General features: G+C 60.3%; 45 protein-coding genes, 2 tRNA genes, 1 other RNA gene and 1 pseudogene. 21 read left to right on the top strand and 28 right to left on the bottom strand.

Features of this window, described 5'->3' with window-relative positions; genetic code table 11:
• The first annotated feature begins 67 nt into the window (after nt 1-67).
• From CKW37_RS30145 to CKW37_RS30100, 10 genes are all read left to right on the top strand, one after another.
• Nucleotides 68-1456 (top strand): polynucleotide adenylyltransferase PcnB, encoded by a 1389-nt coding sequence (locus tag CKW37_RS30145; protein ID WP_177454500.1) that lies wholly within the window; start codon nt 68-70, stop codon nt 1454-1456.
• A 5-nt stretch (nt 1457-1461) separates the two neighbouring features.
• Entirely contained in the window at nt 1462-1938 is a 477-nt protein-coding gene (gene folK / locus CKW37_RS30140; protein ID WP_095159753.1) for a 2-amino-4-hydroxy-6-hydroxymethyldihydropteridine diphosphokinase, read from the top strand.
• A gap of 251 nt (nt 1939-2189) precedes the next feature.
• Complete coding sequence (gene panB / locus CKW37_RS30135; protein ID WP_095159752.1) at nt 2190-2990, top strand: 3-methyl-2-oxobutanoate hydroxymethyltransferase; 801 nt, start codon at nt 2190-2192, stop codon at nt 2988-2990.
• Complete coding sequence (panC, locus tag CKW37_RS30130; protein WP_095159751.1) at nt 2987-3844, top strand: pantoate--beta-alanine ligase; 858 nt, start codon at nt 2987-2989, stop codon at nt 3842-3844. Before panB ends, panC begins: the two co-directional genes overlap by 4 nt.
• A gap of 165 nt (nt 3845-4009) precedes the next feature.
• The gene (pgi, locus tag CKW37_RS30125; RefSeq protein WP_095159750.1) at nt 4010-5674 is read left to right on the top strand and encodes a glucose-6-phosphate isomerase; all 1665 of its coding nucleotides are present in this window, start codon (nt 4010-4012) and stop codon (nt 5672-5674) included.
• A 161-nt stretch (nt 5675-5835) separates the two neighbouring features.
• Nucleotides 5836-7770, top strand: coding sequence for an acetate--CoA ligase (gene acs / locus CKW37_RS30120; RefSeq protein WP_095159749.1), 1935 nt, complete (start codon nt 5836-5838; stop codon nt 7768-7770).
• Between the two features lie 129 nt (nt 7771-7899).
• Complete coding sequence (locus tag CKW37_RS30115) at nt 7900-8769, top strand: oxygenase MpaB family protein (RefSeq protein ID WP_095159748.1); 870 nt, start codon at nt 7900-7902, stop codon at nt 8767-8769.
• 135 nt (nt 8770-8904) lie between these two features.
• Nucleotides 8905-10083, top strand: coding sequence for an acetyl-CoA C-acetyltransferase (locus CKW37_RS30110; RefSeq protein WP_095159747.1), 1179 nt, complete (start codon nt 8905-8907; stop codon nt 10081-10083).
• Between the two features lie 76 nt (nt 10084-10159).
• The gene (locus CKW37_RS30105; protein WP_095159746.1) at nt 10160-11176 is read left to right on the top strand and encodes a class I SAM-dependent rRNA methyltransferase; all 1017 of its coding nucleotides are present in this window, start codon (nt 10160-10162) and stop codon (nt 11174-11176) included.
• Nucleotides 11177-11275: 99 nt separating this feature from the next.
• Entirely contained in the window at nt 11276-14212 is a 2937-nt protein-coding gene (locus CKW37_RS30100; protein ID WP_095159777.1) for a DUF748 domain-containing protein, read from the top strand.
• 105 nt (nt 14213-14317) lie between these two features.
• On the opposite strand, the gene CKW37_RS30095 is transcribed toward CKW37_RS30100, so the two are convergent.
• From CKW37_RS30095 to rlmE, 16 genes are all read right to left on the bottom strand, one after another.
• Nucleotides 14318-14671 carry a BON domain-containing protein gene (locus tag CKW37_RS30095; RefSeq protein WP_095159745.1) on the bottom strand — a complete coding sequence of 118 codons (354 nt, stop codon included), beginning with the start codon at nt 14669-14671 and terminating at the stop codon, nt 14318-14320.
• Nucleotides 14672-14928: 257 nt separating this feature from the next.
• On the bottom strand, nt 14929-17034 hold the full coding sequence (gene pnp / locus CKW37_RS30090; protein ID WP_095159744.1) for a polyribonucleotide nucleotidyltransferase: 2106 nt from the start codon (nt 17032-17034) through the stop codon (nt 14929-14931).
• A 252-nt stretch (nt 17035-17286) separates the two neighbouring features.
• Nucleotides 17287-17556: a 30S ribosomal protein S15 gene (gene rpsO, locus CKW37_RS30080; protein ID WP_095159743.1), complete on the bottom strand. Its 270-nt coding sequence runs from the start codon at nt 17554-17556 to the stop codon at nt 17287-17289.
• A 153-nt stretch (nt 17557-17709) separates the two neighbouring features.
• Nucleotides 17710-18627: a tRNA pseudouridine(55) synthase TruB gene (truB, locus tag CKW37_RS30075; RefSeq protein WP_095159742.1), complete on the bottom strand. Its 918-nt coding sequence runs from the start codon at nt 18625-18627 to the stop codon at nt 17710-17712.
• Nucleotides 18628-18630: 3 nt separating this feature from the next.
• On the bottom strand, nt 18631-19029 hold the full coding sequence (gene rbfA / locus CKW37_RS30070) for a 30S ribosome-binding factor RbfA (RefSeq protein WP_095159741.1): 399 nt from the start codon (nt 19027-19029) through the stop codon (nt 18631-18633).
• 119 nt (nt 19030-19148) lie between these two features.
• Nucleotides 19149-21656 carry a translation initiation factor IF-2 gene (infB, locus tag CKW37_RS30065; RefSeq protein WP_095159740.1) on the bottom strand — a complete coding sequence of 836 codons (2508 nt, stop codon included), beginning with the start codon at nt 21654-21656 and terminating at the stop codon, nt 19149-19151.
• Between the two features lie 26 nt (nt 21657-21682).
• Nucleotides 21683-23164 carry a transcription termination factor NusA gene (nusA, locus tag CKW37_RS30060; protein ID WP_095159739.1) on the bottom strand — a complete coding sequence of 494 codons (1482 nt, stop codon included), beginning with the start codon at nt 23162-23164 and terminating at the stop codon, nt 21683-21685.
• Between the two features lie 60 nt (nt 23165-23224).
• On the bottom strand, nt 23225-23683 hold the full coding sequence (gene rimP / locus CKW37_RS30055; protein WP_157969672.1) for a ribosome maturation factor RimP: 459 nt from the start codon (nt 23681-23683) through the stop codon (nt 23225-23227).
• Nucleotides 23684-23814: 131 nt separating this feature from the next.
• Nucleotides 23815-23891 (bottom strand) — tRNA-Met (locus tag CKW37_RS30050).
• A 99-nt stretch (nt 23892-23990) separates the two neighbouring features.
• Nucleotides 23991-24076 (bottom strand) — tRNA-Leu (locus CKW37_RS30045).
• 19 nt (nt 24077-24095) lie between these two features.
• Nucleotides 24096-24485: a preprotein translocase subunit SecG gene (gene secG, locus CKW37_RS30040; protein WP_095159738.1), complete on the bottom strand. Its 390-nt coding sequence runs from the start codon at nt 24483-24485 to the stop codon at nt 24096-24098.
• A 3-nt stretch (nt 24486-24488) separates the two neighbouring features.
• Nucleotides 24489-25244 carry a triose-phosphate isomerase gene (gene tpiA, locus CKW37_RS30035; protein WP_095159737.1) on the bottom strand — a complete coding sequence of 252 codons (756 nt, stop codon included), beginning with the start codon at nt 25242-25244 and terminating at the stop codon, nt 24489-24491.
• A gap of 66 nt (nt 25245-25310) precedes the next feature.
• Complete coding sequence (gene glmM / locus CKW37_RS30030) at nt 25311-26651, bottom strand: phosphoglucosamine mutase (protein ID WP_095159736.1); 1341 nt, start codon at nt 26649-26651, stop codon at nt 25311-25313.
• Between the two features lie 16 nt (nt 26652-26667).
• Complete coding sequence (folP, locus tag CKW37_RS30025; RefSeq protein ID WP_095159735.1) at nt 26668-27519, bottom strand: dihydropteroate synthase; 852 nt, start codon at nt 27517-27519, stop codon at nt 26668-26670.
• A gap of 8 nt (nt 27520-27527) precedes the next feature.
• Nucleotides 27528-29435 carry an ATP-dependent zinc metalloprotease FtsH gene (gene ftsH / locus CKW37_RS30020; RefSeq protein ID WP_095159734.1) on the bottom strand — a complete coding sequence of 636 codons (1908 nt, stop codon included), beginning with the start codon at nt 29433-29435 and terminating at the stop codon, nt 27528-27530.
• 210 nt (nt 29436-29645) lie between these two features.
• The gene (rlmE, locus tag CKW37_RS30015) at nt 29646-30269 is read right to left on the bottom strand and encodes a 23S rRNA (uridine(2552)-2'-O)-methyltransferase RlmE (protein WP_095159733.1); all 624 of its coding nucleotides are present in this window, start codon (nt 30267-30269) and stop codon (nt 29646-29648) included.
• A 100-nt stretch (nt 30270-30369) separates the two neighbouring features.
• Between rlmE and yhbY the strand changes: the two genes are divergently transcribed.
• Entirely contained in the window at nt 30370-30678 is a 309-nt protein-coding gene (gene yhbY, locus CKW37_RS30010) for a ribosome assembly RNA-binding protein YhbY (protein ID WP_095159732.1), read from the top strand.
• A 12-nt stretch (nt 30679-30690) separates the two neighbouring features.
• Here yhbY and CKW37_RS30005 read toward each other — a convergent pair whose 3' ends face one another.
• From CKW37_RS30005 to grpE, 8 genes are all read right to left on the bottom strand, one after another.
• Entirely contained in the window at nt 30691-31086 is a 396-nt protein-coding gene (locus CKW37_RS30005) for an MFS transporter (RefSeq protein ID WP_095159731.1), read from the bottom strand.
• A gap of 28 nt (nt 31087-31114) precedes the next feature.
• Complete coding sequence (gene greA, locus CKW37_RS30000; RefSeq protein ID WP_175651982.1) at nt 31115-31597, bottom strand: transcription elongation factor GreA; 483 nt, start codon at nt 31595-31597, stop codon at nt 31115-31117.
• Nucleotides 31594-34815 (bottom strand): carbamoyl-phosphate synthase large subunit, encoded by a 3222-nt coding sequence (gene carB / locus CKW37_RS29995; RefSeq protein WP_095159730.1) that lies wholly within the window; start codon nt 34813-34815, stop codon nt 31594-31596. The genes greA and carB overlap by 4 nt, the downstream gene beginning before the upstream one ends.
• Before the next feature lie 107 nt (nt 34816-34922).
• Complete coding sequence (gene carA / locus CKW37_RS29990) at nt 34923-36059, bottom strand: glutamine-hydrolyzing carbamoyl-phosphate synthase small subunit (protein ID WP_095159729.1); 1137 nt, start codon at nt 36057-36059, stop codon at nt 34923-34925.
• 267 nt (nt 36060-36326) lie between these two features.
• Complete coding sequence (dapB, locus tag CKW37_RS29985) at nt 36327-37130, bottom strand: 4-hydroxy-tetrahydrodipicolinate reductase (protein WP_095159728.1); 804 nt, start codon at nt 37128-37130, stop codon at nt 36327-36329.
• A 12-nt stretch (nt 37131-37142) separates the two neighbouring features.
• Nucleotides 37143-38267, bottom strand: a complete 1125-nt coding sequence (gene dnaJ, locus CKW37_RS29980; protein WP_095159727.1) for a molecular chaperone DnaJ — start codon at nt 38265-38267, stop codon at nt 37143-37145.
• Between the two features lie 192 nt (nt 38268-38459).
• A complete protein-coding gene (gene dnaK, locus CKW37_RS29975; RefSeq protein ID WP_095159726.1) occupies nt 38460-40379 on the bottom strand; it encodes a molecular chaperone DnaK in 1920 nt (639 codons plus the stop codon).
• A 102-nt stretch (nt 40380-40481) separates the two neighbouring features.
• On the bottom strand, nt 40482-41048 hold the full coding sequence (grpE, locus tag CKW37_RS29970; protein ID WP_095159725.1) for a nucleotide exchange factor GrpE: 567 nt from the start codon (nt 41046-41048) through the stop codon (nt 40482-40484).
• Between the two features lie 227 nt (nt 41049-41275).
• Here grpE and recN point away from each other — a divergent pair, with 227 nt between their 5' ends.
• A complete protein-coding gene (gene recN / locus CKW37_RS29965; protein ID WP_095159724.1) occupies nt 41276-42949 on the top strand; it encodes a DNA repair protein RecN in 1674 nt (557 codons plus the stop codon).
• Nucleotides 42950-43012: 63 nt separating this feature from the next.
• Here the strand turns inward: recN and fur are convergent, their stop codons facing one another.
• Entirely contained in the window at nt 43013-43417 is a 405-nt protein-coding gene (gene fur, locus CKW37_RS29960; protein WP_095159723.1) for a ferric iron uptake transcriptional regulator, read from the bottom strand.
• 97 nt (nt 43418-43514) lie between these two features.
• Between fur and CKW37_RS29955 the strand changes: the two genes are divergently transcribed.
• Nucleotides 43515-44036: an outer membrane protein assembly factor BamE gene (locus CKW37_RS29955; RefSeq protein ID WP_095159722.1), complete on the top strand. Its 522-nt coding sequence runs from the start codon at nt 43515-43517 to the stop codon at nt 44034-44036.
• Between the two features lie 88 nt (nt 44037-44124).
• Here the strand turns inward: CKW37_RS29955 and CKW37_RS29950 are convergent, their stop codons facing one another.
• Entirely contained in the window at nt 44125-44559 is a 435-nt protein-coding gene (locus CKW37_RS29950) for a type II toxin-antitoxin system RatA family toxin (protein WP_095159721.1), read from the bottom strand.
• A gap of 209 nt (nt 44560-44768) precedes the next feature.
• Between CKW37_RS29950 and smpB the strand changes: the two genes are divergently transcribed.
• Nucleotides 44769-45251, top strand: a complete 483-nt coding sequence (gene smpB / locus CKW37_RS29945) for an SsrA-binding protein SmpB (RefSeq protein ID WP_095159720.1) — start codon at nt 44769-44771, stop codon at nt 45249-45251.
• Between the two features lie 79 nt (nt 45252-45330).
• On the opposite strand, the gene CKW37_RS29940 is transcribed toward smpB, so the two are convergent.
• Nucleotides 45331-46098, bottom strand: a complete 768-nt coding sequence (locus tag CKW37_RS29940; protein ID WP_095159719.1) for a GntR family transcriptional regulator — start codon at nt 46096-46098, stop codon at nt 45331-45333.
• 254 nt (nt 46099-46352) lie between these two features.
• Here CKW37_RS29940 and CKW37_RS29935 point away from each other — a divergent pair, with 254 nt between their 5' ends.
• The 7 genes and pseudogenes from CKW37_RS29935 to CKW37_RS29905 all read left to right on the top strand — a co-directional run.
• Nucleotides 46353-48020, top strand: coding sequence for a lactate permease LctP family transporter (locus tag CKW37_RS29935; protein ID WP_095159718.1), 1668 nt, complete (start codon nt 46353-46355; stop codon nt 48018-48020).
• A gap of 69 nt (nt 48021-48089) precedes the next feature.
• Nucleotides 48090-49235, top strand: a complete 1146-nt coding sequence (gene lldD, locus CKW37_RS29930; protein WP_095159717.1) for an FMN-dependent L-lactate dehydrogenase LldD — start codon at nt 48090-48092, stop codon at nt 49233-49235.
• 79 nt (nt 49236-49314) lie between these two features.
• Nucleotides 49315-52125, top strand: a complete 2811-nt coding sequence (locus CKW37_RS29925; RefSeq protein WP_095159716.1) for an FAD-binding and (Fe-S)-binding domain-containing protein — start codon at nt 49315-49317, stop codon at nt 52123-52125.
• 126 nt (nt 52126-52251) lie between these two features.
• Nucleotides 52252-52530 carry a hypothetical protein gene (locus tag CKW37_RS29920; RefSeq protein WP_095159715.1) on the top strand — a complete coding sequence of 93 codons (279 nt, stop codon included), beginning with the start codon at nt 52252-52254 and terminating at the stop codon, nt 52528-52530.
• 96 nt (nt 52531-52626) lie between these two features.
• Nucleotides 52627-53018: a transfer-messenger RNA gene (gene ssrA / locus CKW37_RS29915) on the top strand.
• A 173-nt stretch (nt 53019-53191) separates the two neighbouring features.
• On the top strand, nt 53192-54397 hold the full coding sequence (locus tag CKW37_RS29910) for an integrase arm-type DNA-binding domain-containing protein (RefSeq protein WP_034061331.1): 1206 nt from the start codon (nt 53192-53194) through the stop codon (nt 54395-54397).
• A 139-nt stretch (nt 54398-54536) separates the two neighbouring features.
• Nucleotides 54537-57548 (top strand): annotated as a pseudogene (locus CKW37_RS29905) (DEAD/DEAH box helicase family protein); the annotation flags it as partial.
• 14 nt (nt 57549-57562) lie between these two features.
• Here the strand turns inward: CKW37_RS29905 and CKW37_RS29900 are convergent.
• The coding region (locus tag CKW37_RS29900) for an IS3 family transposase (protein ID WP_135192744.1) at nt 57563-57671 on the bottom strand (109 nt) is incomplete at its 5' end.

Below are 57671 nucleotides of genomic sequence, written 5' to 3'. Positions count from 1 at the left end.
AGAATCCACGCCCATCATGCGGCCATTCTACGTTTATGGCCGAAAATTCCTTCAAACAGTGCATCCCATGCTGAAGAAGCTGTTCCAGTCTTTCCGTCCCCCCGTGCATGTCCAGCACCATCGGCGCACCACGCCCGAGGTGATCAACAGCGCACAACATTCGCTGCAGCGCAGCCAGTTCAGCCGCCACGCGGTGAGCATCGTCGAGCGCCTGCAAAGCGCCGGCTACCAGGCCTATCTGGTCGGTGGTTGCGTACGCGACATGCTCTTGGGCATCAACCCCAAGGACTTCGACGTCGCTACCAGCGCCACCCCCGAGCAGGTCCGTGCGGAATTCCGCAACGCCCGAGTCATCGGTCGACGCTTCAAGCTGGTCCACGTCCATTTCGGGCGCGAGATCATCGAAGTCGCCACCTTCCGCGCCAACCATCCGGTGGATGAAGAAGAAAACAGTCACCAGTCTTCCCGCAACGAGAGCGGACGGATCCTGCGTGACAACGTCTACGGCACCTTGGAAGAAGATGCCCAGCGCCGTGACTTCACCATCAACGCCCTTTACTACGATCCGGTCAGCGAGCGCATTCTCGATTACGCCAATGGCGTACACGACATCCGCAATCGCCTGCTGCGCCTGATCGGCGATCCGACCCAGCGCTACCAGGAAGACCCGGTCCGCATGCTGCGTGCCGTGCGTTTCGCCGCCAAGCTGAACTTCGGTATCGAAAAGCACACCGTGCAGCCGATCCGCGAACTGGCACCGATGCTGCGGGAAATCCCGGCGGCGCGGCTGTTCGAGGAATCGCTGAAGCTGTTCCTGTCCGGACACGCCGCCGACACCTTCGAGATGCTGGTGGACCTGCAACTGTTCGATCCGCTGTTCCCGGCCAGTGCCCAGGCCCTGGAAGAGCACCCGAACTACACGCACACGCTGATCAGTCAGGCGCTGATCAACACCGACCTGCGGATCAAGCAGGGCAAGCCGGTCACCCCGGCGTTCCTGTTTGCCGCCCTGCTCTGGCCAGCCCTGCCGGGTCGCGCCCTGTACCTGCAAAGCCGCGGCATGCCGCCGATCCCGGCCATGCAGGAAGCCGCCCACGAGCTGATCGCCGAACAGTGCCAGCGCATCGCCATTCCGAAGCGCTTCACCCTGCCGATCCGCGAAATCTGGGACATGCAGGAACGCCTGCCACGCCGCAGCGGCAAGCGTGCCGACCTGTTGCTCGACAACCCGCGTTTCCGTGCCGGTTACGACTTCCTGCTGTTGCGTGAAAGCGCAGGCGAGGAAACCGAGGACCTCGGCCAGTGGTGGACCGACTATCAGGAATGCAACGAAAGCGAGCGCCGCGAGATGATCCGCGAGCTGGGCGGCCGTGAAGAAGGCAGCAGCGCCGGCCCACGCAAACGCAAGCGCAGCCCGAGCAAGCGCAAGCGCGTCGACAGTGGCACAGGCGAGTAAGCAGCATGGTCCGCGTCTACATCGGCCTGGGCAGCAACCTGGCCAATCCGCAGAAGCAGTTGCGCAGCGCCATTGAAGCGCTGGCACTGCTACCGGATACACAGGTCGCCGGCGTTTCGTCCTTTTATGCCAGCGATTCGCTGTCCCCCGGCCAGCCGCGCTACACCAACGCCGTGGCCGCGCTGGACACCACGCTCGAGCCCATTGCGCTACTCGACGCCCTGCAAGCCATCGAGGCGGATCAGGGCCGCGAACGCAAGGAGCGCTGGGGCCCGCGCACCCTTGACCTGGATATCCTGCTGTACGCCGACCGGGTCATCGACGAACCGCGACTGAAAGTGCCCCACTACCACATGCACGCCCGCCCGTTCGTGCTCTATCCCCTGGCCGAACTGGTGCCCGAAGGCTTCCGGTTGGCAGATCAGCGGCCCCTCTCGCAATTACTGGCAGATTGCCCGTTCGTCGGCCTCGAGCGCCTGTAACCGGGCGTTCCCCCAGCGGTAACGCCCGTAACAGCCACGACGTAACAATGCGGTAACACGGTAATTGACTTCCCCCCTCGCGCTCACGACTATAGGCGTCCCGTGGCACCCCGGTGCCATAAACAAGGCGTAAATAGGCCTGGAACAGATCCAAACCCAAACACCACGATCGATGATGTGCTGTTCCAGAAGATGAATACATGCGTTGTACGCAGTGGTTTTTCACAGCGCCTGAACGAGGATTGCTTTTCATGCCAGACGTAACCTTGACCACCCTCCAGGCCCTCAAGGCCAAGGGTGAGAAAATCGCCATGCTGACCTGCTATGACGCGACCTTCGCCCAGACCGCGAACCGCGCCGGCGTGGAGATCCTGTTGGTGGGCGATTCCCTGGGCATGGTCCTGCAGGGCCATGACAGCACTTTGCCGGTGACCAATTCAGAAATGGCCTACCACGTCGCCAGCGTCAAACGCGGCAACGAAGGTGCGCTGATCCTGGCCGACCTGCCCTTCATGGCGTATGCCACCCCCGAGCAAGCCTTCGCCAACTGTGCCCAGCTGATGCAGGCCGGTGCGCACATGGTCAAGCTCGAAGGCGCCGCCTGGCTGGGCGACACCATCCGCCTGCTGGCTGAGCGTGGCGTGCCGGTTTGCGCCCATCTGGGCCTGACCCCGCAAGCGGTGAACATCCTCGGCGGCTACAAGGTCCAGGGCCGTCAGGAAAACCAGGCCCGGCAGATGCGCGCCGACGCCATCGCCCTGGAACAGGCGGGTGTCGCAATGCTGCTGCTCGAGTGCGTGCCGAGCGAGCTGGCCGCGGAAATCACCCAGGCCGTGGGCATTCCGGTCATCGGTATCGGCGCTGGCAGCGCCACCGATGGTCAGGTGCTGGTCATGCACGACATGCTGGGCCTGTCGCTGACCGGTCGTACACCGAAGTTCGTGAAGAACTTCATGGCCGGCCAGCCGGACATCCAGAGTGCTTTCCAGGCCTATGTACAAGCGGTCAAGGACGTCAGCTTCCCCGGCACCGAACATGGGTTCAGCGCATGAACACCGTCAAGACCGTTCGCGAGCTGCGCGCCGCCGTCGCCCGCGCCCGCAGCGAAGGCAAGCGGGTCGGTTTCGTACCGACCATGGGTAACCTGCACAGCGGCCACGCGGCCCTGGTGACCAAGGCCGCCCAACGCGCCGATTTCGTCGTCGCCAGCATCTTCGTCAACCCGCTGCAGTTCGGACCCAGCGAAGACCTCGACAAGTACCCGCGCACCCTGGCCGCCGACCAGGAACGCCTGCTCCAGGCCGGTTGCCACCTGCTGTTCGCCCCCACCGTCGAAGAGATGTACCCCGACGGCATGGGCGTGCAGACCCGGGTCAGCGTTCCGCACCTCTCGGAAGGTCTCTGCGGCGCCAGCCGTCCCGGCCACTTCGAAGGCGTGGCCACGGTAGTCAGCAAACTGTTCAACATGGTCCAGCCGGACCTGGCCATATTCGGTCAGAAGGACTTCCAGCAACTGGCGGTGATCCGCGCGCTGGTGCGTGACCTGAACATGCCGATCCAGATCATCGGCGAGCCGACCGTGCGCGCCGACGACGGCCTGGCGCTGTCCTCGCGCAACGGCTACCTGAACGACGAACAGCGCGCCATCGCGCCAAGCGTCTACCGCACCCTCAGCCAGATGGCCGAGGCGATCCGCCAGGGTCGTCGCGACTACCCGGCGCTGATTGCCGAAGGCCAGCAAACGCTACAGACCGCCGGCCTCAAACCGGACTACCTGGAAGTACGCCAGGCGCTGAACCTGCGTCCGGCCGGCGAAACCGACCGCGATCTGGTGATCCTGGTGGCAGCGTTCCTCGGTGCCACCCGCCTGATCGACAACCTGCACCTGAATCTCGACGAGAAGTAAGCTCGAAGAGCAAGTCCGTGCCATCATCCGAAGGCCAGACCGTGTCTGAATGACATATCTCAATGGCATTTGCCGGCCCGCCGCGAAATAATCCGCGAGGGCCGGCAAACGGTCCCGGGTACACAGTGTCCAAGGCAGTTCAAGCAACCAAGGAAACCTGCAGCGATGGCGTATTACCGCACTCCTCATGATGTCACCGCTCTGCCAGCCTGGCAGGCACTCCAGCAACACCGCGAAGCCATGCAGGATTTCAGCATGCGCGAGGCATTCAATGCCGAACCGCAACGTTTCAACCAATTCTCCCTGAGCAGTTGCGGGCTTTTCCTCGACTACTCGAAAAACCTGATCAACGCCGAGACCCGCACCAAGCTGGTCGGTCTGGCCAATGAAGTCGGCTTGAAAGAGGCGATCGACGCCCTGTTCGCCGGCGAGATCCTCAACGCCTCCGAAGGTCGCCCGGCCCTGCACACCGCGCTGCGCCGCCCGGTCGGCGACAAGCTGAGCGTCAACGGCGTCAACGTGATGCCGGACGTACACAAAGTGCTGAACCAGGTCACCGAGCTGGTTGGCAAGATCCACGACGGGCTGTGGCGCGGCTACAGCGAGAAGCCCATCACCGACGTGGTGAACATCGGTATCGGCGGCTCGTTCCTCGGCCCGGAGCTGGTCTCCGAAGCCCTGCTGCCCTACGCCCAACGCGGCGTGCGCTGCCATTACCTGGCGAACATCGATGGCAGCGAATTCCACGAGCTGTCGGCCAAGCTGCGCGCCGAAACCACCCTGTTCATTGTTTCCTCGAAGTCCTTCAACACCCTGGAAACCCTGAAGAACGCCCAGGCCGCCCGCGCCTGGTACCTGGCCCAGGGCGGCTCGGAAGCCGAGCTGTATCGCCACTTCATCGCCGTTTCCAGCAACAAGGCCGCTGCGGTGGCCTTCGGTATCCGCGAAGAGAACATCTTCCCGATGTGGGACTGGGTGGGCGGGCGCTACTCGCTGTGGTCGGCCATCGGTCTGCCGATCGCCCTGGCCATCGGCACCGCCAACTTCAAGGAACTGCTGTCCGGTGCCTACACCATGGATCAGCATTTCCAGAACGCGCCGTTCGAGCAGAACATGCCGGTGCTGCTGGCCTTGCTCGGGGTCTGGTACGGTAATTTCTGGGGCGCGCAGGCTCATGCGATCCTGCCGTACGACCATTACCTGCGTAACATCACCAAACACCTGCAACAACTGGACATGGAATCAAACGGTAAATCCGTCCGTCAGGACGGCACGCCGGTCAACCACGACACCGGCCCGGTCATCTGGGGCGGCGTAGGCTGCAACGGCCAGCACGCGTATCACCAGTTGCTGCACCAGGGCACCCAGTTGATTCCGGCCGACTTCATCGTTCCGGTGGTCAGCTTCAACCCGGTTGCCGACCACCATCAGTGGCTGTACGCCAACTGCCTGTCGCAAAGCCAGGCGCTGATGCTCGGCAAGACCCGCGCCGAAGCCGAAACCGAGCTGCGCGAGAAGGGCATGGCCGAGGCCGAGGTGCAGAGGCTGGCGCCGCACAAGGTGATCCCTGGCAACCGCCCGAGCAACACCTTGGTGGTGGAGCGGATCAGCCCGCGTCGTCTCGGCGCGCTGGTGGCCATGTACGAGCACAAGGTCTTCGTGCAGAGCGTGATCTGGGGCATCAACGCCTTCGACCAATGGGGCGTGGAACTGGGCAAGGAGCTCGGCAAAGGCGTCTACCAGCGCCTGACCGGCGGCATCGAAGAGCCTGCCGAAGACGCCTCGACCCAAGGCCTGATCAACTACTTCCGCGGCCGTCACCGCGGCTGACCGCCTAACGCTGCCCCCGAACATGGCCGGGGGCAGCGACTACACTGTCCTGACCCGGCAGCCTTGGAACATCACGGCGAAGACCCGCTCCCCCGCGTGCAGCAGGAGCGTCGCCGCTGATGAAGGCAACGCCGTCCCATAACAACAGGACAGGTTGTGCCATGTTCGAGATCAGTACCTTCCCCAAAGCCGACGCCGTCAGTCGCGCCGCCGAAATCAGCCAGGCCGACTACGAACGCCTCTACCGCCAATCGATAGAACAGCCCGATCAATTCTGGACCGAGCAGGCCAAACGCCTGGACTGGGTCAGCCCGTGGAGCGCGATCCAGGAGTGCGACATCCGCACCGGCAAAGCCGTCTGGTTCAAGGACGCGAAACTCAACGTCAGCTACAACTGCCTCGACCGCCACCTGGCCAAACACGGCGACCAGCCGGCGATCATCTGGGAGGGCGACGACCCGAGCCGTTCCGCCACCCTCAGCTATCGCCAGGTGCACCAGCAAGTCTGTCGGCTGGCCAACGTACTCAAGCAGCGCGGAGTGAAAAAAGGCGACCGGGTGTGCATCTACATGCCGATGATCCCGGAGGCGGCTTTCGCCATGCTCGCCTGCACCCGCATCGGCGCGATTCACTCGGTGGTGTTCGGCGGTTTTTCCCCCGACGCCCTGCGCGACCGCATCCTCGATGCCGACTGCCGGACGGTGATCACCGCCGATGAAGGCGTACGCGGCGGCAAGACCGTCGCCCTCAAGCAGAACGTCGACAAGGCCCTGGCCAGTTGTCCGAATGTAAACAGCATGGTGGTGGTCAAGCGTACCGGTGGCAAGGTCGAATGGAACGACCAGCGCGACCTCTGGTATCACGATGCCATCGCCCAGGTCAGCGACGACTGCCCGCCCGAACCGATGGACGCCGAAGACCCGCTGTTCATCCTCTACACCTCCGGCAGTACCGGCAAACCCAAGGGCGTGCTGCACAGCACCGCCGGTTATCTGCTGCAGGCAGCCATGACCTTCAAAGTGGTGTTCGACTACCGCGAAGGTGAAGTCTTCTGGTGCAGCGCCGACGTCGGCTGGGTGACCGGCCACAGCTATATCGTCTACGGACCGCTGGCCAACGGGGCCACCAGTGTGATGTTCGAAGGCGTGCCGAACTACCCGGACGCCTCGCGTTTCTGGCAAGTCGTCGACAAACATCAGGTGAACATCTTCTACACCGCGCCCACTGCCCTGCGCGCCCTGATGCGCGAAGGCGAAGGCCCGCTGAAAAATACGTCGCGCAAAAGCCTGCGCCTGCTCGGCAGCGTTGGCGAACCGATCAACCCGGAAGCCTGGGAGTGGTACTTCAACGTCGTCGGCGAGCAACGCTGTCCCATCGTCGACACCTGGTGGCAGACCGAAACCGGCGCCACGATGCTGACCCCACTGGTCAGTGCCCGACACATCAAGCCCGGCTGCGCGACCAAGCCGATGTTCGGCGTCCAGCCGGTGCTGCTGGACGAGAAAGGCCAGATCATCGAAGGCCCCGGCGCCGGCATGTTGGTGATCAAGGCCAGTTGGCCGGCGCAGATCCGCAGCGTCTACGGCGATCACCAGCGGATGATCGACACCTACTTCAAGCCCTTCCCCGGCTATTACTTCACCGGCGACGGCGCCCGCCGCGACGAACAGGGCGACCTGTGGATAACCGGGCGCATCGACGACGTGATCAATGTGTCCGGCCACCGCATCGGCACCGCCGAGGTGGAAAGCGCGCTGGTGCTGCACGACAGCATCGCCGAGGCGGCGGTGGTCGGTTATCCCCACGACCTCAAAGGCCAGGGCATCTACGCCTTTGTCACCCCGATGAACGGCATCGAGCCAGACGAGGCGCTGAAAAAAGAGCTGCTGGCGCTGGTCAGCAAGGAAATCGGCAGCTTCGCCAAACCGGAGCTGATCCAGTGGGCACCGGCATTGCCCAAGACCCGCTCGGGCAAGATCATGCGGCGGATCCTGCGCAAGATCGCCTGCAACGAGCTGGACAACCTGGGCGACACTTCGACCCTGGCCGACCCGGGCGTGGTGCAGGGGTTGATCGATAAGCGGCTCAATACCTGATAGAACGTTTCCCTGGATTGGGGGACCTATCGCGAGCAAGCTCGCTCCTACAATGCCCGTAGGAGCGAGCTTGCTCGCGATAAGGCTGCACAGCGCCCCCACGCTTCGGAAACCGACATCAAGGCCCCCATGGAACCCCTTCGCCGCCGTATCGAAACCCAAGTCATGAGCCTCACCGGCCTCGCCCTCGGCCAGCTCGACCTGGAAAACCCCAAGGGCGACCCCGGCCTGTTCGGCCCGCAAAGCGTGTGCTGGCAAGTGCACGGCGACTTTCCCAGCATGCTGGTCGGTGGCATCAGCGCCCTGATGCTGCAGGTCCTGCACCCGCTGGCGCTGGCAGGCGTCTGGGATCACTCCAACTTCCGCGAGGACATGCTCGGCCGCCTGCGCCGCACCAGCCAGTTCATCTCCGGTACCACTTTCGGCTCGACCCGCGACGCCAACTGGCTGATCGAGCGGGTACGCACCATCCACCTGCAGGTCGTCGGCACCGCCGCAGATGGTCGCCCGTATGCCGCCAGTGACCCGGACCTGCTGACCTGGGTGCATGTCGCCGAAGTGAGCAGCTTCCTCGCCGCTCACCTGCGCTACCGCAACCCGCACTTGAGCGACGCGGCGCAGGACGCCTATTACAACGAAATCGCCCTGATCGCCGAACGCCTCGGTGCTCGCGATGTGCCGCGCTCCCGCCAGGAAGTCGCGGACTACCTGCGACGCATGCGCCCGCAACTCCAGTGTGATGAACGCAGCCGCGAAGTGCTCCGCGTCCTGCTCGACGCCCCGGCGCCGAGCCGTCTGGCCAAGCCGGTCGGCAGCCTGATGATGCAGGCCGGGATTGGGCTGCTGCCGGACTGGGCCGCGGACATGCTCGCGCTCAGGCAAGGAGCGCTGAAACAGCGAGCGGTCGGACTGGGCATCAATACGGTGGCCCCGGTGCTGCGCTGGGCGATGCGCGATGGATCGGCGCACCGGGCACGGCGGCGGATGGGGATCAGTTAAGCCCGGCGCTACGCTTGAGGGCCTCGGCACCGGACATCTCCAATCCACCGCCATCTATGCCACTATGTCGCCCGATCGAAGCCACAGAAGCTTCAGCGTTCCCACGCTAAATCCAACAATAATGAGGACCCGCGCATGCAAGATGTCGTAATCGTCGCCGCCACCCGTACTGCAGTCGGCAGTTTCCAGGGCGCGCTGGCCACAATTCCAGCCGTTGACCTGGGCGCCGCCGTGATCCGCCAGTTGCTGGCCCAGACCGGCCTGGACGGCGAGCTCGTCGACGAAGTCATCCTCGGCCAGGTACTGACCGCCGGCGCCGGACAAAACCCGGCACGCCAGGCCGCGATCAAGGCCGGCCTGCCCCACGCTGTTCCGGCCCTGACCCTGAACAAGGTCTGCGGCTCCGGCCTCAAGGCCCTGCACCTCGCCGCCCAGGCGATCCGCTGCGGTGACGCCGACATCATCATCGCCGGCGGCCAGGAAAACATGAGCCTGTCCAACTACGTCATGCCCGGCGCCCGCACTGGTCTGCGCATGGGCCATGCCAGCCTGGTCGACACCATGATCAGCGACGGCCTGTGGGATGCGTTCAACGACTACCACATGGGTATCACCGCCGAGAACCTGGTGGAGAAGTACGGTATCAGCCGTGAAGAACAGGATGCCTTCGCCGCCGCTTCCCAGCAGAAAGCTGCGGCCGCCATCGAAGCCAAGCGCTTCGTCGACGAAATCACCCCGATCCTGATCCCCCAGCGCAAAGGCGACCCGATTGCCTTCGTCACCGACGAACAGCCCCGGGCCGGCACCACCGCCGAATCCCTCGGCAAGCTCAAGCCCGCCTTCAAGAAGGACGGCAGTGTTACCGCCGGCAACGCCTCGTCGCTCAATGACGGCGCCGCCGCCGTGATGCTGATGAGCGCGGCCAAGGCGCAAGAACTGGAGCTGCCAGTACTGGCGCGGATCAAGGCCTACGCCAATGCCGGGGTCGACCCGGCGATCATGGGCATCGGCCCGGTCAGCGCCACCCGCCGCTGCTTGGACAAGGCCGGCTGGACCCTTGACCAGCTCGACCTGATCGAAGCCAACGAAGCCTTCGCCGCCCAGGCCCTGTCGGTGGGCAAGGAGCTGGGCTGGGATGCGAGCAAGGTCAACGTCAACGGCGGCGCCATCGCCATCGGCCACCCGATCGGCGCGTCGGGCTGCCGCGTGCTGGTCACCCTGCTCCACGAAATGATCAAGCGCGATGCGAAAAAAGGTCTGGCGACCCTGTGCATCGGCGGCGGCCAGGGCGTTGCCCTGGCAATCGAACGCTGATCGACACGGGAGGGGCCGCGCTGGCCCCTCCTCCGCCCCGACGGTAAACTGCACGCCCGCAACCAAGGCCCCGTGCATGTCCTCCTTGAATCAGGCGCTGCGCGCCGCCCTCGATAGTCGCCAACCCCTTCTCGCTGAACTGCATGCCCAAGGCACCGACTGTTACCGCCTGTTCCATGGCAGCCAGGAAGGCGTGCCCGGCCTGACCGCCGACCGCTACGGCCCGCAACTCATGGTGCAGAGCTTTCACCAGACACTGGAACGCGACGCCCTGCTGGACCTGCACGCCAGCATCGAGCAAAGCCTCGGACAACCGCTGCAACTGGTCTACAACGACCGCTCGCGGGGCAACAGCCGAATCGACCGTCAGGACACGGTGTACCAAGCGACCGAGGAAGCGTTGGAGGACACCGTCGGCCATGAGTGGGGGCTGAATTACCGAGTGCGCGGCCGTCATGCCGGGCAGGATCCCCTGCTGTTCCTCGACCTGCGCAATGCCCGTGGCTGGGTCAAGCAGCACAGCGCCGGCAAAAGTGTGCTCAACCTCTTTTCCTACACCTGTGGGGTCGGCCTGAGCGCGGCAGCCGGCGGTGCAAGCGAGGTGTGCAACCTCGATTTCGCCGAAGGCAACCTGGCTGTCGGTCGCGAGAACGGTGCGCTCAATCCGCAACTGGCACCGATGGACTTCATCCAGTCCGACTACTTCCCGGCAATCCGCCAACTGGCCGGGCTGCCCATCAGCCAGCGGCGCGGGCAGAAGCTGCCGTCCTATGTGCGCCTGGAAGCCCGGCAGTTCGACCTGGTATTTCTCGATCCGCCGGCCTGGGCCAAAAGCGCGTTCGGCACGGTTGACCTGCTGCGCGATTACCAAAGCCTGCTCAAACCGGCCTTGCTGACCACCGCCGAAGACGGCGTGCTGATCTGCAACAACAACCTGGCCCGGGTCGACATGGACGACTGGCGCGAACAGGTGCTGCGCTGCGCGGAGAAAGCCGGTCGCCCGGTGCGCGAGTGGCAGGTGATCAGCCCGGCCGCGGACTTCCCTTCGCACGATGGCCGCCCGCCGCTGAAGACATTGGTGCTGCATCTGTAGGGCACGCAGACCGGGGGCTGTCGGGTTTTCCCGGCAACCGCCGGAACTCGATTAACGTGCCATACTCTAAGCGTCCCGCTTCCTATGCAGATGCCGCACATGTCCAAAGGATTGACCCGCGCCCTCGGCGCCCTGCTGGCCGCCCTCGCCCTGTACAGCCTTCTTGGCTTCTTCATCCTTCCCGGCGTCGCCCTTCGCATTGCCAACCAGCAACTGGCCCAATACGCCACCGTACCGGCACAGTTGCAGCGCATCGAACTCAACCCGTTCAGCCTGGAACTGACGGTCTGGGGCCTGCAGATCGGTGACCCGGGCAAGGAGCAGATCGGCTTCGAACGCCTGTACGCCAATCTGCAACTGGACAGCCTGTGGAGCGGCGCCCTGCACCTGGACAGCGTCGAACTGGTCAAACCGCGCACCGAGCTGTTGTTCGCCAAGGACGGCAGCCTGAACCTGACCCAGCTGTTCAAGCTGCCGCCGAGCGAGGCGAAGCCCGAAGCGCCGGCCAGCGATCCGTTCCCGCTGCGCATCGGCAGCATCCGCCTGAGCGACGGCTACCTGCACTTCCAGGATGACCGCCCAAGCGAGCCAATCGAATTCCTCTACGACTCGATGAACCTGGAGCTGAAAAACCTCAGCACCCTGCCCGACGACAACACCGACATGACCCTGGTGGCGGCCGGTCCGAACGGTGGACACATCGACTGGAGCGGCACGTTCAGCCTGTCGCCGATCGCCTCCAAGGGCACGCTGAAAATCACCGACGGGAAAATGAAGGCGTTCTGGCCTTATGTGCGTGACGCCGTTCCGCTGGTGCTGGAAAACGGCGTGTACAACCTGCAGACCGACTACAGCATCAGCCTGGCCAAGGAGACCGAGCTTCTGCTGGACAACACCGCGCTGAGCATCGCGTCCTTTGCGATCAAGGCCCCCGATGGTCGCCCGCTGGTGCGCCTGGCCAGGCTGGACGTGTCGGAAAGCTCGGTAGACCTGGCGAAGCAGTTGGTGACCGTCGGCAAGATTCGCAGCGAACAGTTGGAAACCTGGGCAGCTCTTGAAGCCGACGGGCAACTGGATTGGCAGAAACTGTTCGCTAGCCAACCAGCCAAGGCCACTCCCAAGGAGAAAGCCGAGCCAGCCACCGCTGAGCCTTCCGCCAAGGAAAAAGCCGCGCAGGATGCTCCCGGCAAGCCATGGCAAGTGCTGTTGCGCGACACCCAGTTGCGCAACTATCAGGTGCATCTGGCCGATCGCACGCAAAAGGAAGCCGTCGCCCTTGATGTCGGCCCGATCAACGTTGATCTGCAGAATTTCGACAGCCTGAACAAATCGCCCTTTACCCTCAAGCTCGACAGCGGCGTCGGCAAACAGGGCAAGCTGCAGGCGTCCGGCGAGGTCAACCTGGCGCCGGTCACGGCGAAGCTCAAGGTCAGCACCCAAGACATCGACTTGCGTATTGCCCAGGCCTACATCAGCCCGTTCATTCGCCTGGAACTGCGTAGCGGCATGCTCGGCAGCGACCTTAATGTCGACCTCAAGAGCACCGAGCCACTGGCCTTTGCCATTACGGGCAAGGCCCGGGTCAACCAGTTGCACACCCTGGACACCATCAAGAACCGCGACTTCGTCAAATGGCAGCAACTCGATCTGGACGGCATCGAATACCGTCACGGTGATGCCCTGAGCATCGCCAAGGTCAATCTGCTCCAGCCTTACGCGCGCTTCATGATCAACGAGGACCGCACCACCAACGTCGACGACCTGTTGATCCCGCAACCTGCCGACAGCGGCGCGAAAAGCCAGGCCAAAGCCGCGCCGGGCAACGACAAGCCTCTGGGCGTGCATATCGGTCAGATCGACATCAACGACGGCTCGGCCAACTTCGCCGACTTCAGCCTCACGCCCAACTTCGCCACGGCGGTCCAGCAGCTCAACGGCCAGATCGGCACCATCGACAATCGCCAGCCGAAGCCGGCCAAGGTCGACGTGAAAGGCAAGGTCGACCGTTACGCGCCAGTCATCATCAAGGGCGCGCTCAACCCGTTCAATCCGATGGCCAGCCTTGATATCGCCACCAGCTTCCGCCGGGTCGAGCTCACCACGTTGACACCCTATTCCGGCAAGTTCGCCGGTTTCCGCATCCGCAAGGGCCGGCTGAATCTCGACCTGCACTATGTGATTACCAACGGCCAGCTCAAGGCCGAGAACAAGGTGGTGGTGGAGCAGTTGCAACTGGGCGAGAAGGTCGACAGCCCGGATGCCGTGGACCTGCCGATCCGCCTTGCGGTGGCACTACTCAAGGACACCGAGGGCAAGATTTCCATCGAGTTGCCGGTCACCGGGGACCTGAACAACCCGCAGTTCAGCGTCATGCCGATCGTTTGGCAAACCTTGCGCAATCTGGTGCTGCGCGCGGCGCAGGCGCCGTTCAAGTTCATCGGTGGGCTGATTGCCGGTGGCGGCTCCGAGGATCTCGGCAACGTCGCCTTCGCCCCCGGCTCCAGCGATCTGAGCACTGATGCCCAGGGTGCCCTGGACAAGCTGTCCGCTGCCCTGAAAGAACGCCCCGCCCTGCGCCTGGAAATCGAAGGCACCAGCGCCCAGAGCAGCGACGGCCCATTGATTGCCCAGCAACGACTGGAGCGTGAATACCAGAGCACCTACTACAAGATCCTCCAGCGCCGCGGCGACAAAGTCCCGGCCCAGGCGTCGATGCTGCAGGTGCCGGAAGGCGATAAGCCGGCGATGCTTGAAGGCATCTACCGCACCCGTCTCAAGCAGCAACCGCCCGTGGAGTGGGAGCAACTGGACACAGAGCAGCGTGTCGGCCAGATGCGTGATGCCGTGCTCAAGACCTGGGCGGAGAGCGCTGTACTGCTGCGTCAGCTCGGCCAGGCAAGGGCCAGCAGCATCAAGGATTACCTGGTGGACAAGGGCAAGCTGGAAGACGAGCGGGTCTACTTCGTCGATGCCAGCCTGGGCCAGGCCGAGTCCGATGGCCGGGTGATCTCACCTCTGCACCTCGACGCCGAGTAGTTTTCGACCGACAAAAAAGAGCCCCGGCATTGCCGGGGCTCCGTGCGCCCAAATCCTTTTGGGCTGTCGCATGAACCGTCAGGGTCAGCGAGCGGGACGAACCAATCAGTTGGTTTTCAGGCCATCAGCCGATACGGCCTGTACGCCTTTGATTTTCTTGGCGATGGCAACTGCCATGTCTTTCTGCGACGAGGACACTGCCACGTCGGACGACAGCGACACTACGCCTTTGTTGGTTTCGACTTTGATGTCGGTACCAGGAATACCTTTCTCGGTAACCAGATCAGCTTTTACCTTGGTGGTGATCCAGGTGTCGGAAGTGGCTTCCTTGGCCTTGGTCACTTCACCGGCCGCAAGAGTCAGTGGCGCCTGGGTGGTTGGCTGTTGGGCGAACGCTACGTTGGCCATGGTCAGAGTCAGGGCAGTAGCGGTGGCAGCAGCAATAGCGAACTTCTTCATACGAGACACTCCTGTTTTTCGAGAAATCTGCCACCGAAAGGTCCTGGTGGCAGGTGTAATCCTTACATTGCAGACGCTGTGCCAGTTTTTGATATCTTAAAAATCGTTTAGAAACAGTAACTTACGTAAATACGAAAATGCCGGGATCGTGCAAATTGCAAGTTGCCGCGTTATTGCGCATGCAAGATGCAAGTTGTCCCATCAATTCGCGCGCATAAAAAAAGGACCCCGGAGGGTCCTTTTTCGAAAGCCGGGAGTTAAACGCCCGACGCCTTCGCTGCAGCAACGTCTTTGATCGACAGCTTGATGCGACCGCGGTTGTCCACGTCCAGCACCAGAACTTCAACTTCCTGACCTTCTTTCAGGATGTCGGTCACTTTCTCTACGCGAGCGTCGCTCAGCATGGAGATGTGAACCAGACCGTCCTTGCCCGGCAGGATGTTGACGAAGGCGCCGAAGTCGACGATGCGCTCTACCTTGCCGACGTAGATCTTGCCGATCTCGGCTTCGGCAGTGATGCTCAGAACGCGCTGACGCGCTGCTTCTGCTGCATCTTTGGTTTCGCCGAAGATCTTGATCGAGCCGTCGTCTTCGATATCGATCGAAGCCTTGGTTTCTTCACAGATACCACGGATGGTCGCGCCGCCTTTACCGATGACGTCACGGATCTTGTCGGTGTCGATCTTCATCGCGATCATGGTCGGAGCATTTTCCGACAGCTCGCTACGGGACTGACCGATGATCTGGTTCATCTGACCGAGGATGTTCAGGCGCGCTTCCAGGGCTTGGCCCAGGGCGATCTCCATGATCTCTTCGGTGATGCCGTTGATCTTGATGTCCATCTGCAGCGCGGTAACACCCTTGGAGGTACCGGCAACCTTGAAGTCCATGTCGCCCAGGTGGTCTTCGTCACCGAGGATGTCGGTCAGAATGGCGAACTTCTCGCCTTCTTTAACCAGACCCATGGCGATACCGGCAACCGGAGCCTTCATCGGTACACCGGCGTCCATCAGTGCCAGGGAAGCACCGCAAACCGATGCCATCGAGCTGGAACCGTTGGATTCGGTGATTTCCGACACAACGCGGATGGTGTACGGGAATGCGTCAGCGGCTGGAAGCATGGCCTGAACCGAACGACGGGCCAGACGGCCGTGACCGATTTCACGACGACCAGCACCGCCCATGCGACCACACTCGCCCACCGAGAACGGAGGGAAGTTGTAGTGCAGCATGAAGGGGTCTTTACGCTCGCCTTCGAGGGTGTCCAGCAGCTGTGCGTCACGGGCAGTACCGAGGGTCGCAACAACCAGCGCCTGAGTCTCGCCACGGGTGAACAGTGCGGAACCGTGAGTCTTCGGCAGAACACCGACTTCGATGTTCAGCGGACGTACGGTCTTGGTGTCGCGACCGTCGATACGTGGCTTGCCGTTGACGATGTTTTCGCGAACGGTGCGGTATTCGATTTCGCCGAAGATTTCTTTGACTTCGCCAGCCGAAGCCTGACCTTCTTCACCGGAGAACTTGGCGATCGCCTGATCGCGCAGTTCGCCCAGACGAGCGTAACGGTCGGCCTTGACGGTGATGGTGTAGCCCTGGGAAACGGCTTCGCCGAATTCGGCGCGGATGGCGTTCAGCAGTTCGGTGTTGGCAACGGCTGGTTTCCAGTCCCAAGTTGGCTTGGCAGCTTCGGCGGCCAGCTCTTTGACAGCCTGGATGACTGCCTGGAATTCGTCGTGGGCAAACAGCACGGCACCCAGCATCTGGTCTTCGGTCAGCTCTTTGGCTTCCGATTCAACCATCAGAACGGCGTCGGAAGTACCGGCGACGACCATGTCCAGGCTGGAGGCAGCCAGTTGCTCGTAGGTCGGGTTCAGCAGGTAGCCGGTGCTCTCGTGGAAGGCAACGCGCGCGGCACCGATAGGGCCTTCGAACGGGATGCCGGAGATGGCCAGGGCAGCCGAGGTACCGATCATCGCAGCGATGTCCGGATCGGTCTTCTTGCTGGTGGAAACGACGGTGCAGACAACCTGCACTTCGTTCATGAAGCCTTCGGGGAACAGCGGACGGATCGGACGGTCGATCAGACGCGAAGTCAGGGTTTCTTTCTCGGAAGGACGGCCTTCACGCTTGAAGAAACCACCAGGGATCTTGCCGGCGGCGTAGGTCTTTTCCTGATAATGCACGGACAGCGGGAAGAAGCCCTTGCTCGGATCGGCGTGCTTGGCGCCAACCACGGTCACCAGCACGGTGACGTCATTATCAACGGTGACCAATACGGCACCGGATGCTTGACGGGCGATACGGCCAGTCTCGAGGGTTACGGTCGACTGACCGAACTGAAATTTCTTGATTACCGGGTTCACGGTTTCCTACCTTATCTTAGTGGCTCTGGGGGAACTGGTTTCTTGCGAATTCTTGGGCAGAACGGGGAATCGGCCCCATTGACCGTCCAGATAAAACTAAAGGTTGGGAGCCTGCCCGGCCGTCGCGGAAAACCGCTCGGGCAAGACAGACTGCCAACCTCATAGATACGCGCGGCGCGCTCGTCAGCCATGGAGCGAAAGCTCTTGGCTGAAGACCGCAGCACGCCGCGCACACCACTGGCCAGGCCGCTATTAGCGACGCAGACCCAGACGACCGATCAGGGCGCTGTAACGAGTGGCGTCTTTACCTTTCAGGTAGTCCAGCAGCTTGCGGCGCTGGTTTACCATGCGGATCAGACCACGACGGGAGTGGTGGTCTTTGCCGTTGGCCTTGAAGTGGCCTTGCAGCTTGTTGATGTTGGCGGTCAGCAGAGCAACCTGAACTTCCGGGCTACCGGTGTCACCAGCAGCTTGCTGGTAGTCGCCAACGATCTGTGCTTTTTCTTCAACGCTGAGTGCCATCTGGCTTTCTCCAAATCAAGGGAAACCGGTAAAGGCTTCCAATAGGCCAGGGACTGCTCCCTGTATTCATAAAAGTGAGGTGTGACCATGCCTATTAACAGCCACCCTCTAATCCATCCGTGCCGGACCTGAGCCCGGCACTGACGGTTTCGGTCATTCCGACCGAATCAGTCGACGCGGCGCGACGCGCCCGTCTTCGCTCACTTCACCGATCCCGATGAAGCGACCGTTGTGATCCTGTACGCGGACCATGCCGAATTTCGGCGCGTCCGGCGAACGTACCGGCTGACCATGCAGCCAGTAAAACGCACTGTGCTCGGAGAACTGCAGCAACGGCCAGTCCAGCAAACCGCTGTCCGAAGGCATCAGGAAGCGATCGATCGCTTCATTGCCGCCATCGGCGTGAACCTGCTCGAGTTCTTCGAGGGTCACGGTCTGGGCCAGTTCGAACGGTCCGGCATGGGTGCGACGCAGTTCGGCGACATAAGCACCACATCCCAACACCTCGCCGATATCTTCGACCAGGGTGCGGATATACGTGCCCTTGGTGCAACCGACCGAGAGACGAACCCGGGTGCCTTCGCACTCCAGCAGTTCCAAGCGGGTAATAGTAACAGAACGTGCTTCACGCTCCACTACTTCACCTGCACGCGCCAGTTTGTACAACGGCTGGCCATCGCGCTTGAGGGCCGAGTACATCGGAGGTATCTGGCTGATTGGACCACGAAATTGTGGCAACACCGCTTCAATGTCGGCGCGACCAACGGTCACATCGCGGGTCTGCAGGACTTCACCCTCGGCATCGCCGGTGGTGGTGGTCTGTCCCAGTTGCATGACCGTCTCGTAGCCCTTGTCGGAATCGAGCAGGTATTGCGAGAACTTGGTTGCCTCGCCGAAGCACAGCGGCAGTACGCCACTAGCGAGCGGATCAAGACTGCCGGTATGTCCGGCCTTTTCAGCATTGAGCAGCCAGCGGACCTTCTGCAACGCGGCGTTGGAGGTGAACCCCAGCGGCTTGTCGAGCAGGATGATGCCACTGACGTTACGACGGATACGTTTGACCTGAGCCACGGATCACTCCTTGCTATCCGGAACGTCGGTGCTCTGGTGCTGACTGTCCTCGGCGACGGCACGCTCGATCAGCGCGGACAGATGGGCGCCGCGGGTGACGCTCTCGTCATAGTGGAAATGCAGTTGCGGCACGCTGCGCAGCTTCATTTCACGGCCGAGCTGCATGCGCAGGAAACCGGAGGCGGAGTTCAGGACTTTCAGACTCTGCTTGATGTCTTCAGCGCTGTCCTGGCCCATGACGGTGATGAACACCTTGGCATGGCCGACATCGCGGCTGACATCGACGGCGGTGATGGTCACCAGGCCGACGCGGGGATCTTTGACTTCACGACGGATCAACTGAGCCAGCTCACGCTGCATTTGATCGCCGATGCGTTGGGTACGGCTATATTCTTTTGCCATGTCTTGCTACCTGTAACTAAAGCGGCAAACGCCCGGCCAGGCATCAGCCGGACCGGGCGTTGCGTTCAGCGACAAGCGTGGCTTCACAGCCACCCGCCCGTCGCTTCCAAGCTCGTGAATCAGAGCGTACGAGCCACCTGGACTTTCTCGAAGACTTCGATCTTGTCGCCGACCTTGACGTCGTTGTAGCTCTTGACGCCGATACCGCATTCCATGCCGGCACGTACTTCGGACGCATCGTCCTTGAAGCGGCGCAGGGATTCCAGCTCGCCTTCGAAGATAACCACGTCTTCGCGCAGTACACGGATCGGGCGGTTACGGTGAACCGTACCTTCCACAACCATGCAACCGGCGATGGCGCCGAACTTCGGCGAACGGAACACGTCGCGCACTTCGGCGATACCCAGGATGTTCTCGCGAACATCGCTGCCGAGCATACCGGTCAGGGCTTTCTTGACGTCTTCAATGATGTCGTAGATCACGTTGTAGTAACGCATATCCAGACCTTCCTGCTCGACGATCTTGCGCGCACCGGCATCGGCACGAACGTTGAAGCCGAACAGTACTGCGTTCGAAGCCAGTGCCAGGTTGGCGTCGCTCTCGGTGATACCACCGACACCGCCACCGATCACGCGCACTTGCACTTCGTCGTTGCCCAAGCCGCCGAGCGAACCTTGCAGAGCCTCGAGAGAACCACGAACGTCGGCCTTGAGCACGATGTTGAGGGTCTTCTTCTCTTCCTGGCCCATGTTCTCGAAGATGTTTTCCAGCTTGCCAGCATGAGCGCGAGCCAGTTTGACTTCGCGGAACTTGCCTTGGCGGAACAGTGCAACTTCGCGGGCTTTCTTCTCGTCAGCCACTACCGACAGCTCGTCGCCAGCGTCCGGGGTACCGTCCAGGCCGAGGATCTCGACCGGGATAGACGGACCGGCTTCTTTGACGGGCTTGCCGTTCTCGTCGAGCATCGCTCGTACACGGCCGTAGTTGGAGCCGCACAGAACCATGTCGCCTTGACGCAGGGTGCCGTCCTGAACCAGAACGGTCGCCACCGGGCCACGGCCCTTGTCCAGGCGAGACTCGACCACGACACCACGACCTGGCGCGGATGGAGTGGCTTTGAGCTCGAGGATCTCGGCTTGCAGCAGAACGGCTTCGAGCAGTTCGTCAACACCGGTACCCATCTTCGCCGAAACCTTGACGAATGGAGTGTCACCACCCCAGTCCTCGGAGGTAACGCCTTCGACGGACAGCTCGTTGCGGATGCGATCGAGGTCAGCGCCCGGCTTGTCGATCTTGTTCACTGCAACAACCAGTGGAACACCAGCAGCCTTGGCGTGCTGAACCGCTTCGCGGGTCTGAGGCATCACACCGTCGTCAGCCGCGACCACCAGGATAACGATGTCGGTCGCCTTGGCACCACGGGCACGCATGGCGGTAAACGCGGCGTGACCAGGGGTGTCGAGGAAGGTGACCATGCCGCGGTCGGTTTCCACGTGATAGGCACCGATGTGCTGGGTGATACCACCGGCTTCGCCAGCAGCAACCTTGGCACGACGGATGTAGTCGAGCAGCGAGGTCTTACCGTGGTCAACGTGGCCCATTACGGTCACGACCGGCGCACGGGCAAAGGTCTCACCTTCGAACTTCAGCGATTCGGCCAGGGAATCTTCCAGGGCAGTGTCGCTGACCAGGGTGACCTTGTGGCCCAGCTCTTCGGCGACCAGTTGAGCGGTCTCCTGATCGAGCACCTGGTTGATGGTGACCGGAGTGCCCATCTTGAACATGAACTTGACGACTTCAGCGCCTTTGACCGACATCTGCTGTGCAAGGTCGGAAACCGTAATGGTCTCGCCGATGCTTACGTCGCGGATGACCGGACCGGTAGGGCTCTGGAAACCGTGAGCGTTGCGTTTCTTCGGCTTGGACTTGCCACGACCGCCGCGACGGAAACCATCGCTTTCTTCCTCGGTAGTACGTGGAGCGGCGCGAGGAGTAGGAGCTTTCTCTTTCTCCTTGACCTTGACCGATACGCGCGGCGCTTCGTTGCGACGCTCGCCACCGCGACGATCATCGTCACGGGCACGGTCGTTGCGACGGCTTTCATCTTTCTTGCGGTCAGCAGCGGGAGCCGGGGCTGCAGCGGGCTCGACGGCAGCCGAGGCCTCAGCCTGCGCAACCGGAGCGGCTACAGGCGCAGCAGCCGGTGCTGCTGGCGCTTGGCGACGAGTCTCTTCCTCGGTGCGCTGACGCGCTTCGGCTTCGGACTTCTCGCGGACAGCATTTTCGGCAGCGCGGCGCTCTTCCAGCTCACGCTTCTGCTCAGCCTGGACTTCTTCCGGGCTGCGCTGTACGAAAACTTTCTTCTTGCGTACTTCTACGCTGATGCTCTTGCTACCGGCAACACGCAGGGTGCTGGTGGTCTTGCGCTGCAAGGTAATCTTGCGCGGCTCTTCCACCTTTGCCTTATGGCTGCTTTTCAAATGGGTCAGCAGAGCCTGCTTCTCATTGTCGCTCACCAGCTGACTGGCATCGGTGTGCGGCAGACCTGCCTCACGCATCTGCTGCAGCAGGCGCTCTACCGGTGCAGCGACCTCTTGGGCCAATTCTTTCACCGTGACTTGCGTCATGCACTTCTCTCCTCAGGCCAGCCTGCTTACTCGAACCAGTGGGCTCGGGCGGCCATGATCAACTTGCCGGCACGCTCTTCGTCGATGCCGTCGATGTCGAGCAGATCGTCAATCGACTGCTCGGCCAGGTCTTCGCGGGTAACCACGCCGCGCACCGCCAGTTCCGCCGCCAGGTCCTTGTCCATACCCTCAAGAGAGAGCAGGTCTTCGGCCGGATGGGCGTCTGCCAGTTTTTCCTCGGTAGCGATGGCTTTGGTCAACAGACGGTCCTTGGCACGAGCGCGGAGTTCGTTGACGATCTCCTCGTCGAAGCCATCGATGTTGAGCATTTCTTCCAGCGGTACATAGGCAATTTCTTCGAGGCTGGTAAAGCCTTCGTCGACCAGCACCTGGGCCAGTTCTTCGTCGACTTCCAGCTCTTCGATGAAGTTGCGCAGGATGTCGCCGGTTTCCGCTTGCTGCTTGGCCTGGATGTCCGATTCGGTCATCACGTTCAGGGTCCAGCCGGTCAGTTGACTGGCCAGGCGAACGTTCTGACCGCCGCGACCGATCGCCTGCGCCAGGTTGTCAGCGGCAACAGCGATATCCATCGCGTGGGCATCTTCGTCAACGATGATCGCCGCGACTTCAGCCGGCGACATGGCGTTGATGACGAACTGTGCTGGGTTGTCGTCCCAGAGCACAATATCCACGCGCTCACCACCCAGCTCTCCGGAAACCGCTTGAACCCGGGAGCCGCGCATGCCGATGCAGGCGCCTTGTGGGTCAATACGTTTGTCCTTGGAGCGAACGGCGATCTTTGCTCGAGAGCCCGGATCACGCGAAGCAGCCATCACTTCGATCAGGCCCTCGGCGATTTCCGGTACTTCGATGCGGAACAGCTCGATCAGCATCTGTGGCGCGGTACGCGACAGAATCAGTTGCGGACCGCGGTTCTCAGTGCGGATTTCCTTGAGCAGCGCACGAACTCGAACGCCTACCCGGAAAGTCTCGCGAGAGATGATATCTTCACGTGCCAGCAGTGCTTCAGCATTGTTACCCAGATCAACGATGACGTTGTCGCGGGTAACTTTCTTGACCGTGCCGGAGATGATTTCACCTACACGCTCACGATAGGCATCGACCACCTGAGCACGTTCTGCCTCACGAACCTTCTGCACAATGACTTGCTTGGCGGTCTGGGCAGCGATACGGCCGAACTCGATGGATTCGATCTTCTCTTCGATGATCTCGCCAGCGACAGCGCCCGGTTTTTTCGCCTGGGCCTGGTCGACGGCCAGTTCGATCGCAGGATCGTCCAGGTCTTCGTCTTCGACCACAGTCCAGCGGCGGAAGGTTTCGTAGTTACCGGTGTGGCGGTTGATTTCCACACGCAGGTCAACTTCGTCTTCAAAACGTTTTTTAGTTGCGGTGGCCAGAGCCACTTCCAGCGCTTCAAAAATCACGCCGGCCGGTACGCCCTTTTCATTGGATACCGACTCAACAACCAGCAGTACTTCTTTGCTCATCGTACGCCTCGCCTTTCGCAAGCCATTAGGTCCGCTTTTTTGGAGCGGATCCGGCATGTCTCAGTCAAAACTGGGAATAATGTTGGCCTTGTCGATCGAGTCGATCGGCAACAGGAATTCGTGACTGTCCACCTGGACCACGACATCCTGTTCCTCCACACCGCGGAGCAGGCCTTGAAAGTTACGACGACCTTCGAAGGGCGTACGCAGCTTGATCTTCACTTGTTCGCCGGCATGCGAGGCAAACTGTTCAAGTGTGAACAGCGGGCGATCCATGCCAGGAGAGGACACTTCAAGGGTGTATTCGGAGCTGATTGGATCTTCAACATCCAGAACGCCACTGATCTGGCGACTGACGGCTTCGCAATCTTCGACCAGAATGCCGCCCTCTTTGTCGATATAGATACGCAGTACCGAATGTTTGCCTTGAGAAATGAACTCGATTCCCCAGCATTGATAGCCGAGCGCCTCGACCACCGGGGCCAACAAGGCCTGCAACTGTTCTAGCTTGCTCGACACCTGAACCCCCTCGTGCATGCTGTGCAAATAAAAAATGGGCAAGCGCCCATCCATGAAATGCGCCGTTGAACATCGGCGCTGAGAACTGTTCAGCTAACAAAAAGCCCCTTGAAAAGGGGCTCCGCTGAAACTGGTTGCGGGGGCTGGATTTGAACCAACGACCTTCGGGTTATGAGCCCGACGAGCTACCAGACTGCTCCACCCCGCGACAAAGCTGGGGCGAAAGTATACGACCGAACCCCCGAAAGGGTCAATCCAACCTCCACCTACAAGAAAGCCCGCTCAAAGCGGGCTCTCATGCTTCAAATGGTACCGAGAAGGGGACTCGAACCCCTACACCCTATGGGCACAACCACCTCAAGGTTGCGTGTCTACCAATTCCACCACCTCGGCAATACTACTTTGAAACCCGTTACTTCTGCTCTTGAGCGGGAGGAACATCGCCAGTGTTGCCGGCTTCGTTCTTCTGTTGCTCCTGGAGCACCGGTACATCATCTGCTGCCGGTTTGGCTTGCTTAACTTCTAATACCGCTGGATCTGGCAACCCTACTTGAGTCAGCTCATGAGCTTTCTCTTTAGCAAAGTATCCTAACCCAAGAGCAGTTAAGAAGAAAGAGGCAGCTAGTATAGCAGTAAACTTACTCAGGAAGGTAGCAGAACCTTGGCTTCCGAACACAGTATTTGAAGCACCTGCGCCGAAAGATGCACCTGCTTCCGCACCTTTACCCTGTTGCAGCAGAACCAGCACTACCAAACCCAGTGCGCCCAACAGATGAAGAACGACAATAACTGTTTCCAGCATTTTTCAGTTTCCTGCGGCGCGACAAATTGCACCGAATTCGTCTGCGTTCAGGGAAGCCCCACCAATGAGCCCCCCATCAATATCCGGCATGCCGAACAGCTCAGCCGCATTGGCCGCCTTCACGCTGCCGCCGTATAGAAGCCGCGCATTCTGCGCAACTTCTGAATCCTTTACCGCCAACTGCTCGCGAATGGCTTTATGCACATCCTGCGCTTGCTGCGGAGTAGCTGTGAGGCCAGTACCGATGGCCCAAACTGGCTCATAGGCAATAATCGCACTTGCAAAGACCGCAACACCCAACGTATCGATGATGCTGTCCAACTGCTGCCCAACAACTTCTAGCGTCTTGCCTGCTTCGCGCTCTTCGAGGGTTTCCCCTACACAGAACACAACCTTCAATCCACAGGACTGTGCCGCTGCGAACTTCCGAATCAGGGTCGAGTCTTGCTCTTCCAGAATCTGACGCCGCTCGGAGTGACCGATCAACACCCACTCACAACCGACATCAACCAACTGACTCGGAGCCACCTCTCCCGTCAAAGCCCCTTGCTGGGGTTCGACCGCGGAGTCCTGAGCACCTACAGCGATCGACTTGCCTTCAAGCCCGTCGATCACCTGTGTAATGAACAGGCTGGGTGGAAACACCGCGACATCAACACCGCTTGGCAAGGCCTGATTACTCAAGCTTTTGATCAGCTCAGCGACGCTGGCGCGGGTACCGTGCATCTTCCAGTTACCAGCTACCATAGGGCGACGCATGCTGTACCTCGTCGGTCAAAGTGGGCGCAGATGTTACCCAACCCGATCACTACTGGCAAGCGTAAATCAAACGCAAACTTCACTTACCAGTTTTGCCAGTGCCTCGGCATGGCCGCGAACCTGACTTTCGTCGTCACCTTCGACCATTACACGCACGAGAGGCTCTGTTCCGGACTTGCGCAACAACACGCGACCACGCCCGGCCATATCCTCGGTAATACGCTCACACGCTTCTTTCACCGAAGGGTGCTCGAGCGGATCGACCTTGCTTGCCCCGAAGCGGACATTGATCAGCACCTGCGGGCACTTGCGGACAGCCTGGCGAGCTTGCGCTAGGGTCTCTCCACGACGCTTGAGCGCCATCAGCACCTGCAGAGCAGCGATGATCGCGTCTCCAGTCGTGGTGTGGCTACAGCAAACCACATGCCCGGAGTTTTCCCCGCCAATGATCCACTCGCGCGCCAGCAACTCTGCCATGACGTAACGGTCACCTACCTTCGCTCGCACGAAGGGAATCGACAGATCCTTCAGCGCAAGCTCCAGCCCCAGGTTGCTCATGAGCGTACCCACCACGCCACCTTGAAGCTTGCCGCGGTCATGGAGGTCACGTGCGATGATGAACAAGAGTTCGTCACCATCAACAATGGCGCCCGTGTGATCAACCATCAGCACGCGGTCACCGTCACCATCGAAGGCGATACCCAGATCGGCATGACCAACCAGCACTGCTGCCTGCAGCGACTCGATATGAGTCGAGCCACAGTTTTCATTGATGTTCAGACCATCCGGCTGCGCAGACAGCACGGTAACTTCGGCACCCAGCTCACGAAACACGCTTGGAGCTACCTTATAGGTCGCGCCATGAGCACAGTCGATAGCCAGCTTCAGGCCAGAGAAATCGGTGCTGCTCGGCACGCTGCTCTTGCAGAACTCGATATAGCGACCGGCAGCATCGTTGATTCGAGAGACCTTGCCCAACTTGCTCGACTCAACCACCGTCATCGGCTGGTCAAGCAGCTCTTCGATCATCAGTTCGACTTCGTCAGGCAACTTGGTACCTTGCCCGGAGAAAAACTTGATGCCGTTGTCGTCATGCGGATTGTGGGAGGCACTGATGACGATGCCCGCCTCAGCATGGAAGGTCCGCGTCAGGTAGGCGATCGCCGGAGTCGGCATCGGCCCCAACAGCAGCACATCAGCCCCGGCAGCCGAAAGCCCGGCCTCCAGGGCAGACTCGAACATATACCCGGAAATACGGGTGTCCTTGCCTACCAATACACGGCAGTGACCCTGCTTGCGGAAGGCCATACCCGCCGCCCAACCCAGCTTGAGCATGAAATCAGGGGTAATAGGGAACTCACCAACACGACCGCGAATGCCGTCGGTACCAAAATATTTTCTACTCATAAATGCTCCGTCACTCTTATTCGGCGGCTTGTACCGCAGCGATCATCCGTACGATGTCGACGGTTTCAGCAACATCGTGAACACGAAGGATCTTCGCTCCTTTGGTGATCGCCAATGCGGCCAGCGCCAAGCTGCCATATAGCCGTCCATCCACAGCCCGACCAAGGGTCAGGCCGATCATACTCTTGCGCGAGACGCCCACCAGCAAAGGGCGCCCCAAGCGCTGCAGACTGTCCATATGCTTGAACAGGCTGAGATTATGCTCCAGTGTTTTGGCAAAGCCGAAACCTGGGTCAAGAATTATGCGTTCCGCCTCGATTCCAACAGAACTGCAGGCAGCCATCCGCTCTTCAAGATACGTCGCAACCTCGGCAGTCACGTCGCCGTAGCTTGGGGCATCCTGCATGTTTCCAGGCTCACCACGCATATGCATGAGGCACACAGGCAAGCCGGTAGCCGCAGCAGCATCCAACGCTCCGTCACGACTGAGCGAGCGGACGTCATTGATCAGCCCTGCCCCGAGGCGCGCCGACTCACGAATAACCGACGGCGTCGAAGTGTCCACCGAGATGACCACATCCAGCTCACGATTCAGAGCCTCGACAATAGGCGCAACGCGCTCAAGCTCCTCAAGAGCAGTGACAACGCGCGCCCCTGGCCGGGTTGACTCCCCCCCCACATCGATCAACGTAGCGCCGGCAGCCACCATTTCCTCGGCATGGCGCAGCGCCGCGTCGCGCTGAGTGAAGCGGCCGCCGTCTGAAAAGGAATCCGGAGTGATATTGAGAATACCCATGACATGGGTAAGCGAAAGGTCAAGAACCCGGTTGCCGCAAGGCAACCGGGTCGGGTACTGCTGTGAAGTCATGTCAGCCCTTAGTGTTGCGCTGCCGGCCCACCAATCGGGGACTCTGGACGATCACCCTGGGAAGCCGTCGTTCCAGATGTACCCGAGTCACCATCCCAATCACGCGGTTCGCGCGGCGGGCGGCCAGCCATGATGTCTTCGATCTGGTCGGCATCAATGGTTTCGTACTTCATGAGTGCGTCGGCCATTGCGTCGAGCTTGTCACGGTTGTCGGTGAGGATCTGCTTGGCCGTGGCATAACACTGGTCAATGATGCTGCGAACCTCGGAATCGATCAGCTTCGCAGTCTCGCCGGAAACACTGGCGTGTCCAGAACTGGAGCCGCGCCCCAGGAACACTTCGCCCTCTTCCTCAGCGTACATGAGCGGACCAAGCTTCTCCGACAGCCCCCACTTGGTAACCATGTTACGAGCAATCTGACTGGCCCGCATGATGTCGTTGGAAGCGCCTGTGGTCACACCATCAAAGCCAAGGGTCATTTCCTCAGCGATACGACCGCCGTACAGCGAACAGATCTGACTGATCAGCGCACGTTTGGAGAGGCTGTAGCGATCTTCTTCCGGCAGGAACATGGTCACACCCAACGCACGACCGCGAGGGATGATGGATACCTTGTAAACCGGATCGTGCTCCGGAACGACGCGACCAACGATCGCGTGACCCGCTTCGTGGTAAGCGGTGTTCTGCTTCTCTTTTTCCGACATGACCATGGTTTTGCGCTCAGCGCCCATCATGATCTTGTCTTTGGCCAGCTCGAACTCTTTCATCTCGACAACGCGCTTGCCGCCACGCGCCGCGAAAAGTGAAGCCTCGTTGACCAGGTTGGCCAGGTCAGCACCCGAGAAACCAGGAGTACCGCGAGCAATGACTGCAGGATTGACGTTCTCGCCAATCGGCACCTTGCGCATGTGAACCTTGAGGATCTGCTCACGACCACGAATGTCTGGCAAACCAACCACCACCTGGCGGTCGAAACGGCCGGGACGCAGCAAGGCAGGGTCAAGCACGTCTGGACGGTTGGTAGCTGCGATCACGATGATGCCATCGTTCATCTCGAAGCCATCCATCTCCACCAGCAACTGGTTAAGGGTTTGTTCACGCTCGTCGTGACCGCCACCCATGCCAGCACCACGATGGCGACCTACGGCATCGATTTCGTCGATGAAGATGATGCACGGCGCATGCTTCTTGGCCTGCTCGAACATGTCACGTACGCGACTGGCACCCACACCCACGAACATTTCGACGAAGTCGGAACCGGAAATGGTGAAGAACGGAACCTTCGCCTCACCAGCGATGGCCTTGGCCAGCAATGTCTTACCGGTACCAGGAGGACCAACCATCAAGACGCCGCGAGGAATACGACCGCCCAGGCGCTGGAACTTGCCCGGATCACGCAGAAACTCGACGAGCTCGCCGACCTCTTCCTTCGCTTCATCACAACCCGCCACGTCGGCCAGTGTGGTTTTGACCTGATCCTCGGACAGCAGTCGCGCCTTGCTCTTGCCAAAGCTCATCGGGCCGCCTTTACCACCGGCGCCACCTTGCATCTGCCGCATGAAGAACATGAAGACCGCGATGATCACGAGGATCGGGAAGCTGGCTACCAGTAGCTGCGTCCAGATGCTTTGCTGCTCTGGCTGCTTGCCTTCGACCACAACATGGTTGTCGACCAGGTCGCCGATCAGACCGTTGTCCTGAATGGCCGGACGGATGGTCTTGAAGGTGTCACCGTCAGTACGTTTACCAGTAATGACGTAGCCGTCGACCGCAACGCGCTCGACCTTGCCATCCTTGACTTGCTGGATGAAGTCGGAATAGTTGAGGGTTTGCGGCTCATTCGGGCTGGAGAAGTTGTTCATCACTGTCACCAGGACAGCCGCGATGATCAACCACAGGATCAAATTCTTTGCCATATCGTTCAATTAGCTACCCTCTGAAGCAGGTTTAGGCGCAACCGTGCCTCGCATGATAATCACCGGCGTAACTTACTACATTACCTACAACAGCAGTTGGCGCCGTCTGTAACCCTTTGTGAATCTAGACTACACGATGTTCATCCATATCAGACACACGGACTGATTGGAAAAAACTATCACTGCCTCAAGAAGCCGCCGGTGATGCTTTTATTCCCCGCGATACCCTCTCGCCAGCAGGTACTGCTCTCGTGAGCGATCACGCGAAGAATCGGGCTTCAGCATCTGCACCTTGTCGAACTTCTTGCGAGTTTCCTTGAGGTAAACATCAAAGCCTTCCCCCTGGAAAATCTTGATCAGGAAATCACCACCAGGCTTGAGCACGCGAGTAGCCAGATCAATGGCTAGCTCACAGAGAAACATTGCCTTGGGGATATCGACGGCTGGCGTACCACTCATATTGGGGGCCATATCGGAAATCACAAGGTCCACATGCGAATTACCGACGGCCTCAAGAATTTGCGCCAGGACGTCATCCTGCGTGAAGTCGCCCTGAATGAAGGTGACATCAGGGATGCTGTCCATCTCCAGGATGTCCGACGCGATCAGACGCCCCTGACCGCCGATCAGACGACTGGTCACCTGCGACCAGCCACCCGGCGCGGCGCCCAGGTCAACTACGCTCATGCCTGGGCGGATGATTTTGTACTTTTCCTGAATTTCCAGCAGTTTGTAGCTCGCACGCGAGCGATAACCATCCTTTTGCGCCATTTTGACGTAAGGATCGTTGAAATGTTCTTTCAGCCAGCCAAGGCTTGTCTTGGAACGCGCCACTGGGCACCTCGATGATTAGGGTCGTGATTAACTGGGCGGATCCACGGGCCCTCGGGTAAAATGGCCGCCATTTTTACAGAATCAGACAAAGGGTCAGATTATGCCGCTCAATAACGAGCAGAAGAAACAGTACAAATCCATTGGCCACGATCTGAAACCAGTTCTGATTGTGGCAGGCAATGGACTGACTGAGGGCGTTCTTGCCGAACTGGAACGCGCCCTGGCCGATCACGAACTGATCAAGGTCGAGATCCGCTCGGAAGACCGCGAAGAGCGTGCCGCAGCAATCGCTGCACTGTGCAAGGCTGGCCGTGCCGAACTGGTGCAGACCATCGGGAAGAAGGCACTGATCTATCGCCGCAACCCACAGCCAAACAAGCAACTGTCGAACATTCACCGCTACAAGTGATGCTCGCTCCGATCAGTGGCGCGCTTTGCGCGCCCTGCCCGGCACCGGTTGCAGCACCAGCAACAGACCGGTAAGGCCCAACACCAGGTAACAGAACAACTGCCAGCGCAGTTGCCCCGCGAACACCGTGCTCAATACGAAGTAGACAGCACACGCCAGCACCGCCATAAGCAGCAACTGCCCACGCGCATCCCGCCATAGACTGGTCATGCCCTCGGCCCGGACCAGCACCAACACCTGCACGCCGCTACCGACAGCCGCGAAAGCCACCAGCAATGACGCCACCACACGACTGACATCTTCGACCAGCAACGGCGCGAGGCCGACCTGATTCAGCGCGGGCAACAACCCCAGATGAAGGATCCACAGGCCACCGACCCAGAGTACCTGGGCCAGTTGCCAGATCACGGCCGTGGCAGCGAAGCCACGGGGCCGGTCAGATGTGTTTGACTTCGACAATCTCGTACTCGAGCACGCCGCTAGGTGTCTTGACGACCACCACGTCACCTTCTTCCTTGCCGATGATGGCACGGGCAATCGGCGCACCCGCCGAAAGCTTGCCCTTCTTGATGTCGGCTTCGTCCTCACCAACGATCTGGTAAGTCACCTGATCGCCAGTCTCGGCATTTTCCAGCAACACAGTAGTGCCGAAAATGACCTTGCCAGTGTGGGCAATGGTGGTCACGTCGATCACGACCGAGTTCTGCAAACGGCCTTCAATATCACGGATACGCGCCTCGACCATGCCTTGCTCCTCGCGGGCGGCATGGTATTCAGCGTTTTCCTTGAGGTCACCCAGTTCACGCGCTTCGCCAATCGCCTGACTCAGGCGCGGGCGCTCGGTCTTGCTCAGGAACAGGTGCTCTTCTTCCAGGGCGCGAGCGCCCTGGACGGTCATCGGGTATTTGGTAATGCTCATGCTTTAAGTCCTGCATGCAGATCCTGCAAGCGGCGAACGGTCTTTTCCGGACCGAATTTCAGCGCTTCACAGATAGCTTCACCGGCCGCAATGGTAGTGGTGCAGTAAATCTTGTGCTGCAACGCATTGCGGCGAATCGAGTAGGAGTCGGCAATCGACTGACGACCTTCCGTGGTATTGATGATCAGCGACACTTCGTCGTTCTTGATCATGTCTACCACGTGCGGACGACCTTCGGTCACCTTGTTCACGCGACGCACTTTCAGGCCAGCCGCTTCGATGATCTTGGCGGTACCGGCGGTAGCAACCACTTCAAAGCCCAGAGTGATCAGGTCACGGGCAACGCCAGCCACTTGTGGCTTGTCGTCGTCACGTACGCTGATGAACGCAGTACCGCCGGTCGGCAGCACTTCGCTGGCGCCCATCTGCGCTTTGGCGAAGGCTTCACCGAAGCTGTCGCCGACGCCCATCACTTCACCAGTGGATTTCATCTCAGGGCCGAGGATCGGGTCAACACCCGGGAACTTGGCGAATGGGAACACCGCTTCCTTGACGCTGTAGAAGTTCGGAATGATTTCCTTGGTGAAGCCCAGCTCTTTCAGCGATTTGCCAGCCATGACGCGCGCGGCGATCATCGCCAGCGAAGTGCCGATGCACTTCGACACGAATGGCACGGTACGGGAAGCGCGCGGGTTGACCTCGATCACGTAGATCTTGTCGCCCTGCAACGCCAGCTGGACGTTCATCAGACCAACAACGCCAAGCTCCAGGGCCATCTTCTTGACCTGTTCGCGGACTTCGTCCTGAACGTGGGCTGGCAGCGAGTATGGCGGCAGCGAGCACGCGGAGTCACCGGAGTGAACGCCTGCCTGCTCGATGTGCTGCATGATTGCGCCGATAACCACGTCGGTGCCATCGCACACCGCATCCACGTCCATCTCGATGGCGCAGTTGAGGAAGTGGTCGAGCAAGACCGGGCTATCGTTCGAAACCTGTACCGCTTCGCGCAGGTAGCGCTTGAGCTCGTCCAGTTCGTAGACGATTTCCATGGCACGACCGCCCAGTACGTAGGACGGGCGAACTACCAGCGGATAACCGATAACGCCGGCGGCACGAATGGCTTCGTCTTCGCTACGCACGGTGGCGTTTGGCGGCTGCAGCAGGTTCAGGCGCTGAACCATCTGCTGGAAGCGCTCACGGTCTTCCGCGCGGTCAATGGCATCAGGGCTGGTACCGATGATTGGCACACCGGCCTCTTCCAGCGCGCGAGCCAGTTTCAGCGGAGTCTGACCACCGTAGTGGACGATCACGCCTTTCGGCTTCTCGACGCGAACCACTTCCAGCACGTCTTCCAGCGTCAGCGGCTCGAAGTACAGGCGATCAGAGGTGTCGTAGTCGGTGGAGACGGTTTCCGGGTTGCAGTTGACCATGATGGTCTCGTAACCGTCTTCACGCAGGGCCAGTGCCGCGTGTACGCAGCAGTAGTCGAACTCGATGCCCTGGCCGATACGGTTTGGACCGCCGCCCAGGATCATGATCTTGTCGCGAGTCGACGGGTTGGCCTCGCATTCTTCCTCGTAGGTCGAGTACAGGTAGGCAGTGTCGGTCGCGAACTCGGCGGCGCAGGTGTCGACGCGCTTGTAGACCGGGAACACTTCCAGCTTGTGGCGATGACGACGCAGATTCTTGTCGGTGATGCCCAGCAGCTTGGCCAGACGCTGGTCGGAGAAGCCCTTGCGCTTCAGGCGCAGCATCAGGTCCTTGTCGATGGTCGACAGACCGAGGGTCTTGACCTTCTCTTCGTCCTTGATCAGGTCTTCGATCTGGATCAGGAACCAGTGGTCGATGCTGGTCAGGGCGAAGATTTCGTCGCGGGTCATGCCGGCGCGGAAAGCGTCGGCCACGTACCAGATACGCTCGGCGCCCGGCACGGTCAGTTCACGCTTGAGGATGCTCGAGGCTTCCGGGCTGGCCAGGTCGACTTTAGGGTCGAGGCCGCAGACGCCAACTTCCAGACCGCGCAGGGCTTTCTGCAGGGATTCCTGGAAGGTACGGCCGATGGCCATGACTTCACCCACGGATTTCATCTGAGTGGTCAGGCGGGCGTCGGCTTTCGGGAATTTCTCGAATGCAAAGCGCGGCAGCTTGGTAACGACGTAGTCGATCGACGGCTCGAAGGACGCCGGGGTACGGCCGCCAGTGATGTCGTTCTGCAGTTCGTCGAGGGTGTAGCCGACCGCCAGCTTGGCCGCGATCTTGGCGATCGGGAAACCGGTGGCTTTCGAAGCCAGGGCGGAAGAACGCGATACACGCGGGTTCATCTCGATCACGACCATGCGGCCGGTGTCCGGGCAGATGCCGAACTGAACGTTGGAACCGCCGGTCTCGACGCCGATTTCACGCAGCACCGCCAAGGAGGCGTTGCGCATGATCTGGTATTCCTTGTCGGTCAGGGTCTGAGCCGGTGCGACGGTGATCGAGTCGCCGGTGTGCACACCCATCGGATCGAAGTTCTCGATGGAGCAGACGATGATGCAGTTGTCCTTTTTGTCGCGGACCACTTCCATCTCGTACTCTTTCCAGCCGATCAGCGATTCGTCGATCAGCAGTTCCTTGGTCGGCGACAAGTCCAGACCACGGGCGCAGATTTCTTCGAATTCTTCACGGTTGTAGGCGATGCCGCCGCCGGTGCCGCCCATGGTGAAGGACGGACGAATGATGCAAGGGAAGCCCAGCTTGTCGAGGACTGCATTGGCCTCGTCCATGGTGTGAGCGATACCGGAGCGCGGGCAATCCAGGCCGATCGACTTCATGGCCTTGTCGAAGCGCGAGCGGTCTTCGGCTTTGTCGATGGTGTCGGCATTGGCGCCGATCATCTCCACGCCGAATTTTTCCAGGACGCCTTCGCGCTCCAGGTCCAGGGCGCAGTTCAGAGCGGTCTGGCCACCCATGGTTGGCAGCAGCGCATCCGGACGCTCTGCCTCGATGATCTTGGCAACCGTCTGCCACTTGATCGGTTCAATGTAGGTGGCATCGGCCATGGCCGGGTCGGTCATGATGGTGGCCGGGTTGGAGTTCACCAGGATGACGCGATAGCCTTCCTCGCGCAGGGCTTTGCAAGCCTGGGCGCCGGAGTAGTCGAATTCGCAGGCCTGGCCGATCACGATCGGGCCAGCGCCGAGAATCAGGATGCTTTTAATGTCTGTACGTTTTGGCATGGTTGTCACTCAAATCCGCAGGTCAGTCGGCAAGCCGTCTTGAACAATCTTGGTCAGGCGCGCCCGAACCAGGCCGAAGCCGGTTCAGGGCCTTCTCGCAGGGATGCTTAGCGGCGCTTGGCCATGGCATCGATGAAGCGATCGAACAGTGGCGCGACGTCGGTCGGGCCAGGGCTCGCTTCAGGGTGGCCCTGGAAGCTGAACGCGCTCTTGTCGGTACGCTCGATACCTTGCAAGGTACCGTCGAACAGCGACTTGTGGATCGCACGAACGTTGGCCGGCAGCGTGGCCTCGTCGACCGCGAAACCGTGGTTCTGGCTGGTGATCATTACAACGCCGGTATCCAGATCCTGGACCGGGTGGTTGGCACCGTGGTGGCCGTGACCCATCTTGACGGTCTTGGCGCCGGAGGCCAGGGCCAGCAGTTGGTGACCAAGGCAAATACCGAACACCGGAATCTCGGTCTCGAGGATTTCCTTGATGGCCTGGATAGCGTAGTCGCAAGGCTCTGGGTCGCCAGGGCCGTTGGACAGGAACACGCCATCAGGCTTGAGCGCCAGCACTTCGCTGACCGGGGTTTGCGCCGGCACCACGGTCAGGCGGCAGCCGCGAGCAACCAGCATGCGCAGGATGTTCAGTTTGACGCCGTAGTCGTAGGCGACGACGTGATACGGCAGATCGGCAGCTTCGATGGTCGGGTGGCTGTCGCTTTTCAGCTCCCAGACACTGGAACGCCATTCGTAGGAAGTCTTGGTGCTGACCACTTTGGCCAGGTCCATGCCCTTCAGGCCCGGGAAGCCGCGAGCGGCGGCAATGGCGGCTTCTTCGCTGATGTTGTCACCCGCCAGGATGCAGCCATTCTGCGCGCCCTTTTCACGCAGGATGCGAGTCAGGCGGCGAGTGTCGATACCGGCGATCGCCACGACATTGTTGGCCTTGAGGTAGTCGCTCAGGGACAGCGTGTTACGCCAGTTGCTGGCAATCAGCGGCAGATCGCGGATAACCAGGCCGGCCGACCATACGCGGTCAGACTCGGCATCTTCCGGAGTGGTGCCGGTGTTGCCGATGTGTGGGTAAGTCAGGGTAACGATCTGTTGCGAGTACGAAGGGTCAGTCAGGATTTCCTGATAGCCGGTCATTGCGGTGTTGAACACCACCTCGCCAACGGTCTGACCGTCGGCTCCAATGGCTTCACCGCGAAAAATGCTGCCATCGGCAAGGGCGAGTATGGCTGGCTTAGTCAAGAAGACCTCCGTAAATAGCCTGAAGGGGCGATCGCAGGTTGCAAAAAAGCGGAATGACGTATAGACACGTCACCCCGCTTTCTTCGTCGAATTATCTGCGCGCTTTTAGTGGACACACTAAAGCTGTAGCTTACAGAAATGTGCTTTTTTGGTCTACCACTGATGTGCCTGAAAGGCTCAGGAATGCGACAAGTCGCATCACAAGGGCTGCGAAAACGAGCTGACCGTCACTGACCAGCCCGTTTCCGAGAGAGATGAGGCGATAAATCAATGCAGGTCGAGCACATCCTGCATGTCGTACAGACCTGGCTCACGGCCATCGAGCCAGAGCGCAGCACGCACCGCACCCTTGGCGAAGGTCATGCGACTGGATGCCTTGTGAGTGATCTCGACACGCTCGCCTTCTGCGGCAAACAGCACCGTGTGATCACCCACTACATCACCGGCACGCACAGTGGCGAAACCGATGGTCTGGCGATCACGGGCGCCGGTCTGGCCTTCACGGCCGTAGACAGCCACTTCCTGCAGATTGCGACCCAGCGCCAGGGCAACGACTTCGCCCATGCGCAGCGCGGTACCGGACGGCGCATCGACCTTGTGGCGGTGGTGAGCTTCGAGAATCTCGATATCCACCTCATCACCCAGCACACGAGCAGCGGTGTCGAGCAGCTTCAGACACAGATTGACGCCGATGCTGAAGTTGGCGGCAAAGACGATCGGAATCTCTTTGCCCGCCTCGGCCAGCAGTTGCTTTTCCTCGACACTGAAACCGGTGGTGCCGATAACCATGGCCTTACCCGCCTTGCGGCAGAAAGCCAGGTTCTTCAGCGTGACCGAAGGGTGAGTGAAGTCGATAAGCACATCGAACTCATCCACGACTCGCGCGAGGTCGCCGGAAAGCGGCACACCAATGCGCCCCAGCGCAGCCAGCTCACCAGCATCAGCACCCACCAGCGTGCTGTCGGGACGATCAACCGCCGCCGTGAGGCCAGCACCCTGAGTCTGCTGAATCGCCTCGATCAGGGTTTTGCCCATGCGCCCTGCCGCGCCCACTACCGCTATACGTCGCATGCCTTTTCCTTTTTACAGATCGCCGAAGAAGCGCTTTACACCCTCGAACCAGCCATTGGCCTTGGGAGAATGGGAACTATCGCCTTCCAGTGAAGCACGCAGTTCTTCGAGAAGCTCACGCTGACGACGACTGAGATTAACCGGAGTTTCTACAGCCACCCGACACACCAGGTCACCGGCACCGCCGCCGCGCACCGGAGCGACACCCTTACCGCGCAGACGGAACTGCTTGCCGGTCTGGGTCCCTTCCGGGATCTTCAGCTTGACCCGACCATCGAGGGTTGGCACCTCCAGCTCGCCACCCAGCGCAGCATCGGTGTAGCTGATTGGCACTTCGCAATACAGATGCTTGCCGTCGCGTCGGAAGATCGGGTGCTCACGCACATTGATCACGACATACAGGTCACCGGTCGGACCACCCTGAGTACCCGCCTCGCCCTCGCCGGAAAGACGAATGCGGTCGCCGGTATCGACGCCAGCCGGCACCTTGACCGACAGCGTCTTGTACTCTTCGATGCGACCTTCGCCGTGGCAGGAGTCGCACGGGTCGGTGATGATCTTGCCTTGGCCCTGGCAGCGCGGACAGGTCTGCTGCACAGAGAAGAAGCCTTGCTGCATGCGCACCTGACCAATGCCACCGCAGGTCGGGCAGGTCGCCGGCGAAGAACCTTTCTTCGCACCGGAACCATCACAAGGATTGCAATTGACCAGCGTCGGTACACGGATATTGACCGTGGTACCGCGCACCGCTTCTTCAAGGTTCAGTTCCAGCGTGTAACGCAGGTCGCTTCCACGCTGGGCGCCACCACGAGAGCCGCCGCGGCCACCGCCAAAGAAATCACTGAAGACATCGCCAAAGATGTCGGAGAAGTTGGCGCCACCGAAGCCCGCACCGCCGCCACCCAAGCTTGGGTCGACACCGGCATGGCCATACTGGTCGTAGGCCGCGCGCTTGCTGGCATCGGACAGGACTTCGTATGCCTCATTGGCTTCCTTGAATTTCTCTTCCGACTCTTTGTCGTCGGGATTACGGTCCGGGTGATGCTTCATCGCCAGGCGGCGATAGGCCTTTTTCAGATCGGCCTCGCTTGCGCCTCGCTCGACTCCCAGAACCTCGTAATAGTCACGCTTCGCCATGGTTCTATGCACTCTTGAGGACGTTCGGCAAACCTCTGCGCGTTGAGCGCTGTGCCGACAGCACCGGCATGTGAACCAGTGCTGTAAAAATTCGGGTATTCCAGACACGCCAACGCGGGAGCAAGCCCCCGCGCGGCGATATCCTACCAGTCAACGTCAAACATCAGTCAACCGGCCGACAACAAGCAGCAATTACTTGTTGTCTTTGACTTCTTCGAACTCCGCGTCGACGACGTCGTCGTGCTTGGCTTCGTCAGCCTGCTGTGCCTGAGCACCCGCTTCCGGCTTCTCGGCCTGCTCGGCGTACATCTTCTGAGCAACCGGAGCGGAGACTTTCGACAGTTCTTCGACCTTGGCATCGATAGCAGCCTTGTCGTCGCCTTTGACAGCAGCTTCCAGAGCAACAACAGCGGCTTCGATCGCCGACTTCTCGTCAGCAGTCACCTTGTCACCGGCGTCAGCGACCATCTTGCGAGTCGAGTGAACCAGCGCGTCACCCTGGTTACGGGCTACTGCCAGCTCTTCGAACTTGCGGTCCTCCTCGGCGTTGACTTCAGCGTCGCGGACCATCTGCTGGATTTCTTCCTCGGACAGACCGGAGTTGGCCTTGATCACGATGGACTGTTGCTTGCCGGTGGCCTTGTCTTTCGCGCCGACGTGCAGGATGCCGTTGGCGTCGATGTCGAAGGTCACTTCGATTTGTGGCACGCCACGTGGAGCAGGTGGAATCTCGGCCAGGTCGAACTTGCCCAGGGACTTGTTCTGTGCAGCCTGTTTACGCTCACCCTGCAGCACGTGAATGGTCACGGCGCCTTGGTTGTCATCGGCAGTCGAGAACACCTGCGACTTTTTGGTCGGGATGGTGGTGTTTTTCTCGATCAGCGCGGTCATCACGCCACCCATGGTTTCGATACCCAGGGTCAGCGGGCTGACGTCCAGCAGCAGCACGTCTTTCACGTCACCTGCCAGAACCGCACCCTGGATGGCAGCACCCATGGCAACAGCTTCGTCCGGGTTGACGTCTTTACGCGCTTCCTTGCCGAAGAAATCAGCAACGGTTTTCTGCACCAGCGGCATACGGGTCTGGCCACCGACCAGGATCACGTCGTCGATCTTGCTGACGTCGATACCGGCATCTTTCAGAGCGATGCGGCAAGGCTCGATGGTGCGCTGAACCAGGTCTTCGACCAGCGACTCCAGCTTGGCGCGGGAGATCTTCACGTTCAGGTGCTTCGGACCGGTCGCATCAGCAGTGATGTACGGCAGGTTGACGTCGGTCTGCTGGCTCGAGGACAGCTCGATCTTGGCTTTTTCAGCAGCTTCTTTCAGACGCTGCATCGCCAGCGGGTCACCTTTCAGGTTCATGCCGCTTTCTTTCTTGAACTCGTCGACGAGGTAGTCGATCAGGCGAATGTCGAAGTCTTCACCACCGAGGAACGTGTCACCGTTGGTTGCCAGTACTTCGAACTGATGCTCGCCGTCGACTTCAGCGATCTCGATCACCGACACGTCGAAGGTACCGCCACCCAGGTCATAAACGATGACGGTGTGGTCGCCACGGGCCTTGTCCATACCGTAGGCCAGAGCGGCCGCAGTGGGTTCGTTGATGATCCGTTTTACGTCCAGACCAGCAATGCGACCAGCGTCTTTGGTAGCCTGGCGCTGGCTGTCGTTGAAGTACGCAGGAACAGTGATGACCGCTTCGGTCACTGCTTCGCCGAGGTAGTCTTCGGCGGTTTTCTTCATCTTTTTCAGGACTTCGGCGCTGATTTGCGGCGGAGCCATTTTCTGACCATTCACTTCGACCCAGGCGTCGCTGTTGTCAGCCTTGACGATCTTGTACGGAACCATCTGGATGTCTTTCTGCACGACTTCTTCATCGAAGCGACGACCGATCAGACGTTTTACCGCGTACAGGGTGTTGTGCGGGTTGGTCACTGCCTGGCGCTTGGCCGACTGGCCAACCAGGATTTCGCCATCGTTGGCGTAAGCGATGATCGACGGCGTGGTGCGAGCGCCTTCGGCGTTCTCGATCACCTTGACGTTGCCGTTTTCCAGAATGGAGACGCAGGAGTTGGTAGTCCCCAGGTCGATACCGATAATTTTGCCCATGTTAACTCTCCCGAAACTTTGGATTTGGTTGCCGCAGTGGTGTTGGCCAACTGCGGTAGCACTTAAACGCTTGACACCTAGATGGGGGTCGCCAGGTTAATTTCAAGCCTTCTCGTCGATAGAAGGCGAAACTGGCGCTGGAGCCTTGCTGACCACGACCATGGCCGGGCGCAGCAGGCGACCATTGAGCTGATAGCCCTTCTGGAAGACCTTGAGCACGGTGTTCGGCTCGACCTCGGCACTTTCCTGCAGGGCCATTGCCTGGTGATGCTCGGCATTGAACGGCTCGCCGTGCGGATCAATGGCTTCGAGGTTGAAGCGCTTGAGGGTGTCCTGGAACATCTTCAGGGTCAGCTCGATGCCTTCGCGCATCGGACGAATGCTTTCGTCATCCGGGTTGGACAGCTCAAGGCCACGCTCCAGGCTGTCGATCACCGGCAGCAGGTCGCCAGCGAACTTCTCCAGAGCAAATTTGTGCGCCTTTTCCACGTCCTGTTCGGCGCGGCGGCGAATATTCTGCAGATCGGCCGCGGTACGCAGGGCCTGATCCTGGGCCGCCGCCAGTTGCTCTTCGAGCATCTGTACGCGCGCAGCCAACTCGTTGGCGCCCGCGTCGGCGGATTTGTCGGCGTTCAGATTCTGTTCGTCCAGCATCTGTTCATCAGCCATGAAATCTCTCCTCTCATTTCGTCAGCGAGCTCGACTCGCGTATCTGCCGGCCTATATGGGGTCGCAAAAAGCAGCTTCAAGGGTGATTGAACATCAATGTGGCGACGACATAACTGTCCGCGATCAAAACGCGGCCTCGGCGACGGAATCGGACTAAGCGCGGGCATTGTCAGGGAATTTGAAAACACTGTATAAATAACCAGACATTTTTTCTGGGAGCCGCCCGAATGCTGGTGCACCTGTCCATCCACAATTACGCCATCGTCGAACACCTCGATCTCGAACTCGCCCGAGGCATGAGCGTCATCACCGGCGAAACCGGTGCTGGCAAATCGATCATGCTCGACGCGCTCGGCCTGACGCTGGGTGATCGTGCCGACAGCGGCGTGGTGCGCCCCGGCGCGGACAAGGCCGACATCCTCGCGACCTTCGACCTGATCGACATTCCTGAAGCACGCACCTGGCTGGCCGAACGCGACCTCGATAACGACGGCCCATGCATTCTGCGTCGGGTCATCACCGCCGAGGGCCGTAGCCGCGGCTATATCAACGGCACGCCCTGCCCGCTGGGCGACCTCAAGGCGGTCGGCGAATTGCTGATCGACATCCACAGCCAGCACGAACACCAGTCGCTGCTGAAAACCGACACCCACCGTCGCCTGCTCGATGAGTACGCCGGCGCCACCGATCTTGCCCGCCAGGTGCAGATGGCAGCCCAGCGCTGGCGCCAGACACGCGCAGAGCTGGACCGACTGTGCAATTCCGGTGACGAGCAGCGCGCGCAACACCAGTTGCTCAGCTATCAACTGGAAGAGTTGGACAATCTCGGCCTCGGCGAAAACGAACTGGAGCAACTGGAACAGGAACACAAGAACCTGACCAATGCCGAAGCGCTGTTCGGTATCTGCCGCCAGGTGATCGACCACTGCAGCGAAAACGATTCGGGCAACGTGCTCAGCGCACTGACTGTCAGCCTTAACCGCCTGACCGCGATAAACAATGCACCGCACGCCCTGGGCGAGGCCGCCAACCTGATTGCCAGCGCACAGATCCAGGTCGAGGAAGCGGTGGGCGAGCTCAACCGTTTCCTCGACAACTTCGATGCCGACCCGGCACGGCTGCAGCAACTGGAAGAACGCCTGGATACGCTCTACACCCTGGCGCGCAAGCATCGCGTGCATCCCAGCGAATTGATCAGCCTGCAACAGCGCCTGGGCGAAGAACTGGAAAGCCTCAATGCCAACGACGAATCCATCGATCGGCTGGAGGAAGAACTGAAGGCGTATGCCCGTCATTACCACGAGAAGGCCAGCGAGCTCAGCGGACTGCGTCGGAGTGCGGCCAATCAGCTTGCCGCTGCGGTAGAAGTTGAAATTCAGCGCCTGGGAATGCCCGGAGGACGCTTCTGTATCGAGCTACGCGCTGGCAACAGCGATGACCTGCACCCACATGGCCTGGAACAGGTGGAGTTGCTGGTCAGCGCCAACCCTGGTCAACCACTCAAGGGCCTGGCAAAAGTGGCGTCAGGGGGCGAGCTGTCACGCATCAGCCTGGCCATCCAGGTGATCACCGCACAGACCTCACGCATCCCGACACTGGTATTCGACGAAGTGGATGTGGGGATCGGCGGCCCTACCGCAGAAATCGTCGGGCAATTGCTGCGCCGACTCGGCGAACGCGGCCAGGTACTGACCGTCACTCACCTGCCGCAGGTTGCCGCGCAAGGCCATCACCACCTGTTCGTGCACAAGGTCCGTAACAGCGATGCCACCCACACCGCGGTTGCCAGCCTGGGCAAGCGCGAACGCGTCGAGGAAGTTGCACGGATGCTCGGCGGCATCGATCTGACCAAGGAATCTCTCGCCCACGCCAAGAAGATGGTCGTGACCAGCAAAGCCTGACCCCGGAAAGCACGAAGGCGACCCTGAGGTCGCCTTCGAAGCTTTTGCCGCAAGCGCTAGCGCTTACTTCTTCTTGCGTACGTACAGCACCAGATTGTGATCAACCAGCTCGTAACCATGCTGGGCAACAATTTCTTTCTGACGCTTCTCGATTTCGGGATCGAAGAACTCGATCACCTCACCGGATTCCACGTTGACCATATGGTCGTGGTGGCCGCCGTCGGCCAGTTCGAATACCGCATGACCGCCGTCGAAGTTGTGACGCACGACCAGACCGGCCGCCTCGAACTGGGTCAGAACACGGTACACCGTGGCCAGGCCAACATCTTCTCCCGCTTCCATCAATGCCTTGTAGACATCTTCAGCGCTCATATGGCGCTGCTCGGTGGAGTCGAGCATCTGTAGGATCTTGACTCGAGGCAGGGTTACCTTGAGACCGGCTTTGCGCAGTTCGCTATTTTCAACCATGGTCAGCTTTCTCGCCGATGCTGCTTCGCAGCTTCTCTGAATACGGGTATGATCGGGGTTTACGTTGTCCAGCCAAGATAGTGGAAGTCGCCCACCGATGCAAAACACCAAGCTCTTGCTAACCAGCCTCACCCTCGTGGGACTGCTCGCACTCGCCGGTTGCTCGTTTCCCGGGGTTTACAAAATCGACATCCAGCAGGGCAATGTCGTGACGCAGGACATGATAGACCAATTGCGCCCCGGAATGACCCGTCGGCAAGTACGGTTTATCATGGGCAACCCGCTGATCCAGGATACGTTCCATACCAATCGCTGGGACTACCTGTATAGCCTGCAGCCAGGCGGCGGCGAGCGCCAACAGGAACGCATCAGTATTTTCTTCAACGAAAGCGACCAACTGGCCAGCCTGTCCGGCGACTTCATGCCAGGCGTGAGCCGCGACCAGGAAATCCTCGGCAGCGAGAGCAACACCACCGTCACCCAGCCTGAACAACAGGTCAAGCCGGTGAAAGTGGACAAGCCAGCACGCCCTGGCTCGCTGGAAGACAAGATCCAGCGCGACGTCGATACCATCGAAGTCATGCCTGTCCCGGTTCAGGAACCACTGCAAACGCAGTGATCCGAAGCCACAAAAAAGCCCGAACATGTTCGGGCTTTTTTACGTCTGTCTTCAGCGGCCGGCTTGATTGAAGACCCTTCTTACCCTCTCAACCGTTGAGCTGCTTGGCCCGCTGACAGAACGCATCGACCAGCGTGTTGGCGGCCTGGTTGAACAGCGGCCCCAAGGTCGCGCGCACCAGTGCCCCGGAATACTCGAAGGACAGATCAAGACTGATCTTGCAGGCCTTCTCACCCAGCGGCTTGAACACCCAGAGCCCGTGCAACTGACTGAACGGCCCCTCCTCCAGATTCATTTCAATGGACTGCCCCGGCACCAGCACATTCCGGGTTACGAAATGCTGGCTGATACCGCCCTTGGCCACCTCGACCTTGGCCCGCATATGCGTCTCGCTGACTTCCAGTACCGTGCTCGCCGAGCACCACGGCAGAAACTCCGGATAGCGCGCAACATCGTTGACCAGATCGTAGAGTGACCGAGCGGGATAAGGCAGCAGGGCCGACCGTTGAATATGGGTAGTCATCCAGGCGTCATTTCCAAAACTGAGCGAAAAAAGCAAACCGGCGCCACTAGAACAAAGAATGCGGCACCCGGCAACCGGCCAAATGCCACATCACTGATGACAGCGGAGTGGCCGAAAAATGCGGGCATTGTCCGGGATTCATTGCGAGGGCTCAAGCTCACCACTCCCCCGTAGCCGACGACGCAACGACTGCCTATAATGCCGCCCCTATGGCCAAACAAACGAAACATCCGACAGGGACCATCGCGCAGAACAAGAAAGCGCGACACGATTACTTCATCGAACACAAATTCGAGGCCGGACTGGTCCTGTCCGGTTGGGAAGTAAAAAGCCTGCGTGCCGGCAAGGCGCACCTGGTGGACAGCTACGTGCTGCTCAAGGACGGTGAAGCCTGGCTGATGGGCAGCCACATTACTCCGTTGACGGCAGCCAGCACCCACGTCATTGCCGACCCGACACGCACCCGCAAGCTGCTGCTCAATCGCCGCGAACTGGAACGTCTGTTCGTGGGCGTGCAGCAGAAGGGCTATACCTGCGTCGCGCTGTCCATGTACTGGAGCAAGCACTTGATCAAGTGCGAGATCGCTCTGGGCAAGGGCAAAAAGGAATACGACAAGCGCGACACACAGCGCGAGCGTGATTCCGATCGCGAATTGCAGCGCGCAGTGCGCAACAAAGGGCGCGAAGACTGATTCATCTGCATTCAGTCTTTCAAGGCCTCATCGCTGGCCGGGCGGCGCTCCGCTTGCCAGCGATGGCCGTGCACATCATTCAACGGCCCTTGCGTCGCTCCGCCCGCGCCACCCGCTGAACCTCCTGCCTCACCTCCTCCAACACTTCCTGCACATACAGAATGTGTCGGCTCGACACTTCGCGAGCGTCCTGCGCGCGTCCTTCGACAATCGCCAGATACAAATCGCGGTGCTGACTGATCAGCATGTCGCGGGTTTCCGTGCGCTGCTTGTACATCCCGCCGATGTTGGTCACCACGTTGCGCTTGAGCAGATCGAACAGCCCGCGAATGGTGTGCAGCAACACCGCGTTATGGCTGGCTTCAGCAATCGCCAGATGGAAGCGCGCATCCGCAGCGCCCTCTTCCGCCCGACTGACTTCGTCGCACCGGGTGTAGCAGTCCTGCAAGGTATCGAACGCCGCCTTGAGCCGCTCACGATCCACATCCGTGGCGCGCATGGCCGCGTAATACGCGCATGACGCCTCAAGGGTATGGCGGAACTCCAGCAGGTCGCGCTGGGCTTCAGGATTGTTTTCGAGCAGTTGCAGCAATGGATCACTGAAGGTCGTCCCCAGCGATTCAACCACATAGTTGCCACCGCCCTGGCGGCTGACCAGCATGCCTTTGGCCACCAGTTTCTGGATTGCCTCGCGCAACGACGGGCGCGACACACCGAACTGTTCAGCCAGCACCCGCTCGGCCGGCAAGCGCTCGCCGGCGGTCAGGGTGCCCTCAAGAATCATTCCTTCCAGCCGCTCGACGATATCGTCGGACAAACGGCGCTGGCGGACCTGGTCGAAAACCATCGCGTGCTCTCCACAATCCCGAGTCAGTTCGGGGCCGTCTATTTTGGCCTATCCGGCCACCCGCCACACCACTCAGTTGGCAAGTTTCCTTACCACTCAGTCAGATCCTTCCCACGGCATCCGACGAAAGTTTTACCGGGACAAATTGACACACCGATAAGGAGGCTTTTAACCTAGCGCCTCGACATTGTAAATTGGTATTACCAATTAACCAATGCCAGTGCCTGACCAACAACAATTAGGGGCCACCCAACATGCAAACATGGCAACAAATCTATAGCCCGCTTGGTAGTCTCGGCCTGTCCGCACTGGCGGCGGTCATTCCAATCGTCTTCTTCTTCCTGGCGCTGGCCGTGTTCCGCCTCAAGGGACACATTGCAGGCAGCATCACGCTGGGCCTGTCGATTCTGGTCGCGATCTTCGCCTTCCAGATGCCTGCCGACATGGCGCTCGCTGCCGCCGGTTACGGCTTCGCCTATGGTCTGTGGCCGATTGCCTGGATCATCGTCGCCGCAGTCTTCCTGTACAAACTGACGGTCAAGAGTGGCCAGTTCGAAGTGATCCGCAGCTCGGTGCTGTCGATTACCGACGACCAACGCCTGCAAGTGCTGCTGATCGGCTTCTGCTTCGGCGCCTTCCTTGAAGGTGCGGCCGGCTTCGGTGCTCCGGTGGCCATCACCGCCGCCCTGCTCGTGGGCCTCGGCTTCAACCCGCTGTACGCCGCCGGCCTGTGCCTGATCGCCAACACCGCGCCCGTCGCCTTTGGCGCCCTGGGTATCCCGATCATCGTCGCGGGCCAGGTCACCGGTATCGATGCGTTCCACATCGGCGCCATGACCGGTCGTCAACTGCCGCTGCTGTCGCTGTTCGTACCGTTCTGGCTGGTGTTCATGATGGACGGCCTGCGTGGTGTGAAAGAAACCTGGCCTGCCGCCCTGGTTGCCGGCCTGAGCTTCGCCGTCACCCAGTACTTCACCTCGAACTTCATTGGCCCAGAGCTGCCGGACATCACCTCGGCCCTCGCCAGCCTGATCTCCCTGACCCTGTTCCTGAAGGTCTGGCAGCCCAAGCGCTCGTTCACTACCGCCACTGGTAGCGTCGGTGCCGCCGTGGTCAATACCGGCAGCCAACCTACGCCGTACAGCCTGGGTGAAATCTTCAAGGCCTGGTCGCCGTTCCTGATCCTGACCGTGCTGGTCACCATCTGGACCCTGAAGCCATTCAAGGCCGCGTTCGCCTCTGGTGGCGCGATGTACAACTGGGTGTTCAACTTCGCCATCCCGCACCTGGATCAACTGGTCATCAAGACCGCCCCGATCGTCACCGCGCCAACCGCGATGCCGGCGGTGTTCAAGCTCGACCCGATTTCCGCCACCGGTACCGCGATCTTCATCTCGGCGCTGCTGTCGATGATCGTCCTGAAGATCAATTTCAAAACTGGTCTGACCACTTTGAAGGAGACCTTCTACGAACTGCGCTGGCCGATCCTGTCCATCGGCATGGTTCTGGCGTTCGCCTTCGTCACCAACTACTCGGGCATGTCGTCGACCATGGCCCTGGTACTGGCCGGCACCGGCGCCGCGTTCCCTTTCTTCTCGCCGTTCCTCGGCTGGCTGGGCGTGTTCCTGACCGGTTCGGACACCTCGTCCAACGCCCTGTTCAGCTCGCTGCAGGCCACCACCGCCCACCAGATCGGAGTCAACGACACCCTGCTGGTCGCGGCGAACACCAGCGGCGGCGTGACCGGCAAGATGATTTCCCCGCAATCCATCGCCGTGGCCTGCGCCGCCACCGGCCTGGTCGGCAAGGAATCGGACCTGTTCCGCTTCACCCTCAAGCACAGCCTGTTCTTCGCCACCATCGTTGGCGTGATCACTCTGGTCCAGGCCTACTGGCTGACCGGGATGCTGGTTCAACACTAAAGTGACAGGGGCCGGGCGCGTCACGGCGCGCCCGGCAGCCGCCTTCTCACACAAACGCTGCGAGACCCCATGATCATTTCCGCCTCCACCGACTATCGCGCCGCGGCCCAGAGCAAGCTACCGCCATTCCTGTTCCATTACGCCGACGGTGGCGCCTACGCCGAATACACCCTGCGCCACAACGTCGAAGACCTGGCCAGCATCGCCCTGCGTCAGCGCGTTCTGAAGAACATGTCCGAACTCAGCCTGCAGACCCGGCTGTTCGATGAAACCCTGAACATGCCGGTCGTGCTGGCACCGGTCGGCCTGACCGGCATGTACGCCCGCCGTGGCGAAGTCCAGGCTGCCCGCGCGGCTGCCGCCAAGGGCATTCCCTTCACCATGTCGACGGTCTCGGTCTGCCCGATCGAAGAAGTTGCCCCGGCCATCGACCGGCCAATGTGGTTCCAGCTTTACGTGCTCAAGGACCGCGGCTTCATGCGCAACGCCCTGGAGCGTGCCAAGGCAGCCGGCGTGAAGACCCTGGTATTCACCGTCGACATGCCGGTTCCCGGCGCTCGCTACCGCGATGCCCACTCCGGCATGAGCGGTCCGAACGCACCGCTGCGCCGCGTCTGGCAAGCCATGACTCACCCACAATGGGCGCTTGATGTCGGCCTGCTGGGTCGCCCTCACGACCTGGGCAACATCTCCAAATACCGTGGCAACCCCACCGGTCTGGCCGACTACATCGGCTGGCTGGGCAACAACTTCGACCCGTCGATCTCCTGGAAAGACCTGGAGTGGATCCGCGAATTCTGGGACGGCCCGATGATCATCAAGGGCATCCTCGATCCGGACGACGCCCGCGACGCAGTGAAATTCGGCGCCGACGGCATCGTCGTGTCGAACCATGGTGGTCGACAGCTCGACGGCGTGCTGTCCAGCGCCCGCGCCCTGCCGGCCATCGCCGACGCGGTGAAGGGTGACATCACCATTCTCGCCGACTCCGGTATCCGCAGCGGCCTGGACGTGGTGCGCATGATCGCCCTCGGTGCCGACACCGTGATGATCGGCCGCGCCTTCCTCTATGCCCTGGCCACCCACGGCGAGGCCGGCGTACGCAACCTGCTGGACCTGTTCGAGAAAGAAATGCGCGTGGCCATGGTGCTCACGGGCGCCAAGTCCATCAGCGAAATCACTCGCGACTCGCTGGTCCGCGAACTGGGCGCCTGATAGCGCGCCCACACCCCACACCGCCTGATTGACCGGGGCACGCGGCGCGCCAGACGCCGCGGCCCCGCGAGGAGACTGCATGAGCCTGCCCGCCTCGTTCCTGCGCGACGCCGAGCGACTGATTCCCGCCGAGCGCCGCTTCGACGACCCCACCTCCACCCTGGCCTTCGGTACCGATGCCAGCTTCTACCGGCTGATCCCCAAGCTGGTGGTGCGCGTCGAATCCGAGGACGAAGTGGTCGGCCTGATCCACCTGGCCCAGCGCGACCGCGTGCCGGTCACCTTCCGCGCCGCCGGCACCAGCCTGTCCGGCCAGGCCATCAGCGACTCGGTGCTGATCGTTCTCGGCGACAACTGGAACGGTCGCGAGATTCGCGGACAGGGCGAGCAGATCCGCCTGCAACCCGGGGTCATCGGCGCCCAGGCCAACGCCTGGCTGGCACCGTTCGGCCGCAAGATCGGCCCCGACCCGGCCTCGATCAACGCCTGCAAGATCGGCGGCATCGTCGCCAATAACGCCAGCGGCATGTGCTGCGGCACCGCACAGAACACCTATCACACCCTGGCCGGCCTGCGCCTGGTGCTGGCCGACGGCACGCGCCTGGACAGCGAAGATCCGGCCAGCGTCGCCGCCTTCGAAAACAGCCACGCCGACCTGTTGAACGAACTCGCCCGCCTCGGCCGCGAGACCCGCGCCAACAGCGAACTGGCTGACCGCATCCGGCATAAATACCGGCTGAAGAACACCACAGGTCTGTCCCTCAATGCGCTGGTGGACTACGACCAGCCGCTCGACATCCTGCAGCACCTGCTGGTCGGTTCCGAAGGCACGCTGGGCTTCATCAGCGCCGTGACCTACGACACCGTCGTCGATCACCCGCACAAAGCCTCCGCGCTGATCGTCTTCCCGACCGTGGAAAGCTGCTGCAAGGCCGTCACCGTGCTCAAGCAACAACCGGTCTCGGCGGTGGAACTGCTCGACCGTCGCAGCCTGCGCTCGGTGCAGAACAAACCGGGCATGCCGGAATGGGTGAAAGGGCTTTCGGACAACGCCTGTGCCCTGCTGATCGAATCCCGCGCCGCCAGTCAGAGCCTGCTGCACGAGCAACTGGGGCTGATCATGGCCTCCATCGCCGAATTCCCGCTGGAGCAGAAAGTCGACTTCAGCGAAGACCCGGCGGTGTACAACCTGCTGTGGAAAATTCGCAAAGACACCTTCCCCGCTGTCGGCGCAGTGCGTCAGACCGGGACCACGGTAATCATCGAAGACGTCACCTTCCCCGTCGAACAATTGGCCGAGGGCGTCAACCGGCTGATCCAGTTGTTCGACAAGCACCGTTACGACGAGGCGATCATTTTCGGCCACGCGCTGGAAGGTAACCTGCACTTCGTCTTCACCCAAGGCTTCAACAGCGCCGTGGAAGTCGCGCGCTACCAGAGCTTCATGGACGACGTGGCGCAACTGGTGGCCGTGGAGTTCGGCGGCTCGCTCAAGGCCGAGCACGGCACCGGGCGCAACATGGCACCGTTCGTGGAGCTGGAATGGGGCAACGACGCTTACCAATTGATGTGGAAACTCAAGCGTCTGCTCGACCCCAACGGCATCCTCAACCCGGATGTGGTGCTCAGCGAAGACCCGGATATCCATCTGAAAAATCTGAAACCGTTGCCGGCCGCCGACGAGATCGTCGACAAGTGCATCGAGTGCGGTTTCTGTGAACCGGTCTGTCCGTCCAAGGGGCTGACCCTGAGTCCGCGCCAGCGCATCGTCATGTGGCGGGACATTCAGGCAAGGAAGCGCGCCGGCGAAGATACCGCGGCGCTGGAACGTGACTATCAGTACCAAGGCATCGACACCTGCGCGGCCACCGGGCTCTGCGCCCAGCGCTGCCCGGTCGGGATCAACACCGGTGAGCTGGTGAAGAAACTGCGCGGCGAAGCGGCCCATCACGGCAAGACCGCCGACTGGCTGGCGGAGAATTTCCACACCGCCCTCAGTGGCGCGCGACTGACCCTGCGGGTCGCCAATGGTGCTCGTCGCCTGCTCGGCGCACCGCGCCTGAGCCGCATCAGCCGTTCGTTGAGCAAGGTCAGCAACGGCCGCCTGCCACATTGGACGCCGGCCATGCCGCAACCGCTGAAGAACCCGCTGGTGAGTGTGGCCAGCAACGATGCGCGGCCTCGCGTGGTGTACCTGGCGGCCTGCGTGTCGCGGGTGATGGGTCCGGCGGCGGCGGATCGCGAACAGACCTCGCTGCTGGACAAGACCCGCGGCCTGCTGGAAAAAGCCGGCTATCAAGTGATCTTCCCGGACAACCAGGACAGCCTCTGCTGCGGCCAGCCGTTCGCCTCCAAAGGCTACGCCGAACAGGCCGAGCACAAGCGTCAGGAACTGATCAGCGCCCTGCTGCATGCCAGCCGTGGCGGCCTCGACCCGATCTACTGCGACACCAGCCCGTGCACCCTGCGCCTGGTGCAGGACCTGGCCGACACTCGCCTGGACATGTACGACCCGGTGCGCTTCATCCGCACCCATCTGCTGGACAAGCTTGAGTTCACGCCGCAGGACGCCCCGATTGCCGTGCATGTGACCTGCAGCACCCAGCACCTGGGCGAGAGCCAGGCACTGATCGACCTCGCGCGAATGTGCAGCAAGGACGTGGTGATTCCGGAAGGTATTCATTGCTGTGGATTTGCCGGCGACAAGGGCTTCACCACGCCGGAGCTGAATGCCCACTCGCTGCGCAGCCTGAAGGATGCCGTGCAGTATTGCAGCGAAGGCATTTCCACCAGCCGGACCTGTGAGATCGGCCTGTCCAACCATGGCGGGATCGATTATCACGGGCTCGTCTATCTGGTGGACCGGGTGACCCGCGCCCGCGCGATCTGAGCCAATCGCGGCGGGCCGTTACCGGTCAACGGCCCGCCGCGAGATTCATCTGAACCCCTGGCAAGCGGCGAAGTCCATCCTGATAGGCCCCATCTTCCCGAGGCCTTCCCAGCCAAGGAGATTCACATGAAGCGTACTGTGATTACCGGACTGTTCATGAGCGCCGCACTGCTTGCATCCCCTGTGTTTGCCGCGGACGACCTGTGTGCTGCGAACCTGCAGAAAATCGACGATCAAGCGGCCACCCTCAGCACGACCTCGGAAAACCTCGCCAAGTCAGTCAAGGAACAAACCGACGACGCCCGCGCCGCCCAGGCGGCAGGCAACGACAAGGACTGCATCGCCCTCACCACGAAGGCCCTGAAGGATCTGGAAGACAGCACCAAAGGCGGCGGTAACCAGTGAGCCAGCGCATCCGGGCGATGGTGTACGTCGCCCGGATGATGGCGTATACTCCGCCCCACGCGCTGGATAAAGGCGCTCAGCTAGAGAGCAACAATTGGGGCCGATTAGGATTCGACGCCGGTAGTGAAACTCTAGGTGCATGCCGAGTTGGTAACAGAACTCGTAAATCCACTGTTGCAACTTTCTATAGTTGCCAATGACGAAACCTACGAGGGCTACGCTCTCGCTGCGTAAGCAGCCGAGCCCGCTCTTCTGGTAGCTTCGGCTCCAGCAATCACTAGGGGATGCCTGTAAACCCGAAGTGATTGTCATACAGAACAGGATCGCCGTGCAGTACGTTGTGGACGAATCGGCTAAAACTTACACAACTCGTCCAAAGCACCCTGCCCGTCGGGCGGCTGCGGATTAACTCAGTAGACACGGCTAAGCATGTAGTACCGACAGCGGAACACTGGCGGACGGGGGTTCAAATCCCCCCGGCTCCACCAATTTGTCTTCCCAGGAAGGCCCAGAAAAGCCGTAAAGCCTAGAGAAATCAAAGCTTTACGGCTTTTTTATTGCCCACGTTTTCCCACCTAATCCCAGGGCATCCCACGGTTGACGGGGGCATATATGGGGGCATAAAACGCTCATCAGCTCGCTCGGAGAGGATGTGCCCCCAATGCCTTTGAAAGACACCAACTGCCGCAACGCCAAGCCCCAGGACAAGCCATATCGTCTGTATGACGAACAGGGTTTGTACCTTGAAGTTCAGCCCAACGGAGGCCGTTACTGGCGCTTGAAGTACCGATTTTTGGGAAAGGAAAAGCGGCTGGCTCTTGGTGTTTACCCCGAGGTCGGTTTGCAGGATGCTCGGCGCAAGCGTGATGACGCGCGTGTTCAGCTTGCCGGCGGCCAAGACCCTTCTCTGCAAAGACGTATGGCCAAGGTGGTCAGCCAGCTCGATCACCAGCACACCTTTGAGTCCGTTGCTAAGCAATGGCTCACCATTCGCGAATCATCCTGGGATCCGGAGTACACCCGCACGGTGCGGCAGCGCCTTGAGCTCAATGCCTTCCCCTGGCTGGGAAAACTCCCGATCAGCAGCATCAGCACGCCCATGCTGGTCGAAAACCTCCAGCGCATCATCAAGCGCGGTGCTCGCGAGACGGCGCGTCGTGTAGCCCAAATCTACAAACAGATTTTCGAGTTCGCCGAAGCTGCCGGAATCACCCCACCCAACCAGATTGGTAACCTCTCTCGTACGCTCCCAGCCAAGCGGGTGAAACACTTTGCCGCCGTGACCGATCCTGAAAAGCTCGGCGCACTGCTCAAAGCACTGGATAGCTACACGGGAACACTGCCTGTTTGTTGTGCCCTCAAATTGGCCCCGTTGCTGTTCTGCCGGCCCGGTGACCTGCGCCACATGGAGTGGTCGGAGGTCAATCTGGATGCGGGCGAGTGGTTGATTCCCGGCCACAAGATGAAAGGGCTCACTGCCACCAAACAGGATCGGCCGGATCATTTGGTTCCTCTCAGCCAACAAGCAGTCGCGGTTCTGCGCGAGCTGAAACCACTCACCGGCAGACATCGGTACGCCTTCCCCTCGGCACGAGGAGGCGACCGGCCGATGTCCAACAATGCCGTACTCAGTGCGTTACGCCGCATGGACATCAGCGGCGACGAAATGACCGGGCACGGCTTTCGTGCGACAGCGAGAACCATAGGTGCTGAGGTGCTGGGGTTTCGCCCAGATCTCCTGGAGCATCAGCTTGCTCACACGGTAAAAAATCCGCTGGGACGCGCATACGATCGAACCACCTTCTTGCCGGAGCGCCGGGAAATGATGCAGACATGGGCAGACTATTTGGACTCGATAAAAAACTGAATGCGCCCCATACACTCAGCCGGCACCCTTGAAGTCGGTACAAGCACCATCGCTTCGCATCAGTACGGGCTGAATTGCTAAACTACGTGGATTTGGCGTCTGCAATGCGCCACGCGTAGTTCAAAAGGAATTCCTGCCGATGTCAGCCTTATCAGCTTTGCTCAATACCTACCGCAGCGCTTCTGTCACCGAGCGAGAAAAAGGCACCTACTTCGAAGAGCTGATCTGTACCTACCTGCGTAATGAAGCCACCTACCGCGACCTATACGACAAAGTGTGGACGTATGCCGAATGGGCGAAGGAACAAGGTCTCAGTGGCAAGGATGCGGGCATCGACCTAGTCGCGCGCACCCAGGGAATTGGCGAGTACCACGCCATCCAGTGCAAGCTGTACGCCGAAGACTACAAAGTCCAGAAGAAGGATATCGACAGCTTCTTTACCGCATCCGGCAAGGCACCGTTCTCGCATCGCATCATCGTGGCCACCACGAACAACTGGAGCGAGCACGCCGAAGATGCTTTGCAAGGGCAGCAGCTTTCGATCAACAAGATCGACCTGCAAGCCCTAGAAGAAAGCCAGATCGACTGGACTAGGTATCAGCCCCACGAAAAACCGATACTGAAAGCAAAAAAATCACTTGAGGACGAGAAATATCAGCACCAGAAAACCGCGCTGAATGCTGTTGCAGCAGGCCTCAAAAATGCCGAGCGTGGCAAGCTGATCATGGCCTGCGGTACGGGCAAAACCTTCACCAGCTTGAAGATTGCCGAGCGTCTGGCCGGTAAGGGCAAGCGTGTGCTGTTCCTGGTGCCCAGTCTCTCGCTGCTGTCGCAGACCCTCACCGAGTGGACGCAAGAAAGTGAAACCCCGCTCCACAGCTTCGCCGTGTGCTCCGACAGCGATGTAGGCAAGAAGCGCAAGGCCGATGAGGATACCCCGCAGGTCTTTGCTCACGAACTGCGCTACCCGGCCACCACCAAGGCGGATCGCCTCGCGGCGGAAATGCTTAAGCGCCACGATGCCGAGCACATGAGCGTTGTGTTCTCCACCTATCACTCCATCGATGTAATCAGCCGCGCCCAGCACGAGTACGACCTGGCAGCATTCGACCTAGTGATCTGCGACGAAGCGCACCGGACAACAGGCGCAACCTTCGACGATGATGACGAAAGCAGCTTCGTGCGCATCCATGACGCCGACTACATCCGCTCCGCTAAACGCCTGTACATGACCGCCACGCCGCGCATCTACGGTGACAACGCCAAGCTCAAGGCCGAGTCCGGCGAAGTCACCCTGTGCTCGATGGATGACGAAGCGCTGTACGGCAAAGAGTTGTTCGTCATCAACTTTTCCGAGGCCGTTCAGCGAGGTCTGCTCACCGACTACAAGGTGTTGGTACTCACCGTCGAGGAAAGCACCATCAGCCGCCGCCTTCAGGACATGCTGAAGGACGAGAACAACCAGCTCAAGGTAGACGACGCCGCCAAGATCGTCGGTTGCTGGAAGGCGCTGGCCAAGCAGGGACTGGCGGAAAATCTGGTGGGTGATGATCAACCCATGAAGCGCGCTGTAGCTTTCTGCCAGGTGATCTCGCCCAACTATAAAGGCACCAAGCATAAGGTCAGCTCGATCAACATCGCGAGCATGTTCCAGTCGGTGGTGGAGGCTTATCAGGAGTCAGAAAACATTGATGAGGCCTCCCGCATCATATGCGAAGCCGCACACGTCGATGGCGGCATGAATGCCAGTGCCAAGGAAACCAAGCTCAACTGGCTCAAGGAAGAACCGCCAGCCAACACCTGCCGCATACTCAGCAACGTGCGCTGCCTGTCTGAAGGTGTGGACGTGCCGGCGCTGGATGCCGTGCTCTTCCTCACCCCGCGTAATTCCCAGGTGGACGTGGTGCAGTCCGTTGGCCGGGTAATGCGCAACGCACCGGGCAAGAAGCGTGGCTATGTGGTGCTGCCGGTGGTTATTCCTGCCGGTATGGAGCCCCACGAAGCGCTCAACGACAACCAGACCTATAAGGTGGTCTGGCAGGTGCTTCAGGCACTGCGCTCGCACGACGACAGCTTCGACGCCATGGTCAACAAGCTCGATCTGATCGGCTCTGACCCGCGCAAGATGGAAGTCATCGCCATCACCGACAAGGCCGATAAAAAGGCCAGGAAAGCTAGCGGCACCAGCAACGGCCAGGCAGGCAAAGGCCAGTACGGCATTGGTGAGAAACGCGCTAAGTACGATGTCGAAGGCCAGATGACCCAGCAGGCCGAGCTGGCCTATGAGGTGGGGGAAATCGAGAAGGCCATCTACGCCAAGATCGTCGACAAGTGCGGCAACCGCCACCACTGGGAAGACTGGGCCAACGACATCGCCAAGATCGCCCGCACCCATATCGACCGTATCCAAGGCATTTTGGAGAACCCTGAATACATCAAGGAGAGAGCGACTTTCGAGGCTTTCGCCGCTGAGCTGCGCGATGATCTCAACGACAGTATCAGCGATGGCGAGATCATCGAAATGCTTGCCCAGCATCTGGTAACCAAGCCAGTGTTCGATGCGCTGTTCGAGGAATACAGCTTCGCCAGCCACAACCCCATGTCCAAGGCAATGCAAGGCGTGCTGGACGCGCTCCATGAGCATCACCTGGCCAAGGAAGCCGACACACTGGAAAAGTTCTACTCCAGCGTTCGTCAACGCGCTGCCGGCATCGACAACGCCCAAGGCAAGCAGAAGATCATCGTCGAGCTGTATGACAAATTCTTTGCCAATGCTTTCCCTAAGCTGCGTGACAAGCTGGGTATCGTTTACACCCCGGTTCAGGTAGTGGACTTCATCCTCCATAGTGTCAACCACCTTCTGCAACAGGAGTTCGGCCAAACTCTCGGCAGCAAGGGCGTCCATATCATCGATCCCTTTACTGGCACCGGTACCTTTATCACCCGGTTGATCCAGTCGGGCTTGATCAAGCCGGAAGAACTGTCGCACAAGTTCAAGCATGAGATCCATGCCAACGAGCTGGTACTGCTGGCCTATTACATCGCCGCCATCAATATCGAGGCAGCCTATCACGGTCAAGTAATTGACGAGTACACACCGTTCGAAGGCATTTGCCTGACCGACACCTTCCAGATGTATGAGAAGGATGAATCGCCCCTGGTTTCCTAGACACTCTCCAAGCTCAGGAAATAGCGTTTCTCATACTCTACTGGAGACAGCTGCATAGCACTGCTGTGTCGGCGTTTAGGGTTATAGAACATCTCGATGTAATCG

The sequence above is a fragment of the Pseudomonas sp. Irchel 3E13 genome, assembly GCF_900187455.1.
Taxonomy (GTDB): domain Bacteria; phylum Pseudomonadota; class Gammaproteobacteria; order Pseudomonadales; family Pseudomonadaceae; genus Aquipseudomonas.
Note: the sequence above shows the minus strand (reverse complement) of the source record. Positions and strands in the feature narration are given on the sequence as shown.

Coding starts and splice junctions, on each gene's coding strand:
- lldD (WP_095159717.1), top strand. CDS start 48,090: ATGATCATTTCCGCCTCCACCGACTATCGCGCCGCGGCCCAGAGCAAG.
- glmM (WP_095159736.1), bottom strand. CDS start 26,651: ATGAGTAGAAAATATTTTGGTACCGACGGCATTCGCGGTCGTGTTGGT.
- rpsO (WP_095159743.1), bottom strand. CDS start 17,556: ATGGCACTCAGCGTTGAAGAAAAAGCACAGATCGTTGGCGACTACCAG.
- infB (WP_095159740.1), bottom strand. CDS start 21,656: ATGACGCAAGTCACGGTGAAAGAATTGGCCCAAGAGGTCGCTGCACCG.
- CKW37_RS29950 (WP_095159721.1), bottom strand. CDS start 44,559: ATGACTACCCATATTCAACGGTCGGCCCTGCTGCCTTATCCCGCTCGG.
- CKW37_RS30100 (WP_095159777.1), top strand. CDS start 11,276: ATGTCCAAAGGATTGACCCGCGCCCTCGGCGCCCTGCTGGCCGCCCTC.
- recN (WP_095159724.1), top strand. CDS start 41,276: ATGCTGGTGCACCTGTCCATCCACAATTACGCCATCGTCGAACACCTC.
- tpiA (WP_095159737.1), bottom strand. CDS start 25,244: ATGCGTCGCCCTATGGTAGCTGGTAACTGGAAGATGCACGGTACCCGC.
- CKW37_RS29940 (WP_095159719.1), bottom strand. CDS start 46,098: ATGGTTTTCGACCAGGTCCGCCAGCGCCGTTTGTCCGACGATATCGTC.
- CKW37_RS30110 (WP_095159747.1), top strand. CDS start 8,905: ATGCAAGATGTCGTAATCGTCGCCGCCACCCGTACTGCAGTCGGCAGT.
- CKW37_RS29920 (WP_095159715.1), top strand. CDS start 52,252: ATGAAGCGTACTGTGATTACCGGACTGTTCATGAGCGCCGCACTGCTT.
- CKW37_RS29910 (WP_034061331.1), top strand. CDS start 53,192: ATGCCTTTGAAAGACACCAACTGCCGCAACGCCAAGCCCCAGGACAAG.
- dnaJ (WP_095159727.1), bottom strand. CDS start 38,267: ATGGCGAAGCGTGACTATTACGAGGTTCTGGGAGTCGAGCGAGGCGCA.
- CKW37_RS29925 (WP_095159716.1), top strand. CDS start 49,315: ATGAGCCTGCCCGCCTCGTTCCTGCGCGACGCCGAGCGACTGATTCCC.
- panB (WP_095159752.1), top strand. CDS start 2,190: ATGCCAGACGTAACCTTGACCACCCTCCAGGCCCTCAAGGCCAAGGGT.
- greA (WP_175651982.1), bottom strand. CDS start 31,597: ATGAGCATTACCAAATACCCGATGACCGTCCAGGGCGCTCGCGCCCTG.
- pgi (WP_095159750.1), top strand. CDS start 4,010: ATGGCGTATTACCGCACTCCTCATGATGTCACCGCTCTGCCAGCCTGG.
- CKW37_RS29955 (WP_095159722.1), top strand. CDS start 43,515: ATGCAAAACACCAAGCTCTTGCTAACCAGCCTCACCCTCGTGGGACTG.
- yhbY (WP_095159732.1), top strand. CDS start 30,370: ATGCCGCTCAATAACGAGCAGAAGAAACAGTACAAATCCATTGGCCAC.
- rbfA (WP_095159741.1), bottom strand. CDS start 19,029: ATGGCAAAAGAATATAGCCGTACCCAACGCATCGGCGATCAAATGCAG.
- CKW37_RS30115 (WP_095159748.1), top strand. CDS start 7,900: ATGGAACCCCTTCGCCGCCGTATCGAAACCCAAGTCATGAGCCTCACC.
- folP (WP_095159735.1), bottom strand. CDS start 27,519: ATGACTTCACAGCAGTACCCGACCCGGTTGCCTTGCGGCAACCGGGTT.
- carB (WP_095159730.1), bottom strand. CDS start 34,815: ATGCCAAAACGTACAGACATTAAAAGCATCCTGATTCTCGGCGCTGGC.
- CKW37_RS30095 (WP_095159745.1), bottom strand. CDS start 14,671: ATGAAGAAGTTCGCTATTGCTGCTGCCACCGCTACTGCCCTGACTCTG.
- folK (WP_095159753.1), top strand. CDS start 1,462: ATGGTCCGCGTCTACATCGGCCTGGGCAGCAACCTGGCCAATCCGCAG.
- nusA (WP_095159739.1), bottom strand. CDS start 23,164: ATGAGCAAAGAAGTACTGCTGGTTGTTGAGTCGGTATCCAATGAAAAG.
- grpE (WP_095159725.1), bottom strand. CDS start 41,048: ATGGCTGATGAACAGATGCTGGACGAACAGAATCTGAACGCCGACAAA.
- dnaK (WP_095159726.1), bottom strand. CDS start 40,379: ATGGGCAAAATTATCGGTATCGACCTGGGGACTACCAACTCCTGCGTC.
- CKW37_RS30105 (WP_095159746.1), top strand. CDS start 10,160: ATGTCCTCCTTGAATCAGGCGCTGCGCGCCGCCCTCGATAGTCGCCAA.
- secG (WP_095159738.1), bottom strand. CDS start 24,485: ATGCTGGAAACAGTTATTGTCGTTCTTCATCTGTTGGGCGCACTGGGT.
- CKW37_RS29935 (WP_095159718.1), top strand. CDS start 46,353: ATGCAAACATGGCAACAAATCTATAGCCCGCTTGGTAGTCTCGGCCTG.
- dapB (WP_095159728.1), bottom strand. CDS start 37,130: ATGCGACGTATAGCGGTAGTGGGCGCGGCAGGGCGCATGGGCAAAACC.
- fur (WP_095159723.1), bottom strand. CDS start 43,417: ATGGTTGAAAATAGCGAACTGCGCAAAGCCGGTCTCAAGGTAACCCTG.
- acs (WP_095159749.1), top strand. CDS start 5,836: ATGTTCGAGATCAGTACCTTCCCCAAAGCCGACGCCGTCAGTCGCGCC.
- CKW37_RS30145 (WP_177454500.1), top strand. CDS start 68: ATGCTGAAGAAGCTGTTCCAGTCTTTCCGTCCCCCCGTGCATGTCCAG.
- ftsH (WP_095159734.1), bottom strand. CDS start 29,435: ATGGCAAAGAATTTGATCCTGTGGTTGATCATCGCGGCTGTCCTGGTG.
- smpB (WP_095159720.1), top strand. CDS start 44,769: ATGGCCAAACAAACGAAACATCCGACAGGGACCATCGCGCAGAACAAG.
- panC (WP_095159751.1), top strand. CDS start 2,987: ATGAACACCGTCAAGACCGTTCGCGAGCTGCGCGCCGCCGTCGCCCGC.